The sequence below is a fragment of the Pseudomonas sp. TJI-51 genome (assembly GCF_000190455.2).
GTDB lineage: Bacteria > Pseudomonadota > Gammaproteobacteria > Pseudomonadales > Pseudomonadaceae > Aquipseudomonas > Aquipseudomonas juntendi.
In genome coordinates, this window is record NZ_AEWE02000001.1 from 1 (window position 1) to 51318 (window position 51318).

At 59.4% G+C, this 51318-nt stretch carries 61 protein-coding genes, 1 other RNA gene and 1 pseudogene; 44 read left to right on the forward strand and 19 right to left on the reverse strand.

Going from position 1 to position 51318, the window contains the following annotated elements; translation table 11 throughout:
- Both G1E_RS00005 and G1E_RS00010 read right to left on the reverse strand, forming a co-directional pair.
- Nucleotides 1-554, reverse strand: a 554-nt coding sequence (locus G1E_RS00005) for a DUF932 domain-containing protein (RefSeq protein ID WP_047149532.1), incomplete at its 3' end; no start/stop codon positions are given.
- Nucleotides 555-641: 87 nt separating this feature from the next.
- Nucleotides 642-971: a hypothetical protein gene (locus tag G1E_RS00010; RefSeq protein WP_014003962.1), complete on the reverse strand. Its 330-nt coding sequence runs from the start codon at nt 969-971 to the stop codon at nt 642-644.
- A gap of 177 nt (nt 972-1148) precedes the next feature.
- On the opposite strand from G1E_RS00010, the gene G1E_RS00015 reads away from it, so the two are divergent.
- On the forward strand, nt 1149-3458 hold the full coding sequence (locus G1E_RS00015) for an AAA family ATPase (protein WP_047149533.1): 2310 nt from the start codon (nt 1149-1151) through the stop codon (nt 3456-3458).
- A complete protein-coding gene (locus G1E_RS00020) occupies nt 3455-5401 on the forward strand; it encodes a UvrD-helicase domain-containing protein (RefSeq protein WP_009685258.1) in 1947 nt (648 codons plus the stop codon). Before G1E_RS00015 ends, G1E_RS00020 begins: the two co-directional genes overlap by 4 nt.
- Before the next feature lie 185 nt (nt 5402-5586).
- Here G1E_RS00020 and G1E_RS00025 read toward each other — a convergent pair whose 3' ends face one another.
- The 10 genes and pseudogenes from G1E_RS00025 to G1E_RS00070 form a co-directional block, all read right to left on the reverse strand.
- Nucleotides 5587-6843, reverse strand: coding sequence for an integrase domain-containing protein (locus tag G1E_RS00025; RefSeq protein WP_009685259.1), 1257 nt, complete (start codon nt 6841-6843; stop codon nt 5587-5589).
- A 263-nt stretch (nt 6844-7106) separates the two neighbouring features.
- The gene (locus G1E_RS00030) at nt 7107-7748 is read right to left on the reverse strand and encodes a hypothetical protein (RefSeq protein WP_009685260.1); all 642 of its coding nucleotides are present in this window, start codon (nt 7746-7748) and stop codon (nt 7107-7109) included.
- A complete protein-coding gene (locus G1E_RS00035; protein ID WP_009685261.1) occupies nt 7723-8916 on the reverse strand; it encodes an Arm DNA-binding domain-containing protein in 1194 nt (397 codons plus the stop codon). Before G1E_RS00035 ends, G1E_RS00030 begins: the two co-directional genes overlap by 26 nt.
- A gap of 159 nt (nt 8917-9075) precedes the next feature.
- Entirely contained in the window at nt 9076-9852 is a 777-nt protein-coding gene (locus tag G1E_RS00040) for a hypothetical protein (RefSeq protein WP_009685262.1), read from the reverse strand.
- Nucleotides 9849-9992 (reverse strand): hypothetical protein, encoded by a 144-nt coding sequence (locus G1E_RS28540; RefSeq protein WP_009685263.1) that lies wholly within the window; start codon nt 9990-9992, stop codon nt 9849-9851. The genes G1E_RS00040 and G1E_RS28540 overlap by 4 nt, the downstream gene beginning before the upstream one ends.
- Nucleotides 9989-10324, reverse strand: a complete 336-nt coding sequence (locus G1E_RS00045) for a hypothetical protein (RefSeq protein WP_009685264.1) — start codon at nt 10322-10324, stop codon at nt 9989-9991. The genes G1E_RS28540 and G1E_RS00045 overlap by 4 nt, the downstream gene beginning before the upstream one ends.
- 181 nt (nt 10325-10505) lie before the next feature.
- Nucleotides 10506-10685: pseudogene (gene csrA, locus G1E_RS29025) on the reverse strand (carbon storage regulator CsrA); the annotation flags it as partial.
- Between the two features lie 246 nt (nt 10686-10931).
- The gene (locus G1E_RS00060; RefSeq protein WP_009685266.1) at nt 10932-11369 is read right to left on the reverse strand and encodes a tellurite resistance TerB family protein; all 438 of its coding nucleotides are present in this window, start codon (nt 11367-11369) and stop codon (nt 10932-10934) included.
- A 100-nt stretch (nt 11370-11469) separates the two neighbouring features.
- Nucleotides 11470-11865 (reverse strand): LuxR C-terminal-related transcriptional regulator, encoded by a 396-nt coding sequence (locus tag G1E_RS00065; protein ID WP_033690898.1) that lies wholly within the window; start codon nt 11863-11865, stop codon nt 11470-11472.
- A 138-nt stretch (nt 11866-12003) separates the two neighbouring features.
- Nucleotides 12004-12732, reverse strand: coding sequence for a LexA family transcriptional regulator (locus G1E_RS00070; protein WP_009685268.1), 729 nt, complete (start codon nt 12730-12732; stop codon nt 12004-12006).
- Between the two features lie 106 nt (nt 12733-12838).
- On the opposite strand from G1E_RS00070, the gene G1E_RS27140 reads away from it, so the two are divergent.
- The 13 genes from G1E_RS27140 (at nt 12839) to G1E_RS00125 (ending at nt 21207) form a co-directional block, all read left to right on the forward strand.
- The gene (locus G1E_RS27140; protein WP_084728172.1) at nt 12839-13135 is read left to right on the forward strand and encodes a Cro/CI family transcriptional regulator; all 297 of its coding nucleotides are present in this window, start codon (nt 12839-12841) and stop codon (nt 13133-13135) included.
- Nucleotides 13077-13679 (forward strand): hypothetical protein, encoded by a 603-nt coding sequence (locus tag G1E_RS28170; RefSeq protein WP_157050325.1) that lies wholly within the window; start codon nt 13077-13079, stop codon nt 13677-13679. Before G1E_RS27140 ends, G1E_RS28170 begins: the two co-directional genes overlap by 59 nt.
- On the forward strand, nt 13673-13969 hold the full coding sequence (locus G1E_RS00075) for a hypothetical protein (protein ID WP_009685271.1): 297 nt from the start codon (nt 13673-13675) through the stop codon (nt 13967-13969). The genes G1E_RS28170 and G1E_RS00075 overlap by 7 nt, the downstream gene beginning before the upstream one ends.
- Nucleotides 13966-14715, forward strand: coding sequence for a hypothetical protein (locus G1E_RS28545; RefSeq protein WP_009685272.1), 750 nt, complete (start codon nt 13966-13968; stop codon nt 14713-14715). Before G1E_RS00075 ends, G1E_RS28545 begins: the two co-directional genes overlap by 4 nt.
- Nucleotides 14712-15236, forward strand: coding sequence for a hypothetical protein (locus tag G1E_RS28550; protein ID WP_009685273.1), 525 nt, complete (start codon nt 14712-14714; stop codon nt 15234-15236). The genes G1E_RS28545 and G1E_RS28550 overlap by 4 nt, the downstream gene beginning before the upstream one ends.
- Nucleotides 15237-15239: 3 nt before the next feature.
- Nucleotides 15240-15974, forward strand: coding sequence for a helix-turn-helix domain-containing protein (locus tag G1E_RS27020; RefSeq protein WP_009685274.1), 735 nt, complete (start codon nt 15240-15242; stop codon nt 15972-15974).
- Complete coding sequence (locus tag G1E_RS00095; protein ID WP_047149534.1) at nt 15955-16755, forward strand: ATP-binding protein; 801 nt, start codon at nt 15955-15957, stop codon at nt 16753-16755. The genes G1E_RS27020 and G1E_RS00095 overlap by 20 nt, the downstream gene beginning before the upstream one ends.
- On the forward strand, nt 16752-18134 hold the full coding sequence (locus tag G1E_RS00100; RefSeq protein ID WP_009685277.1) for a DnaB-like helicase C-terminal domain-containing protein: 1383 nt from the start codon (nt 16752-16754) through the stop codon (nt 18132-18134). Before G1E_RS00095 ends, G1E_RS00100 begins: the two co-directional genes overlap by 4 nt.
- Nucleotides 18131-18475, forward strand: coding sequence for a Lar family restriction alleviation protein (locus G1E_RS00105; protein ID WP_009685278.1), 345 nt, complete (start codon nt 18131-18133; stop codon nt 18473-18475). The genes G1E_RS00100 and G1E_RS00105 overlap by 4 nt, the downstream gene beginning before the upstream one ends.
- The gene (locus G1E_RS00110) at nt 18472-19806 is read left to right on the forward strand and encodes a site-specific integrase (RefSeq protein WP_009685279.1); all 1335 of its coding nucleotides are present in this window, start codon (nt 18472-18474) and stop codon (nt 19804-19806) included. The genes G1E_RS00105 and G1E_RS00110 overlap by 4 nt, the downstream gene beginning before the upstream one ends.
- On the forward strand, nt 19799-20086 hold the full coding sequence (locus G1E_RS00115) for a hypothetical protein (protein ID WP_009685280.1): 288 nt from the start codon (nt 19799-19801) through the stop codon (nt 20084-20086). Before G1E_RS00110 ends, G1E_RS00115 begins: the two co-directional genes overlap by 8 nt.
- On the forward strand, nt 20083-20472 hold the full coding sequence (locus tag G1E_RS00120; RefSeq protein WP_009685281.1) for an antiterminator Q family protein: 390 nt from the start codon (nt 20083-20085) through the stop codon (nt 20470-20472). Before G1E_RS00115 ends, G1E_RS00120 begins: the two co-directional genes overlap by 4 nt.
- Nucleotides 20473-20697: 225 nt before the next feature.
- Nucleotides 20698-21207: an acyloxyacyl hydrolase gene (locus G1E_RS00125; protein ID WP_009685282.1), complete on the forward strand. Its 510-nt coding sequence runs from the start codon at nt 20698-20700 to the stop codon at nt 21205-21207.
- Between the two features lie 316 nt (nt 21208-21523).
- Here the strand turns inward: G1E_RS00125 and G1E_RS00130 are convergent, their stop codons facing one another.
- Together G1E_RS00130 and G1E_RS29030 are read right to left on the reverse strand one after the other, a co-directional pair.
- Nucleotides 21524-21712: a hypothetical protein gene (locus tag G1E_RS00130; RefSeq protein WP_009685283.1), complete on the reverse strand. Its 189-nt coding sequence runs from the start codon at nt 21710-21712 to the stop codon at nt 21524-21526.
- Between the two features lie 416 nt (nt 21713-22128).
- Complete coding sequence (locus tag G1E_RS29030; protein WP_009685285.1) at nt 22129-22362, reverse strand: DUF6555 family protein; 234 nt, start codon at nt 22360-22362, stop codon at nt 22129-22131.
- 121 nt (nt 22363-22483) lie between these two features.
- Here G1E_RS29030 and G1E_RS00140 point away from each other — a divergent pair, with 121 nt between their 5' ends.
- Both G1E_RS00140 and G1E_RS00145 read left to right on the forward strand, forming a co-directional pair.
- Complete coding sequence (locus G1E_RS00140) at nt 22484-22855, forward strand: chemotaxis protein (RefSeq protein WP_009685286.1); 372 nt, start codon at nt 22484-22486, stop codon at nt 22853-22855.
- Complete coding sequence (locus tag G1E_RS00145) at nt 22855-23172, forward strand: hypothetical protein (RefSeq protein WP_009685287.1); 318 nt, start codon at nt 22855-22857, stop codon at nt 23170-23172. The genes G1E_RS00140 and G1E_RS00145 overlap by 1 nt, the downstream gene beginning before the upstream one ends.
- Nucleotides 23173-23237: 65 nt before the next feature.
- Here G1E_RS00145 and G1E_RS00150 read toward each other — a convergent pair whose 3' ends face one another.
- Nucleotides 23238-23468, reverse strand: a complete 231-nt coding sequence (locus G1E_RS00150) for a hypothetical protein (RefSeq protein WP_009685288.1) — start codon at nt 23466-23468, stop codon at nt 23238-23240.
- A gap of 102 nt (nt 23469-23570) precedes the next feature.
- Between G1E_RS00150 and G1E_RS27150 the strand changes: the two genes are divergently transcribed.
- From G1E_RS27150 to G1E_RS00275, 27 genes are all read left to right on the forward strand, one after another.
- Nucleotides 23571-23795: a hypothetical protein gene (locus G1E_RS27150; protein WP_009685289.1), complete on the forward strand. Its 225-nt coding sequence runs from the start codon at nt 23571-23573 to the stop codon at nt 23793-23795.
- Nucleotides 23796-23859: 64 nt separating this feature from the next.
- Entirely contained in the window at nt 23860-24048 is a 189-nt protein-coding gene (locus G1E_RS00155) for a hypothetical protein (protein ID WP_009685290.1), read from the forward strand.
- The gene (locus G1E_RS00160; RefSeq protein ID WP_009685291.1) at nt 24048-24386 is read left to right on the forward strand and encodes an HNH endonuclease; all 339 of its coding nucleotides are present in this window, start codon (nt 24048-24050) and stop codon (nt 24384-24386) included. The genes G1E_RS00155 and G1E_RS00160 overlap by 1 nt, the downstream gene beginning before the upstream one ends.
- A 148-nt stretch (nt 24387-24534) precedes the next feature.
- Nucleotides 24535-25008 (forward strand): terminase small subunit, encoded by a 474-nt coding sequence (locus G1E_RS00165; protein ID WP_009685292.1) that lies wholly within the window; start codon nt 24535-24537, stop codon nt 25006-25008.
- Nucleotides 25005-26702, forward strand: coding sequence for a terminase large subunit (locus tag G1E_RS00170; protein WP_009685293.1), 1698 nt, complete (start codon nt 25005-25007; stop codon nt 26700-26702). The genes G1E_RS00165 and G1E_RS00170 overlap by 4 nt, the downstream gene beginning before the upstream one ends.
- Complete coding sequence (locus G1E_RS00175) at nt 26702-28099, forward strand: phage portal protein (protein ID WP_009685294.1); 1398 nt, start codon at nt 26702-26704, stop codon at nt 28097-28099. Before G1E_RS00170 ends, G1E_RS00175 begins: the two co-directional genes overlap by 1 nt.
- Before the next feature lie 13 nt (nt 28100-28112).
- Entirely contained in the window at nt 28113-28988 is an 876-nt protein-coding gene (locus G1E_RS00180; protein ID WP_009685295.1) for a head maturation protease, ClpP-related, read from the forward strand.
- A 14-nt stretch (nt 28989-29002) separates the two neighbouring features.
- Nucleotides 29003-30217, forward strand: coding sequence for a phage major capsid protein (locus tag G1E_RS00185; protein ID WP_009685296.1), 1215 nt, complete (start codon nt 29003-29005; stop codon nt 30215-30217).
- Between the two features lie 43 nt (nt 30218-30260).
- Entirely contained in the window at nt 30261-30650 is a 390-nt protein-coding gene (locus tag G1E_RS28555) for a hypothetical protein (protein WP_009685297.1), read from the forward strand.
- A gap of 3 nt (nt 30651-30653) precedes the next feature.
- A complete protein-coding gene (locus G1E_RS00195; RefSeq protein WP_009685298.1) occupies nt 30654-31130 on the forward strand; it encodes a head-tail connector protein in 477 nt (158 codons plus the stop codon).
- Complete coding sequence (locus tag G1E_RS00200) at nt 31130-31471, forward strand: phage head closure protein (protein ID WP_009685299.1); 342 nt, start codon at nt 31130-31132, stop codon at nt 31469-31471. Before G1E_RS00195 ends, G1E_RS00200 begins: the two co-directional genes overlap by 1 nt.
- Complete coding sequence (locus G1E_RS00205; protein ID WP_009685300.1) at nt 31464-31949, forward strand: HK97-gp10 family putative phage morphogenesis protein; 486 nt, start codon at nt 31464-31466, stop codon at nt 31947-31949. The genes G1E_RS00200 and G1E_RS00205 overlap by 8 nt, the downstream gene beginning before the upstream one ends.
- Nucleotides 31946-32314: a DUF3168 domain-containing protein gene (locus G1E_RS00210; protein ID WP_009685301.1), complete on the forward strand. Its 369-nt coding sequence runs from the start codon at nt 31946-31948 to the stop codon at nt 32312-32314. The genes G1E_RS00205 and G1E_RS00210 overlap by 4 nt, the downstream gene beginning before the upstream one ends.
- Nucleotides 32315-32376: 62 nt before the next feature.
- Entirely contained in the window at nt 32377-32877 is a 501-nt protein-coding gene (locus G1E_RS00215) for a phage tail tube protein (protein WP_009685302.1), read from the forward strand.
- A complete protein-coding gene (locus G1E_RS00220) occupies nt 32874-33344 on the forward strand; it encodes a phage tail assembly chaperone family protein, TAC (RefSeq protein WP_009685303.1) in 471 nt (156 codons plus the stop codon). The genes G1E_RS00215 and G1E_RS00220 overlap by 4 nt, the downstream gene beginning before the upstream one ends.
- A gap of 284 nt (nt 33345-33628) precedes the next feature.
- Nucleotides 33629-33952 carry a superinfection immunity protein gene (locus G1E_RS00225; RefSeq protein WP_009685305.1) on the forward strand — a complete coding sequence of 108 codons (324 nt, stop codon included), beginning with the start codon at nt 33629-33631 and terminating at the stop codon, nt 33950-33952.
- Nucleotides 33953-33997: 45 nt separating this feature from the next.
- Nucleotides 33998-36661 (forward strand): phage tail tape measure C-terminal domain-containing protein, encoded by a 2664-nt coding sequence (locus G1E_RS00230; RefSeq protein WP_009685306.1) that lies wholly within the window; start codon nt 33998-34000, stop codon nt 36659-36661.
- Between the two features lie 9 nt (nt 36662-36670).
- On the forward strand, nt 36671-37255 hold the full coding sequence (locus tag G1E_RS00235; protein WP_009685307.1) for a hypothetical protein: 585 nt from the start codon (nt 36671-36673) through the stop codon (nt 37253-37255).
- Nucleotides 37255-37851 carry a hypothetical protein gene (locus G1E_RS28560; RefSeq protein WP_009685308.1) on the forward strand — a complete coding sequence of 199 codons (597 nt, stop codon included), beginning with the start codon at nt 37255-37257 and terminating at the stop codon, nt 37849-37851. Before G1E_RS00235 ends, G1E_RS28560 begins: the two co-directional genes overlap by 1 nt.
- Nucleotides 37852-37856: 5 nt before the next feature.
- On the forward strand, nt 37857-38255 hold the full coding sequence (locus G1E_RS00245; RefSeq protein ID WP_009685309.1) for a hypothetical protein: 399 nt from the start codon (nt 37857-37859) through the stop codon (nt 38253-38255).
- Between the two features lie 23 nt (nt 38256-38278).
- Nucleotides 38279-46939 carry a carbohydrate binding domain-containing protein gene (locus tag G1E_RS29035; protein ID WP_047149535.1) on the forward strand — a complete coding sequence of 2887 codons (8661 nt, stop codon included), beginning with the start codon at nt 38279-38281 and terminating at the stop codon, nt 46937-46939.
- Nucleotides 46936-47316 carry a hypothetical protein gene (locus G1E_RS00255; protein WP_009685312.1) on the forward strand — a complete coding sequence of 127 codons (381 nt, stop codon included), beginning with the start codon at nt 46936-46938 and terminating at the stop codon, nt 47314-47316. The genes G1E_RS29035 and G1E_RS00255 overlap by 4 nt, the downstream gene beginning before the upstream one ends.
- A complete protein-coding gene (locus G1E_RS28570; protein ID WP_009685313.1) occupies nt 47300-47470 on the forward strand; it encodes a hypothetical protein in 171 nt (56 codons plus the stop codon). Before G1E_RS00255 ends, G1E_RS28570 begins: the two co-directional genes overlap by 17 nt.
- Nucleotides 47471-47530: 60 nt before the next feature.
- Entirely contained in the window at nt 47531-47755 is a 225-nt protein-coding gene (locus G1E_RS00260) for a hypothetical protein (RefSeq protein ID WP_009685314.1), read from the forward strand.
- A gap of 63 nt (nt 47756-47818) precedes the next feature.
- A complete protein-coding gene (locus G1E_RS00265) occupies nt 47819-48265 on the forward strand; it encodes a hypothetical protein (protein ID WP_009685315.1) in 447 nt (148 codons plus the stop codon).
- Nucleotides 48262-48756, forward strand: coding sequence for a DUF2514 domain-containing protein (locus tag G1E_RS27155; RefSeq protein WP_084728174.1), 495 nt, complete (start codon nt 48262-48264; stop codon nt 48754-48756). Before G1E_RS00265 ends, G1E_RS27155 begins: the two co-directional genes overlap by 4 nt.
- A 13-nt stretch (nt 48757-48769) precedes the next feature.
- Nucleotides 48770-48994, forward strand: a complete 225-nt coding sequence (locus G1E_RS00275; RefSeq protein WP_009685317.1) for a hypothetical protein — start codon at nt 48770-48772, stop codon at nt 48992-48994.
- A gap of 142 nt (nt 48995-49136) precedes the next feature.
- Here the strand turns inward: G1E_RS00275 and G1E_RS00280 are convergent, their stop codons facing one another.
- From G1E_RS00280 to G1E_RS00290, 4 genes are all read right to left on the reverse strand, one after another.
- On the reverse strand, nt 49137-49610 hold the full coding sequence (locus G1E_RS00280; RefSeq protein ID WP_009685318.1) for a hypothetical protein: 474 nt from the start codon (nt 49608-49610) through the stop codon (nt 49137-49139).
- On the reverse strand, nt 49607-50092 hold the full coding sequence (locus G1E_RS00285) for an ImmA/IrrE family metallo-endopeptidase (protein WP_009685319.1): 486 nt from the start codon (nt 50090-50092) through the stop codon (nt 49607-49609). The genes G1E_RS00280 and G1E_RS00285 overlap by 4 nt, the downstream gene beginning before the upstream one ends.
- A gap of 290 nt (nt 50093-50382) precedes the next feature.
- Nucleotides 50383-50796: a transfer-messenger RNA gene (gene ssrA, locus G1E_RS27160) on the reverse strand.
- 99 nt (nt 50797-50895) lie between these two features.
- Complete coding sequence (locus tag G1E_RS00290) at nt 50896-51186, reverse strand: hypothetical protein (protein WP_009685320.1); 291 nt, start codon at nt 51184-51186, stop codon at nt 50896-50898.
- Between the last annotated feature and the right edge of the window lie 132 nt (nt 51187-51318).

Consider the following 51318-nt stretch of genomic DNA (forward strand, 5'->3'; position numbering starts at 1 on the left):
TTGTGCGGCACCTTGATCGCCCGACTGGTGCCGTCCAGGGCGATGGTCAGGGTGTTATTGCACACCACCCGTACGGTGGTCGGAGTGGCGGTGGTGGCCAGGGTGCCGTCGCAGGACGTCGCCAGCAGCAGATAACCATTCACCTGGTCGTTGCCCTTGAGCGCCGCGCCTTGCCCGGTACGCGCCAGCGCCCAGAACTTGCGACCGCCCTTGAGTACGCCAGCCGTTTCCAACTCGTAGCCGGAAACCTCGGTGAGGTCACGATAAAATTCGAGCACTTCCCGGGGCTGCACGGTGTGGTAACGCTGTGAGACCACCGACAGCGGCGCCTTGCTGTCGGAGCGGTAGAGCACCTTTTGCTCGGGGAAGGAGTGGATCGCGCCCAGGTGGCCGACGGCATTCGATTTGAAATGCACGGGGCTTTCGAGGATCTGCCAGTCCATGCCGGCTTCGCGTTGCCAGACTTCGATGGGTTGCTTTTGCGTGAGCTGATTGCCCAGGCCATGCCACGGGGTAGCGCCAGCGTAGGCCATGGTTTCGACGAGATGTGCCATGTGAGTGATTCCTTTAGGTGCAAATCGGTATAAAGCGCTGAGCGAGGCGCAGCACCGACTAGATGAATGGATGGGAACAGCGCTGGATCAGGTCGGCAGGTTGAAGCGATGACCGCAGAGCAGGCAAAGGTTGTGGGCCAGAACGTGGCGGTCGAGCGACTCGCCGAGTTGAGCGCCGAGCGCGCATCCACCGACGCCACCCGCCAGACCGCCGAGGATGGCGCCCGACACTGAGCCGAGTGTGATACCGACCGGCCCGGCGAGCGCGCCGATGGCTGCGCCGGCCTGCCCACCGGTCCAGGCTGCGCTGACGCCACGCGCAACACCGCCTACAGTGCCAATAGCTGCACCGACTTTCATGGCGTGATGGAAGGAAGCGATCTTGGGGGAGTTACAGCGAGGGCACTGCAATGACATGGTGAGAACCTCATTGGTAGGAATGTCGCTGCTGTTATGTAGGGCTGAGTTTTTTTCGAATCGAATGGCCGTTTTTCAGCAGCTTACTAAGGCGCAGTGAGCTACAGTCGGCCAAGAGTGGACGAACAGATATATTGTTCTGAATTGGTGTGCCCCCATGGATTGAGAGGAACCAAAATGCCAGAAGCGGTTGTCGCCACGCCGGTAGCTGGAAGCATCACCCTTCGACTCCTAGAGCTTTGTCAGTTCCGGCGGCTTGGCAAGGTCCAGCTAGATATCGATAAGAAAACTACTATTCTTGTCGGAGCCAACAATAGCGGCAAAACATCGGTTCTTGCAGCGCTACGCCACTTCCTTTCAGATGGCTCTCGCTTCGGCGCTTTCGATATCAGTCTGTCGCAGTGGCCGAAGTTGCGAGCGCTTGGTAAAGCTTGGGAATTGCTGAAGGAAAACCCGTCGACAGTGATTGGATCCGAAGAGCAATGGATCGAGCAGCTTGGAGTCATTCACTCGGCTATGCCGACGTTGGACCTATGGTTCGATGCGGAGGCTGGCATGTTCCACTATGTCGCCCCGTTTCTCTCAAAATTCAGCTGGAAAGGAGGGGCCGTTGGGGTACGGTTGCGTCTGGAGCCCGCTGCAAGCGTTGACGAGTTGAAGCAGCTGGCTTGGGCATACCACACCGCGCGACTGCCGGTGAAGGATATGGGGGCGGATTCGCTTGCCTGGCCCATTGACCTCCTCGACTTTTGGTTGCGCGAGCCACAAAGGTTGGGTCAAGTCCGAGCATACAAATTAGATGCAGACAAAAATCCACTGGACGGGCTCGAGACCTATGCCGCTCAGACTCTGCCGGCAGACGCCAGTCCAATTGAGCGCAAAAATCTACAGAAATTGATACATGTTGACTTCGTAGCAGCGCAGCGGGGTCTTGGAGGTGAGGAAGCTGATTCTCGATCTGCTTCTGGCCCCCATCGTGTCGGCATGTTCTCCAATCAACTTCTCAAGTTTGCTCGACAACACCTAAATATTGCTACAACAGGTCATGGGCATCGCGCAGACCTTATTAAGGCGGTCGCGGAGGCACAGCAGGAACTGGACAAGAAAATTCACGAGGCGATCGCTCCGTCGGTGGAAGAGGTCAGAGAACTCGGATACCCAGGGCTGCACGATCCCCAAGAAATTCGCTTCCGCACGCGCATACAGACAGCTGATTTGCTCGACCATGGTACTGCAGTCCAATACAGCATGCAGAAGGACTCACTAGAAGAGCTTCTTCCCGAGTACTCCATAGGCCTTGGATACCAAAATCTCCAATCGCTCAGCTATCAACTGGTTTCTTTCAAAGCGGCTCGACTCAAGCCTGAAAAAGGTGCCCCGGTACCCGTTCATCTAGTATTGGTTGAGGAGCCTGAGGCGCATCTTCATGTTCAAGTGCAGCGTATCTTCCCAGATAAGGCTCACAAGCTGATCAGCCCGAACGAAAAAGAAGCGTCAGGACTTAAAAGCCAGTTAATTATCAGTACTCACTCCAGCCATCTCGCGCACGCAGAGAGTTTTGATCGATTACGATACGTCCGTCGCATAGCAAAGAGCGCAGAAAATCCCATGCCGACCACTGAGGTGGTTAATCTTGGGAAAATTTTCGGTGATGACCAAAAGACCCGTCAATTCGCAGAGCGGTATTTCCGCGTTCAGCATACTGACCTTTTGTTTGCCAATGCTGCAATCTTCGTTGAAGGCGTTGCTGAGCGCATGCTGGTCCCGCTTTTCATCGAACGAGATTTTGAAGTTCTCAACAGCCGCTATCTGTCGTTCCTAGACATCGGCGGTAGTCACGCTCATCGGCTTAAGCCTCTCGTGGAAAAGCTTCGCATTCCCACGGTCATCATCACCGACGTCGACCCCGTTGAGGAGAAAGCTGGGAAGCCGACGAAGGATGGTGAGCCGACCACCACTCTAGTTGCAGTGGCTAATACTGGCCAAGCCGGGCTGCAATGCGGGAACCCGACGCTGCGCGGTTGGCATCCGAAACTGCAGCAGCTCGAAGATTTCAAAAACCCAGTAGAGGTACAACTTGTTTGGAGCGAAGTCTCTGAATGTTTAGTGCGCTTCGCCTGGCAACTGCCCGTGGCTGAAGCGGGCGACCATTGGCCTAGCACCTTTGAAGACTCACTTATTCTCAAGAACATTCCTTGGTTCAAAGGTCTTATGGATGAGAAGGTCGACGGCTATGGCAACAAAATTAAGCCGCCCAAAGGCGCACTCGGCTCCGTAGCTCGACGCGTTGCCGACCATGAAAATATTTCGGATTTGGTCGCATCTCTACACAAACTCATGCACGGCTCATTCAATAAAGGAGACTTCGCTGCAAGCATCTTTGAGATGATTGCGGCGGCCGAACCAATTGCTTGCCCTAAGTACATTGCGGATGCCTTAGAATGGCTTCAAAAACAATTGGATCCCAACCCGGAGTTGGTGCCATGACTGCGGTTCCGACCCTTGGCAACGATCGCGATGCCGGCGTAGTTGATGAAATCTGTGGCTACCTTACGGAAGAACCGCCGCGCAGCTATTTCCTTTTTGCGGGTGCCGGTTCCGGTAAAACTCGTACTCTGGTTGAAGTTCTTCGGCGACTTACCGGCGTCATCGAACACGATAAAGGCAATAAGTTAGCACGGCGTCTGCGAATGTACGGGCGCTCGATTAGGGTGGTGACATATACCAAGAATGCCGTCTCGGTCATCAACGGACGCCTCGGCGACAACGACTTAGTCTGCGTATCGACGATCCACTCATTTTGTTGGGAGCTCATCAGCGGCTTCAACGATGATATTCGAGAAGCACTTGTTGCCGTTAAAGAAGCTCAACTTGCGAAAGAAACTGCCGAGGCGCAAGCCAAGCCGAGAGGCATTACGCCAGCTAAACAGCGAGATCTTGACGAAATCAAGGATGATATCGAGGCCTTTAGAGCGACCGAAGTGTTCATCTACCATCCTGATCGCAACACGTACGGCCCCGGCGCACTTGCGCACAACTATGTCCTCGACGCGACAGCGTGGCTGCTCCGAAATAAACTTACGCTCCAAACCATTCTCAAGGACCGCCACCCCATAATTCTTATTGATGAGTCGCAGGACACAATGAAAGGCATGCTGGACGCTTTGATGGGGCTTGCAGAGCAGGAAGGGAGCGACTTGACTCTTGGGCTGCTCGGTGATCACCGGCAACGCATTTATGCGCACGGGCACGCCGATCTTTCAAGTCTTGTCCCGCAAAACTGGGCAACGCCAGAGCTGCAGATGAACCATCGCAGCCAGCGCCGAATCGTCACTCTCATTAACAGAGTTTGGGAAGCTGAGCTTGATGGCCGGACGCAGCCTATAAACGGTGTGGAGCAGCATCCTAGAACTGAAAAGGCCGGAGGAGTGGTTCGGATCTTCGTGGGGGATACTTCGCGTTCTCCGGAGAACAAAGTGATCGGTGAACGTTGGTGCTCAGATCGGATGCACGGAGCCACTGGGGACGCCGCGTGGTATCAAGGCCAGTATCAGTTGCTCGCGCTGGAGCACAAGCTCGTCGCCACTCGTGGCTCATTTCTCGATGTGTATGAGGCTATGGTCCTGCTAGATCCTGACGCCGCAGCGCCTTCTGGCAGTGGTGATAACAAGGGGCCTTCTGCAGTGCAGGTTCTCCTAAACGAGCTTGCTCAGCTTGAAGCATGCGTAGATATTGACGGTGCCGTAAACGAGTTAAAGGTCACAGAGGTATTTCGTCGGTATGGACGCCTCGACAACCTACCGGAGGAATGTGTCTCACGAGCGAGTCGCGTGGAGGAGATGCTGAATGCCATCACTGCATTTGCCACCGCCTGCGGCAATTCAAACTCAACTATTGCAGAAGTGCTCGCACCAGTCTTGAGCGCACACTTATTTGAAGTCGATCATCGCCTCTCGGAAGCATATGCGGACAAGTCGCCACCTCTTCCGGCACCGGGCCGGGGGGAAGAGGAATCCAAACAGGCCAGGATGCGGCGTGGGTGGTGTGCGCTGTTCGCCGCACCTTGGAGTCAACTCAGACTTTACCGAACTTACCTCGCCGGGAATTCAGTTCTTGCAACGCATCAGGTGGTGAAAGGTTCTGAGTTTATGCACGTCATGGTTGTTATGGATGATGCTCTTGCTGGTGGTTTCCTTATTTCCTACGACAAGATTTTTGGTGGTGTGGAGCTTAGCAAGCGGGACAAAGAGAACGCAGAGCAGGGCAAAGAAACGACTATCGACCGCACCTTGCGGTTGTTTTACGTAACCTGCAGCCGCGCTCAGGAGTCGCTTGCCCTGGTGCTCTGGTCGTCCGACCCAGCAGCGGCACTTGATAGAATCAAGGAAAGCAACTGGTTTACCATAGACGAGGTAGAGACAATACCTTAGCTAATCCGATAGGTAACAAAGGTGCGCCGGTCAACCCTGATGTAGAGGGTCCTTAAAGAAATGACGGGTCTCCAATAGCGGCGTGCTATCGGGCTAAATCCGGCACATCCGTATTCCGTGCAAATGTTTGCGAATAGTAGTTATTTGTCTATTGCAAACGACTACTTTTGGGCAGTGTTTGTTGGTCAACGTATCGAAACGACTTTTTTGTCCCTATTCTCCTGGATAGCTGATACCGACAGATTGCCCGTTGCTGCTCCCTGGATGTGCTCACTCCACCAGGTCATCATCGGGCGTCTCCGCTCGATGTAGTCCGCACGGTTGTAGGCACTGCGAACCTCGTCTTTATCGACGTGGGCCAGTGCTACCTCGATCAACTCGGGATCCCAGCCATGCTCGTTGAGGATGGTGCTACCCATCGAGCGCATGCCGTGGCTGACCAGGCGTCCCTCGAAGCCCATTCGTTTCAGCGCCATGTTGGCGGTCTGGCTGTTGCAGTGGGTGCGGGGGTTTCGGTCTGCGGGGAACACATACTCCCGATGTCCACTGTAAGGTTTGATAGCTTCCAGGAGCGCGAGAGCCTGCTCCGTGAGCGGGACAATGTGCGTGCGGCGCTTCTTCATACGCTCCGCAGGGATCGTCCAGATCTTCTTCTCGATGTCGATATCTGCCCAGCGGGTGGTTGCTGCCTCGATTGGTCGAGTCATGGTGTGGAGCTGCCATTCGATCAGGCAGCGGGTTGTTCTTTTTATGCTGGCATTGGCTATTGCCACCATGAGCTCTTTCAGCTCATCGGGGGGTAGTGCCGGCATGTTTTTCTTTTTCGGTTTCTTGAAGACGGAGCGGATGCCGCTAAGGGGGTTCGCGTGAATCAGTCCCGAGTTGACCCCGTAGGTCATGATCTCGTTGAGTCGCTGCGTCAGCCGCTTCACAGTCTCAAGGCTGCCCTTGGTTTCGAGTGGTCGGAGCAAGTTGATAACCTGAGGGGCGTTGATGGCTGAGATCGGAGTGGTGCCCAAATCAGGGAAGATGTGTAGCGTGAGGGAGCGCCAGATGTCCTCAGCGTAGGCCTGTGTCACCGAGTCCTTTTTCAGCTCATACCAAGCCGTCGCGATGTTCTGAAAGGTATGTTCGGTCGCGGCTTTTTTCGCCTGACGGTTAGCGTTGCGCTGTTCCTTCGGATCGACTCCTTGGGCAACAAGCTCCCTAGCCTCGACGGTTCGCTTGCGCGCCTGAGCCAGGCTCACTTCAGGGAAAGTTCCTAGACCCATGTTTATCCGTTTCTTCGTTACGGGATGGATATAGTTAAAATTCCACAGCTTAGAGCCATTGCTTCTCACTCGCATCTGGAGGCCGTTGCCATCAGTTAGTGTGTAGTCCTTTTCACTAGGCTTGGCGGTTTTGACTTTGAGGTCAGAGAGGCGAGTAGCTTGGGCACCCATGATGTATTCCAAAGCTGGTTGTGTATTCCAAAAAATACCAGCTGAGTGCTTGGAATACCACGTGGAATACACGAAAACATAGATGCTGCTGGACGCTATTGGATCGCCATGGCGCTGAAAGCCCCGTATTTGCTGAGTTTCAGGCACAAAAAAAGACGTCCGTGGACGTCTTTGATTGATCATTTGGTGGAGCCGGGGGGATTTGAACCCCCGTCTATCCTAGTATTTACGCATGCCTCAGCGTTAAGGCTGCCATAAAGCTGTCATTTGATGGGCGGTATCACGCTCATGGACGCCCAGGCTCGCAACTGAGCCTCGGGAAAGCTCTTGGTGATTCCTTTGAAAATCTGCTTATAGATTCCAGTGCCTTCTCGCCCCACGATCCCTGCTGCATATAGGTTTCTGTAGGTGTCTCCGCCGGATTTCTTATGCTTTTCAAAAAATCGCAAAGTCGCCACATCTGCGTAGATTTCAGCTTTAACTAAGTTTACGCTCATATCTGAGCTGTCAAAGTTTTTTTGTAAATACAGGTCTTTGGCATGCATCAGCTCGTGATGAAGCAGAATAGTTTGCAAAGCCCAGTAAATATTAGGAGCTTCAGCTTCTGTAACACCAGCTGGTTCTTGGCCGAGAAAGACGGCGGTTCCTACTGTGCCGTTCCTCACATAGTTGGTGGCAAACCCTCCGGCATTGACCATTGTATATCCGTTGCCCTCCAGGGACTGGATAGATTGGTCTTTGAAGCGCAGTATCGAATCAAATTCGATTCCAGCTTCTAGCAAGTTTTCTTCTGGTGTCTTACTGAATGATTGTTTACTAATAAACCTAATGGATACGTTTAGTTCCGGATAAAAATTGGAGATGGCATAGAAAATATCCTTAGTCTCCAGGCTTTGCTCCAACATGCTTAATCCCTTCGTTCGCTTTAACTGATGACCAAAATTTCTCGGCTTTGAAACCTGCATCCACATCTGCCGATGGCATCCATCGACCATAGACGCGGGCAATCATGGTCCAATCAGTATGCCCCATTTGCTTCGCCACCCACATCGGGTGTTCTCCTGCCGAAAGCATCATCGAAGCGTAGGTGTGCCGAGTCTGGTAGGGGCGCCGGTACCGAACGCCGGCCTTCTTCATTGCTGGGTGCCACATCGTCTTGCGGATCGGTTGATCTCCTGCCCAGCGCTCAAGCGTCCGCGGGTTTTGGAAGACCTCTGCATCAGCCAGGAACGTGTGTGCCTTCTGCGCCGTCAGCGCTTCCAGAGCGGGGCCCAGCAGCTTTACCGACCGCCGGCCCGCAGCAGTCTTCGTCACCTCAGCCACCCCACCAGCAGCCTGGGTCATTGCCCGGCTGATCATCACTTCCCCCCGCACCCAGTCCACATCACCCCAATCCAGCGCCACCAGTTCGCTGGTGCGCAGGCCGGTCCACAGTGCGAACTGCATCATGTTTCGCGCCTGACCGGTCAAGGCCGCCAGAATTGCCTGCTGCTCTTCGGGCGAGAACGGGTCCACATCATCATCCCGGGGCGGCGCCTCTTTACGAGTGTAAGTCCAGCCTGCCAGCGGGTTCACGTCTAGCAGCTCTTCATCTACGGCGTCATTCAAGGCCGACCTGAGACAACTCTGGATATTGCTCAGTGTCTTGTTGCCTACCTGCAGGCCATCCAGCCAGTCGCGTACCAGCTTCCGTTTGAAGTCCAGCACCAGATGATGACCGAGCGCGGGCACCAGTCGAAGCTCGACGATCTTCCTGTAGCCCTCGAACGTACTACTCGATATGTGCTTCTGCTTGGCGGCCAGCCATCTGGTAAGAAACCCACCCACGGTTTCCTGGCTGGTTTCCGGTGCAAACTTGGCGCCCCGGGGAGATCCAGGGAACGTGACGGCATAGTCGAACGTCCCTTGGGCGATCGCGTGCTCGATCGCCGCCTTGTGTTGCTGCGCCTTCTTCAGATTAGTGGCGGTGGGCTTGAGCGCGACGCGCTCGCGGCACCTAACACCCCGGAACATGAACGTGATCTCGATGCTCGAGTCTGAGACTGCCCTGACCCCGCTCCCGCCTCTACCCATGATTCATACCCTTCCATGTCAATAAGCGTCCGGCCATCCGGCGCCTTTAGCCAAATTTCACCAAGCCGCCAGATCCCGTCGCGGATCTTTGAGCGGATCGCGTCCTCGGTGTAGCCAGACTCGCTGGCAAACTTTCTGACGGTCATGTAGCGCATTGATCTACTCCACCTGACGCGCCAGGTTCTGGTTGTCACGCCGATCTGTCACGACAGCCGTTGCCAGTGCCGCCAGCTCAGCCACCAATGCGTCCGTGCGTCCGTAGAATTTGCCGGTGTCCTCGTTCACGAACCGCTCGAGCACGGTGGCTACTGCCTGCTGGTTGGCCAGGCCGCGCAGATCAGCCTCGGTGAGTGGCGTGTCTGTCGACGGCGCGTGCACAAAAGCATCCTGGCTGATCAGCAGTGTGCGCACCGGGCGAATGCCCTTGCACTTGGTTGCCCAGTTGGTAGCCGGCACGCACCAAGGGAGCATGTGCAGGCACCAGGAGCTGCCGGAGGCGTTCTGCGTGCTGGACCAGTATTCCGCCTTAGTAAAGGCCTGCGTTGGCCCGCCTTCACGTTGCATGGTCCAGTACCGGCCCCAGTCTTCCAGTTGCAGCAGGTTGGCCCGCATGACCTGCAGTTGCTCGATGCTCGGCAGGTGCCAGCCCCGCTGGCCACGGATGGTCATGCCCAGGACCTTGCGGGCGATTGCGCTGCCGGATTCGGCCATGGCCAGGGTGTTGGCGTAACCGTCGTGGCGGCACTGGGCGCCCTTAACGGTGATTCTTGGGCCTGACTGGTCCTGCCACTGTGCCTGGCTCTCGAACCCGCGCCCGGAGTCGATGACCGCGTGCTCGGCTCCGGCGAAGAACAGGCGCCCGGCGTAGAAGCCACCGCCCAGAGGCTGGCCGATGGCGGGGAGGGCAGCCGGGTTGATTGCTCGGTGCTTGATCATGGCAGCCTCCGAAAATGGTCGGCCAGCACCCGGCGACCGTCCAGGCCACAAGCGGTGGACAGGTCGAGCACTTGGCCAAAGGTGGTTTGACGGTGCTGCAGGGCATCCCACAGCAGCAGGAGCAGGCCGGCCTGGCTCATGGATCCTGCTCCCGTGGCTTTTCCGTATGCTGCGCCTGGTCACGATCAAGGAGCTTGTCGATCCGGGCGAGAAGCATGTCGCGATACTCGACGTTGACTAGGTCGTCGTTGATGTAGGCGATTGCTTCCCGCAGCAGTGTGTCGGCTTCCTGCAGCTGGGTATCACGCTCTTCCAGCTTGGCCTGCAGGTCCCCCTCGCTTGCGCCGGCGATTACCGCCAGCCCTCGGCCAGCTGAGACCAGATCACCCAGCTTGGTGAACGGCAGGATGCTCGTGAGTGGCGCCGCTTCGCTGGCGCGCAGCACCAGGGTGATACGCTCAGGCGCCGACATGCTCACCTCCGGTGGCGGCCCGGAAGCCGGCCAAGAAAATCAAATAGTCACCGTGGGTGCGGTCGTCGACGAAGCCGCTCACCGGACCTTTTTCCAGTTCGGTCTCGCTGGCGCCGATCGGATTTGCGGCAATGAACAGGTCGCGAGGATCGACCGGCGCAGCCTCTGAGCTTTGAGAGGTGGAGGGGAGATGATCGCCCTGGGCGAGAATGCGCTCGAAGATTTCCTGTCGATGCACGGATACACCGGCCGGGGCTCCGACCCCGACGCGGGTTTGCATACCTTTTACGCCGAGAATGGTGACAGCGATATCGTTGTTGATGCGGATGGTTTCGCCTACGCGGCGGGTGAGGATCAACATAATCAGAACTCCTTGTGGGGGAGGGCGACGATTGCCGCCCCTCCATTCATTGCGTTGTGCGCAGCTCGTTGCGTGGTACCCAGCCGCCGGTGGTTTTCACCATGCAGCCGACGTAGGGCGCGAACTTGGTGTGCCGTTCGGTCTGGTAGCCGTACCATTGGCACGACCCCTAGTTCACAACAGCGGCGATTGCGAGCGCGCACAGGGCAAGTCCTACAACCGCGCCCAGACCTATATGCTTGCGCTTCAAGCCTCGATACCGAAGTCTTTGGGGCGCAAGCCCAGCTGCACACCAACTTCGGCCAGGACCTTGAGTTCTTCGGGGCTGATGTTTCCGTCGCCCTCGGCAACGGTGATCATGTTCACGAACACCTCCTCCGCATCGAGAGGGTTGTTCTTGATGTCCGCGATCTCGCGCATGATGTTCATGCGCCCCAGGCGGAACCCGGCCTGCAGTTGTTCGGTGAAGAGGTTCACGGTGGTGGTGATCTCTTGGCCGAAGTGCTCCAGGTTCTTGTTTGCCCGGATCTGAATGTCGATCTGAGCCGCCTCGTTCTTGCTGATCTCGCCGTCAGCCGCCGCGACCAGTAGGCAGCCGCCGACGATGGCTTGCATCAAGTCACGGCTTTCCAGTTTCTTGACTGCGCGCTTGGCGCCGAACAGTTTCTTTCCAATACCGAACATGGGTCTTTCCTCTTGGGTTGTGGAGCTTTCTTCAGGCAAGCCGGTGGCCTGCCGCGTTTGTTGGCTTTCGCAAAATCGGGGTTGGGTCAGGCGGGTAGCGTCACGCCACCGCCAAGGCGCACTCAGCGCGCCGGGTTGCTATACGGGTTTCTATCTTCCGTTCGCCGCTGTTGCCGCCACGACGAACACGCATTGCCTGGTCGTCTCCGATCATGCCGTGGATGGCCATGATCAGCACCAGTGCGGTTACGGCCGGACTGATGACGCCACGCTTGAATGCCTCAGCCACCAGCGCGGCGCGACGGGTGACACCCCATTTCGTGCCGAGGGCGATCAGGCGCTTCTTGACGCCATCCTCGCTGATGCCCAATGCCCGAGCAGCTTCTTTGCCCGAAGCGCCGCCAGCGATGGCTAACAGGCACTCCAGCTCACGCGGAGCTGCTCCGCAGCCTAGTAATCCTGTAAATCCAGACAAGGTGATGGTGTTCGTAGTCATGTCGGCTGCTCCATGCGTGGTGGCAATGAGCAGAAGATACTAGCGGTTATATTTGTTGGTCAATACCAATGGTTATAATTTTTTCTGAGGCCAATAAAAAGCCCGCTTTTGCGGGCCATTTACTTATGGGAAATGCTGTCAGAGCCTCAGCATGGCTCGAACCACGACGCCAATGATCTTGCAATTTCCATTCACCTGGAGCATCGGGTAATCGGGGTTGAGAGGCTTCAGGAATCTGCGGCCGGCGTCTTCGATCAGCTTCTTGAAAGTCGCTTCATTGCTGTCGGTTAGCTTTGCAACTACGAGCTTCCCCGAGCTGGCGTCAGCATCAGTGTCCACCAGAATCATCATACCCTCTGGAATGCTGACACCGCTCGGCGCAGTCATTGAGTCACCTTTGACCTCGAGCCAGAACGCAGCGCCTTTGGCTTCGTAATCCGAAACCTCATACCTGTCTGCGAAGCCGGGCGGGAAAGGTTCAACGGCCTCGGCCCAGTCGCCAGCTGCTACCCAGCTGATTACTGGGTAACGATAAGACATGGATGGCTGAGCAGTGAGTTTGATATTGCTGTCTTCCGCAGATGCGACTTCACCGATACGAGCTGCCTCGGTGGTGTACGCAATTTCCTTCGCTAGGCGAGGGCTGAAATGGGATACCGGCACCTCAAGCATCTTTGCAAAGACTGCGGCCGTGCGAGCGTTAAGAGGATTGTATCCGTTCAGGTAATGGCTAACCGCTGCTTGGCTGATCTCAAGCTCGGTCGCTATTGCTCCCTGGGTGACCTTTCGGTTTCTCCGAGAGAGAAACGTCTCTTTGAGCTTGGCGCACTCTTCGGCTTGTTCTGGGGTAAGGGCTCGTTTTTTCATGCGTTCATCCTAGAACCGATGGTTATGCAGGTCAAAAACTACAAGTGTGGACATTTCTACTACCGGCGGTTATCTTTTGTGCAGTAAGCCGTTCTCAGGTGAGTCCATGACACCAGTTCAGTTGGCGGATTTCGTTGGTCAGCATGGCCAGGAAGAAGCCGCAAAGAAACTTGGCACTAGCCAAGCTGCTATCAGCAAAGCCATCAGGAGTGGCCGACAAATTCTAGTTCGTTCGCGAGCTGGCGGACGCCTTGAGGCGTTCGAGCTCAAGTCGTTCCCTTGCAGCGGCGCCGTAGACAGACCGCGTGCCGACCTTGAGCTAATTATGTCCTCGATCTTCGGTCTTGCAGAGTCAACTGAAGTGGCTGTTCAACCATCCAGTATCCGGGCGGTCCAGCGATGAGGGTCTGCCCATCCCTGTTTTTGCTGTCTGGCTGACTTTTTACCAGGCAACAAAAAGCCCGCTTCGCAGGCGGGCCTTTAACCAGTCCCTTGCAGGGGACCTTCTTGAATCTTCGTCACTTGGAGACGATTTCATGCACCCAAAAAATACCACCGACGAAACTCCAAATCAACATCCGCCAGCTTTAACTGGTGTTTGCCAGCTTGACGGCGGTCTTGCCGCGATCTTCACCCAAGACCAGCGCGCAGTCGTCGTCGGATTGCTGATTGCCGAGCGAAACCATGCCAGTCGTTGGTGGACCTACCTTTCAGAGATGCGCCTCCACGGCCAGTTGCCGGGCTGGGTGGCGGATCAGGAGGTCGGACGCCATGTGGATTACGACCGTTGGGTCGGTGATTGCCAGGCTACCAATCACAAATTGCTCGGCTTTGAAGGTCACCTCAACAACTACGGTGGTACCGGGTTGTCGATTATCGACCTCGAAGGGCGCGCGCCCCAGAAATCTACCTCTCCAGTCCGTGGAGCGGGAGGTGATGCATGCTAACCGTGCGCACCCAACTGATGCCGATCTCAGTTGCCGGCGAGATCGTCCAGGACGTAACCCTCACCGCCGCCGAAATCGCACGCTTCAACGAAGCCCGCGAGTCATTCAAGTTGATCAAAGCTCTGTACTGGGCGCATGTCGTGCCTTCACTCGGGGGCTTCGATAATCCTGTAACTGGCGAGCTTGAGCGTCTGTTTGAGCGTGTCGTCTTCGACACTCGAAATTTCCTGTACCCGCACCGCAACGCAGCCGCCTTCCATGACGCAAAGCATGTGGGAGGTGCTGAATGAATCTGTCCATCTCAACTGACAGCACCATGCCCAGCACGCAGCTGCGCGATCTGATCAACGATGCTCGTGAGCAGGCTGGCGAGCCGAAGATCCGCAACGATCAGCTAATAGCCAAGATCGAGGACGAGCTTGAAGGTGAACTGGGGGTATGCAGAAAAATTGCACACCCCCAAAGCGGGGCGCTGATGGACTGTTACGACCTGACTCGCGACCAATGCCTTCTGGTTGGAATGCGCGAGTCAAAATCTGTCCGGCGTCGCGTCACTGAAAAACTCAAAGAGATGGAAGGGTCTGCGCCCCGGCCCATGACCCAGGCCGAGCTGATCGCTGCCAGTGCAAACCACCTGGTGGCGATTGAGCGGAAGCAGGCGGAGCAGCAGCAGGCTCTGGCTCAGGTGGAGGACCGCACCAGCCGGCTGGAGCAGGTCCGTTATCTCGACTCCGTGCCCAGCGGCTTCGAGACCATCACCACGATTCGCGAACGCATCAACAATCGCCATGGCCTTCCAGCCTGGGTGGTCAACGCGGTGATGCGTGAGGTGTCAGGGGCCCCGCTGCCGTTTGCCATGGTGCGCAGTCGTCATTCCGAAGAAGGGGGCCAGCCGTTCGCGATCTGGCCCAAGCCGGCGATCACGCGCCGATTTGACCAGTTCGTAGAGCAATGCGCGTACGTCACTTCCGAGCGTGCAACCCACCCGGAGATCCCGCAGGGGCGATTCAAGATCAACCCGAGGTTGCCGCAATGACCGACAACGTGATCCAGATGTTTGGGCGGAAGCCAACTGATCCGGTGGTGATCAATGAGGCGTACTTCGAACCATTGACCAACGATCAGCTCGCGTACCGGGCCTGGACCCACTGCGACTTGGCTGAGGAAATCTTCTTCTCGGATGAGGCAGAGGAAGACTCCCTACGCGAAGCCAAGTTTGAAGTGCTCATGGCTCAGTGGGCTTTGCGGGTTCTGGTTCGGCGACTAACCGGATTCCCGGCCCTTGAGCTCCGGGAACAGGTGAATCAGGCGTTCCTTGAACGGCTCGCAATCGATCAGGACGGGCTGGCCTCAGCGACTGAGCCAGACCCTGCCAAGTCTGTGGTGATGTGTCCATGGCCCAGCTACGCCGGGGCTCGACATTTGACTGAACGCGAACGGTGGGTGGTTTACAGCACAGCCAAAGCACATCGAGCCGCTTTGGAAGAGCAGGGAATCGCCATAGCTGAACCCTACGACCAGTTTGTCCAGCGGATTACCGCTGAGTTGGAGATTTGACCCATGAGCATGGAATTGATGGTCAAGGCCATGAAGACCAAGGTCGGCAACCCGCTGCGCAAGCTGGTACTGATCAAACTGGCGGACAACGCCAGCGATCAAGGCGAGTGCTGGCCGTCGTATCAGCACATCGCCGATCAATGCGAGATCGCGCGCTCGACCGTGAAAACACACATCCGCGAGCTGGAGAAAGCTGGCCTGGTGCGCCGGGAGTTCCGACGCAACGGTGAGTTGAACCAGTCCAACGTCTTCCACTTGAACCTTTGGGGTGGGGCGGCAGATGCCCTATGGGGTAGGGCGGCAGAAAACCCACCTGGGGCGGCAGAAAACCCAGGGGGTGGGGCGGCAGCTGCCCCCAGAACCAGTCACCTTTCTGAACCAGTCAAGGAACCTAAACCTATGTGCACTTCGGTGGCAGACGGGTTCGAGCAGTTCTGGAAGTTGTACCCGAAAAAGAAGAGCCGCAAAGACGCACTGAAGGCATGGAACAAGCTCAGCCCGGAAGCTGAGCTTCAGGCCGTGATGATCACAGCTCTAGCCCAGCACTGCGTGTCGCGTGATTGGACCAAGGACAACGGCCAGTACATCCCAATGGCCTCGACCTGGCTCAACGGCGAGCGCTGGCACGACGTTCTGCAGCCCGCCGGCGCGACTGCTCAAGGTGGTGCCTTCAACAACCTCCCGCATCACACCGATGACATGTACCAGGAGAGCCACGATGGCCGCCCAAATTTCTGATCTGTTCCACCGCGCCCCGGCCAAACGCATCATCTCCGGCGAGTGCCCGGTGCATGGCCGCGTCGATATGAGCGAAGTCGAGCAGCTGGACGGCTCGATGCTGGCGCGTGGCTGCAAGCGCTGCGCTTGGGAGGCCTTGCATACCAGCCCCCGCGACTCGGCAGAACGCGCCCTGGCCACTGCCCAGCACAAGGTCGAGAAAGCCAGCGAAGCGCTGATCGCTGCCGGGATCACCCCGCGCTTTGCTGGCGCCACCTTCGACAGCTACCGCGCCGAGACGGAGCCGCAGCACAGGGCTCTGGCCAAGTGCCAGGCTTATGCCGAGCAGTTCCCGGCCAACTTCCGGGCGGGCCGGTCCCTGCTGCTGACCGGCAACGTCGGTTGCGGTAAGACTCACCTGGCCAGCGCTATCGTCCGCACGGTGGCGGCCGATCAATGCCGTGCGCTGATCATCCCGGCCGGGGACATCGTGAGTATCGCCCGCGCCTCGATGGTGCCCGGCTCGGGCTACACCGACCGCGATGTAGCGGTCCACCTTGGCAGCCTGGATCTACTGGTGATCGACGAGGTCGGCGCCCAGAAGGGCAGCGAGTACGAGCTGGGCTTGCTGCACAGCATCATCGACCGCCGTTACCAGGCGGTACTGCCGACCGTGGTGATCAGCAACCTGAATGCCGAGGGCCTCAAGTCCTACATTGGTGATCGTGCCCTCGACCGCTTGCGGCAGAACGGTGGTCAGCAGGTTGGTTTCACTTGGTCGTCGATGAGGGCGGCGGCATGAGGGCACTCTACAGCGACGAGGCCGAGCACGGTGTGCTTGGCGCGGTCATTCATGCTTCGCTGCAGCAGGACGCAGGCCTGGTCGAGGACATGCTTGGCCAGATGACCTCGGCCGACTTCTACCACGCCGACAATGCGGCCTTGTTCGAGGCCATGCTGGAGTGCCGCGATCAAGCTATGCCCATCGACCCGGTGACCTTGGGTGCGGTTCAGCGCCTGCTCCCGGGTGGCGACAACGTAATGGCCTATGCCGCTGAACTGGCCAGCAAGGTTCCTTCACTGGCCAACTGGAAGGCCTACGCCAAGCACGTCAAGGAGTGGGGCGTGATCCGCCGCATTCTGGACGTGGCTGGCGGGGCACAAGAGATGGTGCAGGCTGGCGTCCCCACGGGCGAGGTCATCGCTGCAGCCCAGCAGGCTATGGCTGACCTTCGAGATCTCGACGGCGAAACCAAGGGCTACAAGCGCCTGGACGCTTGGATGGGTGACGCGGCCCAGATGGTGGATGACAAGCTGAACGGCAATGCCCCGGCTTGGCCGGCCACTGGCCTGGGAGATCTGGATGAGCTGGTCCAGGGCATCCGCCCGAAGAAAGTAACCGTGATCGCTGGGCTGCCGGGTAGCGGCAAAACCACCCTGGCCCTGCAGATCGCCCAGCACAACGCCGTCAAGGTGCGGAAGCCGTGGTTGGTGTTCTCCATCGAAATGCCGGGTGAAGAACTGGGGCTTCGCGCCATCGCTTCGCTGGGTGGGGTTGCGCTGCATAAGCTGGATAACCCCGCCAAGATGGGCGATGACGATTGGGCGCGCATGGGCGGAGCGGTGGCCCAGGCGCTGGATGCCCCTCTCTTTGTCTGCGACGACCCAGTGCAGACCCCGGCCACCATTCGCGCCACAGCACGGCAGTGCCAGCGCGAGCATGGCCTGGCCGGGATCGTTGTCGATTACCTGACTCTGGTTCGCCTTGAGCGCGGCGGCCGTTCTCGCACTGAGGAGGTGGGCAAGATCAGCAAGGCCCTGCTCCAGCTGGCCAAGGAAATGGGTATCCCGGTTATTGAGCTGGCCCAGCTGAACCGCGACTCGACCAAGCGCCCCGGCAAGAAGCCCCAGTCCAGCGACTTGCGTGACTCCGGCGAGATCGAGGCTGACGCCAGCTGCATCCTGATGGTGCACCGTGACATGGACACGGAAGAGGGCCAGAACGGCCTCACCGAAATCCTGATGACCAAGTGCCGTCACGCGCGTGTGGGCAGCTGCATCGTGCAGCAGGAAGGCCAGTATGGGCGATTTGCCAACTTCTCCGGCTCGCTGCCCAGCGACGACGAGGTTGAGGCCGGTCGCGGCAGCTATGCCCAGCGCTACAAGGGGGGAGGCCAATGATCGAGCCAATCAAGATGGTGCCCTGTCCGTTCTGCGAAGGCCCGCCGTGCATCACTGCCCGCGACGAGGCCGGTACCGAGATTGCCCAGGATAACCGCTTCGACCCGGCCGACGAGTTCCCGATCATCTCGGCGCACGTCTGGTGCCATGACTGCGGCGCCCAAGGACCGAACATCGACACTCTGACCCTGGGCAACTTCGAGCATCTGTATGACCTGCAGGTGGTGGATGTGATGCGGATTGCCGTGGAGAGCTGGAATAACCGCCACGCCAAGGCCCGTGCCTGCTACGACGCCGGCGATCAGAAAGGGCTGAACCTGTGGCCGAGGAGGGAGGCATGAGTGACACCAAGACCCTCACCGTGACCCTCAGTGACGCGGAGATCCGCCGGCACGCCGCCGGCGAAGTCTTCCAGCTGCGCGATACCCGTCACCGGGAACTGCGCTTTCGGTTCTCGACCGTGGACCGCTCCCGTGGTGCTTGGCACGTCGTGGTGCGCGGGCGCTGGGGCAAGGCTGGCGATTACCCGGGGATCAACACCAAGACCATGCTGGCCACGCTGCCGGCCATCCTGGCGCGCCGGGCTGCCGATGCCGACGCCAAGTCGACGACCACCAACTGGGCTACGGTGGGCGATGTGCTGGCCTGGTACCGCGACCGGATGAACCGTGACCGGGGCCTGTCGGCCAAGCGCAAGGCCAGCGCCAAGTCGGCGCTTGATCGCCACCTGGTGCCGCGACTGGGTGACCTGCCGCTGGCCGAGACCAACAAGCAGGCGATCGACCAGCGCCTGATGTGGCCGATGCAGGAGCGCTATGCACTGTCCTTCGTGCGTTCGGTGTATGGGGTGCTGTCGGTGGCGTTCCGCCAAGCCCTGCGCCTGGACATGCTGCCAGCCAACCCCATGGCCTCGCTGAAGTTCACCGACTTCGTGCGGACGCGGATCAGGCCACGGCCAGCGCGCCTGCGTGGCGATGACGTGCCAGGCCTGCTGGTTGTGGTGGCCGAGCGCTTCGACGTGGAGCCGGCGGGCTGCATGCTGGCCCTGATGATGCTGTGCCACGGCTCCCGTCTGGGTGAGACCCGGCTGGCGCGCTGGCGCAACGTCAACCTCGAGGCGGGGCGCTGGTTCATCCCGGCTGTGGACACCAAGACCAAGGCCGAGCACACGCTGCCGCTGACCACCCAGGCCTGCGCACTGCTGCGCCGGTACCAGCGCTTGCAGGCTGCCCAGGGTTACACCGGCCTGCTGCTGTTCCCGGGCAGCCACGGGGCACCGCTGAGTCCGAGCAAGGCCAACACCTTGTTCACTGATCTGGCCAAGGGCGAGTGGTCGAGCCACGACCTGCGCAAGGTGGCCCGCACGGCATGGACCGACCTCGGGGTGGACTACATGGTGGGCGAGCTGCTGCTGAACCACGCCATGAAAGACCTCGACGCCACCTACATCCATACCACGGCCGAAGGGCTGAAACGCCAAGCGCTGGAGGCCTGGCACAAGCACCTCGACGGGCAGGGATTCGCCACCATTCACACCGAGACATTGCCGGGACAGAAAACCGGGCCTGTAGCCGTTGGCGCCACTACCGGCGCGGGTTGCAGCACCTCACAGCATCCATCCCAAGGGAGGATGCACGATCAAGAATTCAACCCAGGAGTTGGCCATGAGTGACGCTATCGCGGTCATGCCGCGCAAGAATCTGACCCCCGTAGAGCGAGAGTTCCTGAAGAAGGGCAACCGCATGATGCTGGACAAGCCCAATGGACGCATGGGGTCGGCCGCCCTGATGGACATCGTGGCTGACTGGCACGGATCGAGAGCCGTGCAGGGCTTTGAGCAATATGCCAAGGCTTGGATCATCCAGGGCGGCGCGAAGAGCAAAGCGGCCCACCAGCTCCTGTGCGAGCTGTTCGGCCTGGATACCGACCCAACGCCCCGGAGGGCTGCATGAAGAAACGAACCTACGTGGACAAGGCGCTGGGCGATACCGAGTACTTGCTCGAGCAGTGGGGGTTCTGGCGTATGTGTGAGATGGGAGTGCCGCGCTATGTGTCGCCGCTCTACGCGCTCATGCGGGACAACGTCCCATCTGTGGGCGGCGCACGACAGCATGTGATAACGGACGATCTGGCCCTGGTGGTGGACGGCGCCGTGGCCAGGTTGGTGAAGCGTAACCAGCAAATGGGTGACTTCGTGTGGGCCTACTACGGTTACAAGCATCCGGCAATGAGGGTCGGCCGGGAGGCGGGCATGTCTGAGCGCAAGGCCCGGGAGATCATCAAGGCTGGCGTTGCATGGATCGACTGCGCCCTTGAAGAATTTCGAGAGGCTGCATAAAAAGTTCTATGCGGGCGGATAAACACGTGTTTTCATAGCAGCGTGTCCAGCTTGCAACGTTACGCGACACAGACAAACCCCGGCCATCGTGTCGGGGTTTTGTGTTTTTGAGGGGCTTCGATTCAGGTAGCCCTCCAGAAAAAGCATTTTTCTTGTATGAGGGAACGATTTGATAGCGCTATGATTCTGATAGGTTGCTACTCAATAATATGGAAGACCGTGAGTATGAAAAACGTTCTCGCCGTTGTGGCGCTTTCCCTTTTCGCTGCGTCCGCCGGGGCGGCTGAGTTATCCGGAGCGCTTGGCGCGACAGGCCAAGGTGGTCTTACAGCGCGCGTCGGCATTGGCTTTAACTGGGACAAAAGCTGGTTTGAATCCAGTACTGGCCGTCTCACCGGTTATTGGGATGCTGGCTACACCTACTGGGAAGCAGGCGATGCTTCAGGTGGGGCTCACTCGCTGTCCTTTGCGCCAGTTTTCGTTTACGAGTTCGGCAACGGTAACGTGAAGCCATTCGTTGAGGCTGGCATCGGCCTGGCGGTCTTCTCTGGTACCTCCGCAGGTGACCAGGACTTTGGTTCGGCCTTCAACTTCGAAGACCGCATCGGTGCGGGCTTGAAGATCGGCGAGACGCAGAAGGTTGGCATCCGAGCGATTCACTACTCCAACGCTGGCATTAAGCAGCCCAACGACGGTATCGAGTCGTACTCGCTGTTCTACAGCCACCAGATTTAAAAAAGCACGATCCCTCTTTGCCCGCCCTGTGCGGGCTTTTTTATGCGGATGACACGCTCAGGCAGCTGGGCTAAGTCGGTAGTGGCCTCGATCAAAGCCGTGCGCTCCCTGATCGGCTACGCGATGAGAGTCTGGGGTATGTGACCCAGCGATCCAGGCCACCAAGCCGGGTAAGCACCGGCCCTCCGCACCCATTCCAAGCCTCGGTATCTGCCGGGGCTTTTTCGTATCTGGAGGCTGTATGGAAAAGCTACAGCTCGACGTTGAGGTTGAGGGCGCCGCTGACTTCCTGCGCCCTCTGGGCGAAACGCTCAAGTCACTTGAACAGTTTCCCGAGCTGCCGCTCCAGGTCTTTCGTGACCTTGTCACCCACAGCCTTCATGAGCTTTCCGTAAGTCTCGACAGCGCCGCACTTGCCGCAGGTGACCTTCGAGTTGTTGTTCGGCCTAGCCGGAACCTCGAACTTGTCACTGCCGCACTTGGCGCACTTGAGGGTTACCTTCATCGTTTTTCGCTCCGTGAAACGTCTTGTGTGGAAACTCGACGATAGCACGGGGCCATCTTTTCACGTATCCAAGGGCTCGCCAGTTCGACGGGTCATTTTGTTTCTGGAGCACCACCTATGGCCGAGCCAAGTACCGGCGCCCTCGCAGTGACCGGCGTACTTGCCAGCGTCGGCCTGGGTGCCCCGGCATAGCTAATCATCCCCCTCAATGCGTACATCCGAGATACCCAAATCTGCGACCGCAATGCGGAGATCATCATGTGATAAGCGGCACGGCGCGCGCGCCTCAGACAAGGGGTCAGCGGGGGCATGCAGACGGAGGAGAGCGGTCAGCACATTGTCTTCGTTCGGCGTGCTAGACCAATCGCATATCCAGAATCTGGTATGGCCTTTGAGGTTGTAGTCGATGCGGTATTTCATAGGTTGCCGGACCTCCGCCATTGGACGTCAGTTATGCCGAAGCGCTCAGCAGCAGGCCGAGAGACTTTTCTGATATCCGAAGCAGTGAACTTAGGGATGACTCCAACGCCGGCTTCGCAGGCAGCCCAGTGCCAGGCCTCAGCGTTATCCATCCTCTCGGCGCGGACGATGAATTCGCGAGCTTCTCCATGGAGGTGATAAGCGACCACATAGATGTTACTGACGGGCATTTACTAGTTCCTTCTAGCGAAGCCAGATCGGCCAACATTCCTTTTAACCCCTAGGGATTCCGGGGGCAAGCATCCGGCCGGTTTAACGCCGGAGCACAATTCTCACGTACGGAGCAAGCAAATGGACCCGACCGACCTGGGCCCAGGCACAGCCACCTGGCTGGGCGGTAGTGGCATCGTTGTCACGGGCGCATTGCTATGGGTGCGCCGCTTCCTGTCCAAGGACGCTGCTGATCGCGCTATGGACAATGCCGATATCGGCACTGTCCGCCGGCTTAATGAACTGCTCGATTCCGAGCGAGAGGCCCGAAAGCTGGCCGAGGCCCGCGCCGATCAGTTCGCCAAGGAGCGCAACGAGTTGGCAGCAGCAGTTGGACGGATGGAAGGAAAGATTGAAGCGCTCACGTGTCAGGTGGGCCAGCTCACTGAGAAGGTGACCACGCAGAGCGCAGAGATCTCCAGGCTGCGTGCACAGCTTGGAGGTACAGCCTGATGGACAAATGCGCTTTGGAATTCATCGCTCGACGCTGGTGGCGACGGGCAGAGGTGTGGGTCATCGCTGTGGTGCTCATTGCAGGCGGTGCAGTTCTGGGTTGGCAGTCTGCTTATTGGTCGATGGCCAGCACTCAGTCGCACCAGGTCGACGAGATCCGGAAGGCCTACGACGCCGCAATGGCTGAATGTGACAAGCGTCTGGACGAGCTGACCAGAAAGGCCGAGAGCGCCGCGACCAAGGCGTCGAAGGCAGCCACTACTGCGACCCAGGCAGCCGACAAGGCTGATGAGGCGCTGAACCGGGTATCGCAGTAGCCGCGCCACAAATCAGACATGCGCCGTTTCGTGGCGCGAGCACGCTGATCATGCGTTCCGCCAGATTAGTGAAGCACTCGACCGAAGACCGGTTGAAGCTGATCCCTTTCGTGGATGACTCCGCGCGCTGCCTTGGTAATTACATCTTGCTGAAGCTGATTAACCTGCATGGTGAGGACACGAACGGCAGTTTGATAAACAACTGATCCGGACGCCACGGGATGCTCCTCCAGTAGGCCTTCAAGCTTCTCGGTTAACAAAACGCACCTGTCTATAAGCTCTTCGATTTCTTTCATCACGGTTTCTCCAGATCTTTCCGCTACGACCATCCGGGCGGAAGGTCGTTCCGACGTCCCCGCGGATGCGCCGATTTCATTGCGCGAGAGAGCTTATCGAACATGGCCAAGCAACCCTATACACCATGCAGGCTGTATGTCGACGGTGCCGACGGCATTGCAGTCAGTGATTTCATAACCACTGCTGCCGGATCTGCCTATTTGGTGCAGACGCTGCGTGTGAGCCGCACCCGGCCAGAGCGAAAGTACATGGGCTGCTTGCGCTGGCCCATCGCCGAGATACCCGCCGATGCGCGGTGCTACCAGCTGACCTGGTACAGGAGGTGAGCAATGGCCTGTAGTGGATGCGCCGCCCGGCGCGAATGGATCAACAAGTGGATGAAGGTGGCCCGTGAACGAGCAAGCAATCTCTTTACTCCAGCAGATCCTGGACCAGCAGCAGAAGCAGACAAGCCTGCTCGAACAGATCGCGACCCAGAACCTGGCGCTGATCGAAGCGCTGGCTGACGGTGACGATGTAGATCCTGACGCCGTGCCATTGGCCTACCTGGATGGCACGCCCGTTCACGGTGGCCGCTGATGGCCAGGCTCACGTCCCTCAAGCCACCGATGCAGGCGCAGCCATCAAGGCTGGCGACGGTCAACCCGGAGTCATGGCGAACGGCGAAGGGTACAGCTGCACAGCGTGGCTATGGGTACAAGTGGCAAGTGGCGCGGGCCGAATGGCTCCAGGCCAACCCGCTGTGCGTGTACTGCCAGCGTGAGGGGCGGGTGACCGCAGGTACTGTCGTCGACCACATCGTCCCGCACAGGGGCGACATGAAGCTGTTCTGGAGCCGAAGCAACTGGCAGACCCTGTGCCGGCATTGTCACGATGTGGTGAAGGCAGCCGAGGAGGCCGCCGGCCAGATCGGTTGATGCACGTCAATGGCGTGCTTCATCTGGTTGTAGCACGTCACTTCCCCGATTCTAGGGGAGGGGTGGGTGGAGAGTTCATGGCTTTTCGCTTCCAGACCACCTGCCCCCGCACGCGTGAAATTTTTTCCTGTTTCAGAGGTTTTTGTTAATGGCGTTAACATCGAAAAAGCGCCGTTTTGTCGAGTCTAAGGCTGCTGGTGCCTCGAATCGCGAAGCGGCGGAAGCCGCAGGTTACGCGGCGGGCAGCGCTTCGGCGGCAGGTTCTCGGCTCGCCAAAGACCCTGACGTTGTTGCCGCTCTGGAAAAGTTAAAGGCGCCCCGAAATGTTAAGCCGGCGCCAGAGCGCGAGGCCGCCGAGTACGGCCCGCCGGGTGACGAGTCGGGCGACCTGGTCGACCTGCCCAACACCGACGATCCGCTCGTTTGGTTACTGGCGCTGATGAACGATCCCCAGGCCAAGATCTTTGATCGGCGCAACGCCGCCCAGTCGGCGCTCCCGTACTTTCACGGCAAGAAGTCCGGCATGGGCAAAAAGGAACAGAAGCTCGAAGAAGCGGCGAAGGTGGGGGCCAGCGGCAACCGCTTCGGGCTGCGCGAACGCCACTTGAAGGCCGTCAAATGAAGAAATGGACTACCGCGTGCCCCGACTGGGAGAGCAGGATCGTTCGTGGCCAGGCACTCGTGCCGGTGGAGCCCATCTTCCCCGAGCAGGCAGAAGATGCTCTCGACGTGTTTTGCAACCTTCGAATGGTTGATGCCGACGGTAGCCCCCTGATGGGGGATACCTGTCGCAGCTGGGTGCTTGATGTTGTGGCCGCGCTCTTCGGCGCTTATGACGCCGACGCCGGCCGCAGGCTGATCACCAACTACTTCCTGATGGTGAGCAAGAAGAACGGCAAGTCGACGATCGCCGCGGGCATCATGCTCACGGCCCTGATCTTGAACACCCGGCCCTCTGGCGAGTTCCTGATCCTGGCGCCGACGAAGGAAGCGGCTGACAACGCGTTCAAGCCGATCCGGGACATGATCGATGCGGACGAGGACCTGCAGGCCAGGTTCCACGTGCAGGAATACAACCGGATCGTCACCGACAACCTGAACAAGGCAAACCTGAAGGTGGTGGCGGCCGACTCGGCCACTGTCACTGGCAAGAAAGCGACTGGTGTGTTCATTGACGAACTCTGGGAGTTCGGCAAGCAGGCCAAGTCGGCGAAGATGTTGGTCGAGGCCACCGGCGGCCTGGCGTCACGCCCAGAGGGGTTTGTTTTCTACTGCACCACTCAGTCCGACGAGCCGCCGGCCGGCGCCTTCAAGGCCAAGCTGGACTATGCGCGCAAAGTGCGTGACGGGGAGATCGAGGACCGGCGCTTCCTGCCCGTGATCTACGAGTTCCCGAAAGAGATGATTGAGCGGAACGAGCACCGCGACCTGGCAAACGCCCATGTGACCAATCCCAACTGGGGTCTTTCTGTCGATCAGGAAGTGATCGAGCAGAAGTATCAGGAGGCGCAGGCAGAGGGCGAGGGGGCCATACGCGGCTTCTTAGCGAAGCACCTCAACGTCGAGATCGGCCTGGACCTGCGGTCAGACCGTTGGGCAGGCGCTGACCACTGGGAATCGGCTGCTGAGGCTGTCATGACCCTGGAGAGCCTGCTGCAGCGCTCCGAAGTGGTTACGGTTGGTATCGACGGTGGTGGTCTTGACGACTTGCTCGGCCTGACAGTGCTGGGCCGCGAGCCCTTGACTCGCCGATGGCTCCATTGGGCTCACGCCTGGGCGCACAACATTGTGTTCGAGCGGCGTATGGATATCGCCAGTGTGCTGAGGGATTTCGAGAAGGCGGGCGATCTGACCGTCGTTGATCGACCAGGTGATGATGTCCAGCAGGTAGCCGACATCATCTGTGATATCAGGGATCGCGGCCTGCTGCCGGAGAAGCTGGCAATCGGTGTGGACTCGGCCGGTATCGGCGACATCGTCGACGAGCTCACCACCCGAGAGCGCGGGATCACCATGGAACAGATCGTGGCCATCTCGCAGGGCTGGAAGCTCAACGGCGCGATCAAGACGACCGAGCGCAAAGTGGCTGGGGGCGAACTGGTCCACTGCGGCAGCGCGCTGATGAACTGGTGTGTCGGTAATGCCCGTGTCGTTCCGCAAGGCAATGCCATCACGATTACCAAGCAGGCCAGCGGCTCGGCAAAGATCGATCCGCTGATGTCGACATTCGATGCTGTTTCGCTGATGGCGCTGAACCCGGAAGGCTCTGGTGATCTCCAGGGCTTCTTTGACAACCCGATCATGGTAGGAATCTGATGGCCGACAAGAAACCGGGCCGGGTGAAGGCTGCGCTGCAAAACTGGCTCGGGGTGCCGATAGGCCTGAAGGACGGCGCATTTTGGCAAGAATGGTTCGGCAGCTCTGCATCTGGAAAGCACGTATCGGTAGACAAGGCCATGCAGTTGTCCACGGTATGGGCATGCGTAAGGCTGCTGTCCGAGTCCGTCTCTACGCTGCCGCTCAAGCTTTTTCGGCGCCTTCCCGACGGATCACGCGAGGTCGCCAAAGACCATCCGCTGTTCCGCGTGCTTTGCCGCATCCCGAACGCCGAGATGACCCCGCAGCGCTTCATGCTGCTGGTGGTGGCGAGCATCTGCCTTCGAGGCAATGCGTTCGTCGAGAAGAAGATGATCGGCAGCCGGATCATCGCCCTGGTGCCGCTTCTGCCCCAGTCCATGAGGGTGAAGCGGCAGGACAACGGGCGCCTAAAGTACACCTACAACGAGAATGGCGTGGATCGCGACATTCCCGAGAAGAACCTGATGCACATCCGCGGCTTTGGCCTGGACGGGGTGTGCGGGATGCTTCCGGTAACCACCGGGCGCGAGATCTTCGGCTCGGCGATGGCGATCGAGGAGGCCGCGGCGAAGGTGTTCGCACAGGGCATGCAGGCGTCCGGCATCCTGAGCAGCGACGCCAAGATCACACCGCAGCAGCGCGAGCAGCTTCGGGCCAGCATGCAGGCGTTCATGGGGTCGAAGAACGCCGGCAAGATCATGGTGGCGGAGGCAGGCTTCAAGTACCAGGGCATCACGATGAACCCTGAGGCCGCCCAGATGCTGGAGTCCAGGTCTTTCGGGATCGAGGAAATGTGCCGTTGGTTCCGTGTGCCGCCCTTCATGGTCGGTCACATGGACAAGCAGTCCAGCTGGGCTGCTTCGGTTGAGGCGCAAAACCTTCACTTCCTCACCAACAGCCTGCGGCCGCTACTGGTCAACATCGAGCAGGAAATCACTCGTTGCCTGATCGGCGACGCCGATGCCGACGACTACTTCGCCGAGTTCGCGGTGGAAGGTCTGCTGCGCGCGGACAGCGCCGGCCGCGGGGCCTGGTACAACACGGCTCTGCAAAATGGCTGGATGTCTCGCAACGAGGTGCGGCGGCTTGAGAACCTGCCGCCAATCCCGGGCGGTGACACCTACACGGTCCAGTCTGCGTTGGTGCCTCTGGATCAACTCGGGAAGCCCAGCGCAGGCGTATCGCCGGCGGCCTCGGCATTCATGCTTCGACTGGTCTCGGCGCGCAACAACGATGACCGGGATGCCATCAACAAGGCGGTAGAGCTGGCGACCCAGGCTCTGGAAGCCGGAAACCCGGACGGCCCAATGATGGCCCACGCGCTGATATCGATGCCGCTGCTCAAAGCGGCCTGACCTGGAGTAACCCATGACTCTCAAGACACTACCGGCAGCGCCGGCGGTGCGGCCGCACGCGCGCGTCGAATCCGATCTACTGCCAAAGGCCATGGAGCGCTGGAATCCAGCGATCAAGGCGGCAGCTGGTGACGACTCCACCACCATCACCATGTACGACCCGATCGGCATGGACTGGTGGACGGGTGAGGGCGTTACCGCCAAGCGCGTCAGTGCCGCACTTCGCAGCATCGGCGACAAAGACATCACCGTGAAGATCAACAGCCCAGGCGGCGATGTTTTCGAAGGCTTGGCGATCTACAACCTGCTGCGCGAGCACAAGGGCAAGGTAACCGTCCAGGTGCTTGGCCTGGCTGCATCGGCTGCATCGTTCATCGCCATGGCAGGCGATGAGATCCAGATCGCCCGCGCCGGCTTCATGATGATCCACAACGCCTGGACCATCGCCGCCGGCGATCGAAACGACTTCACCGAGGTCGCCGACTTCCTCGACCAGATCGACGCGACCCTAGCCGACATTTACTCGGTCAGAACCGGCGATGAGGTCTCCGCGATGCGCGCCCTCATGGATGTCGAGACGTGGATGGGCGGGAGCGGGGCCGTAGAAGCGGGCTTCGCTGACGGCCTTCTCCCATCGGACGCCGCGCAGGAAGACCCACAGGCCAAGGCGCCGCACCAGGTCGCAGCTCGCCGATTGGACGCGATCCTGGCCAAGCAGGGGATGCCCCGCTCCGAGCGGCGGTCCCTCATTCAAGAACTCAAGGGTGGTACGCCAGGCGCTGCCCCCTCCGGTACGCGCAGCGCTGCCGAACCCCCGGCCGATCTGGCCACCCACTTTGCCGAACTACAGACCGCCATGTCGCGGTTCTCGGCAGCAGCCCTCAAATAACCGGAGACAATCCCATGGCAGACAATACCGCTGACCTGCTCAAGCAGGTTTCCGCCGAGCTCAAACAGGCGACCAGCGATTTCAGTAAACAGGCCGAAAACGCCCTGGCCGAGGCCAAGAAGGCCGGCAGCCTGTCCGAAGAAACCAAAGCCGCCGTCGATGAGATGGCCACCAAGTTCAACAGCCTGACCGAGGCCGAGAAGCAGCTGAAAGCCCAGCTGGGCGAGCTCGAACAGGAGTTCGCACGCCTGCCTTCGCCAGGCACCCCGCAAGCCCAAGACAGCCTTGGCGGCGTGGTGATCAAAAGCGAAGCGCTGAAGCAGTTCGCGGCCAGCATCGAGGGTGGCAAGCGCGTCAACATTCCAGTCAGTGCAGCCCTGCTGTCCAGTGATGTTCCGGCCGGCATCGTCGAGCCTCAGCGCCTGCCCGGTATCGACACCGCGCCGAAGCAGCGGCTGTTCATCCGTGACCTGATCGCCCCGGGCCGAACCACTGCCCCGGCGATCTTCTGGGTACAGCAGACCGGCTTCACCAACGCCGCCAAAGTCGTGGCCGAGGGCACCGCCAAGCCCTACTCCAACATCGAATTCGCGTCGAAACTCACTGCAGTTTCGACCATCGCCCACATGTTCAAGGCCTCCAAACAGATCTTGGACGATTTCGCCCAGTTGGGTTCGACCATCGATGTCGAAATGCGATACGGCCTCAAGTACGTCGAGGAGCAGGAGATCCTGTTTGGTGACGGCACTGGCGTTCACCTGCACGGCATCGTCCCTCAGGCCTCGAAATACGTCCCGGCATTCGAAGTGGAGAAACGGTCGGGCATCGATGATCTCCGCCTGGCGATGTTGCAGGCCCAGCTGGCGCGCTTGCCGGCTTCCGGTCATGTCCTGCACTTCATGGACTGGGCCAAGATCGAGCTGACCAAGGACACGCTGGGTCGCTACATCCTCGCCAACCCGCTGGGCCTGGCTGGTCCTGTGCTGTGGGGGCTGCCGGTGGTGGCCACCGAGGTCGCTGCTTTCCTGGGCAAGTTCCTGACCGGTGCATTCCAAACTGGCGCTCAGCTGTTCGATCGTGAAGACGCCAACGTGGTGATCTCGACCGAAAACGCCGACGACTTCGAGAAGAACCTGATCTCGATCCGCTGTGAAGAGCGCGCTGCGCTGGCGGTCAAGCGTCCGGAAGCGTTCATCTTCGGTGAATTCGCCGCCCCGGTCACTCCGTAACCCAATGTGAGGGCCGCACAAGATGCGGCCCCTGGAGGCATTCATGAAGCTCAAAACCCTGAAACCTCTGTACCTGGGTGGCCAAACACTGGTGGAGGGCACGGCCTTCGAAACCATCGAGCAGCACGGACGCCAGTTGATCCAGAAGGGCTATGCAGAGCTGGACGACTCGGAAAGCGAGGTGGTGGTGACCATTTCGCAGGAAGATGCAGCTGGCGCGGGCGTGCTGACCACCAGCAGCCTGGGGGCGGTAGCCTTGCCGATTTCTCCGCCAGTCGCCGCCTTCAAGGCTAAGCACAAGGGCGCTGGCAAGTACATCGTGGTGGACGCTGAAGGCAACCAGGTTGGCGAGTTCTCCGGTAACCAGGAAGAAGCCAATGCGGAAGCTGAGCGACTGATCGCCGGTGGTGAGCCGGCGCAGGCCGAGGAGTAACCCATGCCCGTGATCGCCATCGATCTGGCCATGCATCACCTGCTGGCCGAGCCGGAAGATCAGGTGCTGGTCGAGGCGCAGCTTGGTGCAGCGGAAGATGCGGCGATGGGGTTCCTCAACCGCCGCTTCTACCTAGACCAGGTGGCGCTCGATGAAGCTCGCGCCGGCGTTCAGGCGGCCATGCGGCAAGCCAAGGAGGCGAATGCTGAGGCGGTCGCCGCCGCCGAGGCCGAGCAGGATCACACCCTGCGCTGTCGCCTGCTCGAACACGCCCGCCAGGCGCTGGCCGACGCATACGACCAGGCAGACGCCATCGCCTACGGCATGGTGCTCAACCCGGCGATTCAAGCAGCCTGCCTGCTCAAGCTGGGCCACCTGTTCGCCAACCGCGAGGAGGTGGTCACAGGGACCACCGCCACAGAACTGCCACTCGCGTCCCAGCACCTGCTGATGCCGTACCGCATCCGGATGGGTGTGTGATGCAGGCCGGCAAGCTCCGGCACCGCATCGACATTCAGGAGCTGAAAGCGGTGCGTGACCCAGTGACCCTGGAGTTTGGGGAGCCAGAATGGGTCGCTCGCTGGGAGAAGTGCCCAGCCAGAGTCGAAGACCTGTCGGCCAGGGACTTCGTTGCCGCCCAGGCCGGCCAGGCACAGGCCACGAGTCGGATGGTTATCCGATACCGGCCTGGCGTCCTACCCACCATGCGCATCCTTTACCGGGGTGAGGTGTATAGCATCGTTGGCCCGCCACTAGCCGACGCTAAGTCTGGTCTCGACTACCTGACGATCTTGGTCGATAAGGGGGTGAAGGATGGCTGATGGTGTCGAGTTCAGCATCACCGGCTTGGATACCCTGCTGGGGAAGCTGGAGTCGGTCAGCTACGACGTTCGGCGCAAGGGTGGCCGGGCTGCGCTACGCAAGGCGGCCCAGGTGGTGGTGCAAAAGGCCAAGGAGGGAGCCGAGCGGATTGACGACAAGGCGACCGGCCGGTCGATATCGGACAACATCGCGTTGCGCTGGAATGGCCGCCTCTTTAAGCAGACCGGTGACCTCGGCTTCCGGATAGGTGTGCTACACGGCGCCGTGCTCAAGGATGGCGGTGATCTCAGCCAGAACGCCCCGACGCCGCACTGGCGCCTGTTCGAGTTCGGTACCGAGAAGATGGCCGCTGCCCCGTTCATGCGTCCGGCTCTGGCCAACAGCATCAGCGAGGTGACCAACACCTTCGTAACCGAGTACGAAAAATCCATTGACCGCGCTATCAAGCGCGCAGCGAAGAAGGCAGCTTCCCGATGACACCACCGATTGCGCAGGCCTGCTTGCAGAGCTCTGCCGTCACGGCACTGCTCGGCACCGGCACTGATATGCGGCTCTATTCGTTTGGTGAGGCGCCACAGGGTGTGACGAAGCCCTATGCCGTCTGGCAGATCGTCAGCGGCAACCCTGAGAACTACCTGGCGGGCCGCCCGGATGCCGACAGCGTCACGCTGCAGGTCGACGTGTACGCGACCACCGGTGACATCGCGCGAAAGGTCCGTGACTCGATCCGTGACGCCATTGAGCTGGAGGCCTACATCACCCGCTGGGGCGCCGAGGGGCGCGATACCGAGACGACCAGTTACCGCGCCAGTTTCGACGTTGACTGGTGGGTTTCCCGTTGAAATTTAGATAGACCCGATGCCCGCCCAGTGCGGGCTTTTTCATTCCTGACTGGAGAAAAACCATGTCGATGAACGCTCAGGGCGCCCAGCTCTACGCGCTGCTGCCGCCTGCCAATGGCGGATCTGGCCCCAAGACCGTGATGGAAGTGGAGTGCCTCACAGCCTTCAACCCCGGCGGCGCCCCTGCCGACCAGATCGATGACACCTGCCTGTCCGACACCGATCGCAAGTACAAAAAGGGCCTGCGTACGCCTGGCCAGGCCACTGCCACCATCCTGGCTGACCCGCGCAATGCCAGCCATGTGCGCATGTTCCAGCTGTCCCAGGACGATAGCGACGAGGATATCCTGTGGGCTCTCGGTTGGTCTGACGGCAAGGGAATTGCGCCCACCGCCGATGCTGACGGGGATGACTTCGTACTGCCGAAAACTCGCACTTGGTGCTTGTTCGCCGGCTACGTCGCGGACTTCCCGTTCGACTTCGCCAGCAACGCCTCGGTGAGCACCGCTGCCACCATTCAGCGTTCGGGCAAACTCAACTGGGTAGTCAAGGAGAATCCATGAAACTGACACTTGAAGCGCTCAAGGGCGCCGGTTCGTTCACTGGGCGCCCAGTTGAAAAGGAGATCAAGTGGCGTCAGAACGATACTGACCTCACCGCTACAGTGTTCGTGCGCCCGCTGGGTTACCAGACTGCGGTCAGTGATGTACTCGCGTTCGGCGGCAAGACGGACAGCATTGCCGGAAAGATCGCCGCATCGATCTGCGATGAACATGGGAACCCCGTGTTCAGCAGCCCGATGGACATCACTCATGGCCCACTTGATCCGGTCGAGCTGGAAGCGGACCCGGAAAGCACCAAGCGCCTCGGCTCTCTCGACGGCGCCTTAACGGTCGCACTGCTTTGCGCGATCCATGAGGTGAACGATCTGGGAAAGACGCCGAACTCGACGAGCTTGATGAAATCTGGCACGAACTCGTCCTCTGCGGCATCGGCGGCTGCACCATCGCGCAGGCGCAAGAAAACCTGAGCCTCCGCGAATTCAGGTCTTGGGTGAAGTTCAGGCAACGCCGCGGCTCTCTGCATCTTGGTATGCGGGTTGAGCGCTCGGTAGCCATGGTGGCCACGATGTTGGCCAACCGGACGCGAGATCCGAAAACGCGGCCAGAGCCCTACACAATCCAGGACTTCACGCCGCATGACCAGGATGACAGGTCGATTTCTCTGCAGGAAGCGATAGCTTCCTGGACGTAGCTTTTTTCGTTATTCGGCGGCAGGGTGGTAGATTGGCAGCTTTCTCCCAAGGGACTGGCCATGGAATTTATTACCGGCACTTACATCTTGATTCTGGCTGTATCGTTTGTTTTGTACTTTATCCCCATGATGATTGCCTTTCATCGGCATCATGAGAATTACACTGCGATTTTCATGTTGAATCTACTCTTGGGATGGACTGGAGTTGTATGGGTTATCTGTCTGGTATGGGCATTCATAAGCAAGCCACTCCCGCTTGCCCAGAGTGATGCGCCGGGCAAAGTTTCCAGGTACGAAGAGCTAGAAAGAATCTCAGCGCTGCGAAGCAGTGGGGCTTTAACCTCAGAAGAGTTTGATAGAGAGAAGTCTCGAATACTAAAGTGAAGCAAAACCCGCCTGATGGCGGGTTTTTAATTTCTGGAGAATATAATGGCGTCAAGATCTCTCGGTACTTTGACTCTTGATGTTATTGCCCGTGTAGGCGGATTCATCGCAGGCATGGATAAAGCCGAACGCAGCTCGGAGAAGTGGAGAAAGCAGGTAGAGAAAAGTGCCAAGGCCGTAGGTACAGCCATTGGTGCCGGACTGGCGACCGGAATCACTGCAATCACCGCAATGACGGTGTCAGCTATAAATTCAGCCACAGAGGTAGCCAAGCTAGCCTCGGTAGCAAACGTGAGCACTGCCGACTTTCAAAAGTTAGCGACTGGAGCAAAGACCGTTGGTGTAGAGCAAGATAAACTCGCGGACATCCTGAAAGATGTGAATGACAAGGTCGGTGATTTTCTGAACACCGGCGGCGGCGCGATGAAGGACTTCTTCGATCAGATAGCCCCCAAAGTGGGCGTCACTGCCGATCAGTTCCGTAACCTCAGCGGAAGCCAAGCTCTAGGGCTTTACGTGTCCAGCCTGGAGAAGGCGAAGGTCAGTCAGTCAGATATGACGTTCTACATGGAGGCTATCGCCAACGATGCTACTGTGCTCTTGCCTCTCTTGCGGAATAACGCAGAAGGATTCAAGCGCTTTGGTGATGCCGCTGAGGCGGCTGGCGCGATCATGGATGATAAGACGATCCGCGCAGCTCAGGAGTTAAAATCCGCCAACTGGTTGGTTGAGCAATCTATTAGCGGGCTTGGAAATCAGATAACAAGCGCGATGCTACCGACGCTTGCTAATTTTGCTACCAGGCTTAGTGATACGACCATAAATGGAGTTTTAGCCAAGCAGGTATCTGACGATTTGGCAGCGAGCCTTCGCGCATTAGGTAAGTTTGCCGTGGGAACTGTGGCGGGAATCCATCTATTGAGTATTGGGCTGAAGACCCTTTCCGATCTTGATAACGCCATGGTCGGCGGAGAGGACGCCAAGTGGTACGAGCGATTCTTGCCGCCGGTCAGGATCTATAACGCCTTCAAGAACGTTGATGCCATGGGTAAGACGCTCAGTGGCGCAACGGCTAAGATGGACGGGCTTGCCATTGGCTATGGCAACCTCATGGACTCGTTTAATGAGAAGCCCACTGGGGCTACCAACCAAATTAAAGAACTAGCTGATCTGTGGGAGAAGATGCAAAAGGGTCAGGACGGCACGTTCACTGCCCTCACTCCCGCGCAACAGCAAGCCGCCAAAGCAGCTGAAACCGCCGCCAAGAAACTCCAAAGCCAGTTCGACACGGCCGAGGAAGGCTACAAGCGCCAGATTGCCCTGATCAACACCTCGACCGACAAGCGCAAGAATGCCACTGAGGTCGACAAGCTCGCCTTTGAGCTTGAGCAAGGAAAGCTCAAGGGGCTTTCGGAGGCGCAAGGTAATAGGCTTGAGGGGCTGGCGACTGAGTTGGACGCCAAGAAAGCGCTACTCAAGGCCGACCAGGATGCCAAGAAGCTCGCTGCCTTGCAGGTCAACCTCGATGAGGACAACCGAACTGCCAAGGAAGGTCTGGACATGGAGCTTGCTGGTGCTGGCCAGGGCGACAAGTCGCGGGAGCGGTTCCGGGCGTTGCTCGCCATCGAGCAGGACTACAACAAGCAGCGCCGAGAAATGTACAAGGAGTACAAAGAGGCGCTTCTTGCAGAAGACCCTGATGCGGAAGTGAACTACCAGAAAGAGACCGGCGCACTCGATAAGGCCCTGAAGCTTCGGCTTGAGCATCAGCGCAACTTCTACGAGCAACAGGACGAGATGCAGGGCGACTGGCTCGCAGGTGTTTCGGATGCATGGCAGAACTACGTTGATATCGCCGCCGACTTCAGCGAGCAGGCCGGGGCAGCCACTGAGTCGATACTAGGTGATGCCACGTCGTCGATATCGGACAGTCTTCAAGGAATCATCAAGGGCACGGAGAGCGTCGGGGATGCCTTTGGCAACCTGGCGGCAACCATGGCCAATTCTGTTCTTGGCGCGCTGACCGACATTGCTGCGAAGTGGATTGTAGTGCAGGCGTTGAAAATGGCAGGTATTACAGCCGAAACCACAGCTACCGTGGCCGGCGAGGCCACTAAAACCACTGCAAAGCTGGCCACTGACGCGGCGTCTACAGCTTCTTCGCTCACTGCAACCGCTACTGTCGCATCGGCCCAGGTAGCGGCGGCAGGCACCACCATGGCGGCTTGGCTTCCTGCGGCATTGGTTGCTTCTGTCGGTTCGTTCGGTGCGGCCGCGATTGTCGGCGGTACTGCGTTGCTGGCGGCCTTTGCACTGATTAAAGGTTTTTCGGGGGGAGGGTACACCGGTGCAGGAGGAGTCAATGAGCCGGCCGGTGTCGTTCACAAGGGTGAGGTTGTTTGGAGCCAAGCCGACATCAAGCGATTTGTTGGGGTGTCTGCAGTGGAGGCCCTACGTAAAGGTAAGGCCACGCCGATGGGTGATCTGCGCTCTGCTGGTGATAGCTGGGACTTACCGCCACAAGTTGCCTCCAGCTCGGCGGATGGCGGTGGCAGCGCCAACATTCAGCAGGTCTTCAACATTGGTAGCGATGTGAGCGCCCAGACGGTAGCCATGGTTCAGCAAGGTATGCGACAGACCATGACCGCGATCCTCCAGGACGTTAATCGGAATGGCCAGATCATGCAGACCATTCGCAAGAAAATTTAAGGTGTGAATATGGCGATCGAATGGCCCGCCGAGGTGTGCCCGGCGCAGATGAGCTGGGGCATGGTCTACAACAACCGCGATTTTACCTCCTCACTGAACAACAGCCAGCAAATCGTGGGATATCCCGGGTCTTACTGGAAGTGCTCATTGTCGCTACCCCAGTTGACACGAGATCGTGAGCGGGTAGTGACCGCGTTCTTGGGGCGCCTGCAGGGGCGCTTCGGCACGTTCAAATTGCCCGCGTTTACACGCCGGCGTACCGATAACGTCGGGGCACCGGTCGTACAGACTGGGGCTGCTATGGCGTCCACTATCACGCTGACCGGCTTGGAGGGTGGTCGACGGGTATTTAGCCAGGGGGATTTCATTACCGTCGCCGGGGTGATGCATGAGGTGGTCGAGGATGTGGTTGCCACCGCTGGCGGCACGGCCGTGTTGCCACTCAATCGGCGACTGCGCTCGGCTGTGCCTGCTGGCGCTGCTGTTGAGTATCAAAATCCGTACTCGATCATGCGACTCACCGAGGACAGCTACACGTTGTCGGTCCGGCCGGTGGTGTCCGAACTTTCCATCGAATGTCGGGAGGCCTTCTAATGGCTGCCGTTTTCCCATTTTCCCCGTCAGTGCTGAGCATCATTGCTGCCGGCAACTTCACGCCGGTGTTCGCTTGCGAGCTGGATTTCGCGGACGGCATGGTCAGGGCGCACACAGGTACCGGCCAACTGATCATCAACGGCTACGCCTATGACGGCGTGGGCACTTTTGGAGAGGTGGGCGCAGCCAGTGAAAGCGCTGAATCAGGCTCCTCCCTCTCGATCGATCTGAGGCTGAATGGCCTGGACAGCTACATCCTTTCCCAGACATCGGTTGCCGGGTGTCGAGGCCGGTCCGCCCGCTTGATGTTCGTTGTGTACGACGAAGCCGGGAACTACGCCGCCGACATTCTCTTCAGTGGCCGAATGGACGCCGCCAAGCTTTCCTACGGCGGCTCGACGGGCGACAGCTCGATCACGGTCACCATCATTGATCGGATGGCCGAGTGGAACCGGATTGGCACAGAGCGCTGGACCGATGAGAACCACCGTGCACGCCATGATGGTGACCGCTTTTTCTACGCCGTCGCGCAGATGGCCGAATGGCCGATTTTCTGGGGTGCCAAGAAAGATGCACCGTCCTTCACCTACGAGTAACTGTCATGCGCTATCGAGACTGGCCCACGAGGCTACACGACACCATCCAGGCCGCCATCGAGCGGCCTTTTTTGTGGGGCGAATTTGACTGCTGCCTGTTTGTCGCGGACTGCGCGGCCGCGATTTGCGGTGTCGATCCGGCTCAGGAATACCGGGGGCGGTACACCACCGAGATTGGCGCCAAGCGCGTGATTGCTTCGACGCATGGCTCAGTCGAGGCAGTGCTCGACACTTACTTCGAAAGGGTCGATGTGCGATTCGCCCAGCGCGGCGACATCGTCAGTTTCGAGAACGAGTCGGGGAAGTGCGTGGCGGTTCTGTGGAGTGGTCGCTATTGGGCGGCCACTGAAGCCGGTGCTGCTGCCGTGGACTGTGAGCCGTTGTTGGCCTGGAGAGTTGAATAGTGGGAAGCTCAATCAAATCAGTCGTGAAGCTGGTCACTGCGCCCATCAAGGCGCTCTACGACCCAGTGGGCGCGTTCAAGGATGTGTTCGGTGGTGTACAGGGCATCTTTGCAGGCCTAACCGGCGCTGCTAAGACTTCAGGTGCCAGCAGCTCTGAGCCCAGCTCCCAGACCGTACGCTCGTCCAAGGCACCGGTGCGCTTCATTCTCGGCCGGGCCAGCACGGGCGGTGTGCTTGCTTGGGTTCAGGAAGAACCAGGTGACCAGACCGGTGGGGAGTGGCTGCATATCGTCTACGTCCTCTCCGAAGGCGCCATCGCAGGCGTCGACGAAATCTACGTGGACGAGCGGCCGCTGTCCGATCTGGGCGAGAATGCCACCTCCGAAGTCATCATCAATCCGGCCCAGGTAAATGCTTTCCTGCTGAGCAAATGCCCAGACTGGCGCCAGGAGCAGATCGGCCGCGGGCTTTCGTTTGTGCGTCTGTCGTTCAAATATGACGCAGAGAAGTTCCCGTCCGGTATTCCTGATGTGCGCTTCGTGGTGAGCGGGCGCAGCGACGTGTATGACCCACACAACGGGGCAGTGGGCTATTCGGCCAACACCGCGCTGCTGATCCTATGGTATCTGCGCAACCGTTGTGCGATTCCTGACGACGAAATCATATTCGATTCTTTCGCCAGCTCTGCCAACGTCTGTGATGAGCCCGTGTTTGGCCCGGATGGTAAAATTTCGCCTCGCTACTTCGCTGGCGCGGTCATTGGCGCCGATGAGAAGCGAAACACCGTCCTGGACAACCTGCTGTCGGCATGTGCCGGGACGCTGATCAGGGTAGGTGGCCGGTGGTCACTCCAAGTTGGCGCCTACTACGGGCCGGCCGACTTCACCGTGAACGAAGACATGGTGATCGGTACCGTCGAGGGTACGACCGAGGTCAGCAACAGCGATGCCATTAACACCATGCGCGGGACTTTTGTTGACCCGGCCCAAGCCTGGGCAGAGACCGACTACCCGGAGGTCGCGATACAGGACTGGATCACCAAAGACGGTGGTGAGCTCGCTGAGTCGCAGTCGTTTGCCTATGTGACAGATGCTTACCTGGCGCAGCGGCTTGCAAACATCAGCCTTCGCCGCCGTCGCTCGGGTGGCTCCCTCTCCGTGCCGCTGAACTTCAATGGTTACAACTGCCGTCCGGGGCGCGCAGTCAAAGTCGATCTGCCATCGCTGAACATTCTTGGCGAGTTCATGGTCACCGAATGGACCATGGGGGCGGCTGATGCATGCAAGGTGACCCTCAAGCCGTATGAGCAAGCCATCTTTGATGATGCTGTGGGCCAGCCCTACGACCCGCTGGGGTTTATCAACCTGCCGGTCGGCGGCCTGGCCGCTGTCACCGGTTTGGCCTGGGCGCCGAGCGGCGTGGCCGAGGTCATTCAGGGCGTACTCAGCTGGACGCCACCGCTGCAGACGGTGCTGAGCTACACCGTGACGATCCGCAAGGGCACTGAGGTCGTGCAGTCCCTTAAGGTCGGCGGTGAAGCCGCCAGCTGCAACATCAATGGCCTGACGTCGGGTGTCTACACCATGAGCGTCATTGCCTTTGGCCCTGGCACACGTTCGGGCGAGGCGACCATCAATGTCAACGTGGGTGGTCCGCCGGTGCCCGAGAGCTGCGCCTTCTACGCGTCGGTGGACACCATCACGCTGGTGCCAGCCAACCGGCAGAGCAGCCTTAATGGCGGTACCTATGAATACTTCTATACCACCAACCCTTTGGCACCGATCGCGGACGCCGTGTACTTGGGGCAAGGGTTGACCTTCACCCACACTGGACTGGCATTCGCCAAGGAGTACTTCTACTACGTGCGGTCGGCGAATGCGTACGGGAAGAGTGATTTCCTATTTGTGCCCGCTGCAACATCCAGTGATCCAACCCAGATGCTGGAAGTCATTGCGGGCAGGATCACCGAGAGCGAGTTGGGCAAGGAGCTGACCGAACGCATCGACCTGGTCGACATGAATGGACCCGGCTCGGTTAATGAACGCGTTGGTGAGGTGCGCAACGAGCTCAACGAGCAGATTGCCGAGGTCAATTCATCAATCCAGTCGGTCAACGAGTCGGTGACGGTGGCGCGGGATGAGTTGCAGCAGCAGATCAATGCGGTAGACCAGGATGTCGAAGCCGCCAAAATCGCGCTCCAGCAACAGATTGCCGCGGTTGATCAGGAGGTTGATGCCGCCAAGGCAGACCTGCAGCAACAGATCAACAGCGTGTCTGTTCTGGCCGGCTCGCTGCCGTACAACAAGGACAAGGCCTACAGCATTAACCAGGGCACACTGGGCGCCGACGGCAAGCTGTATCAGGCGTTGAAGGCGGTACCGAAGAACAACCCGCCGCCGAACGCTACCTACTGGACGGATGTTGGCCAGGCTATCGTCACGGCGGCCGGTACCGCTGCGCGTGTGTCCAAGGTCGAAACCGACGTGACCACGCTGGACGGCAAGACGACCGCGCAGGCCACACAGCTCAACGGCCTGCAGGCCAGCCTGACCTCCACCAACCAGAACGTGACCACCGCGCAGCAGGCAGCTGAAGCGGCAAACACGCTGGCAGGTGGCAAGGGCAAGGTGATCATCCAGGCGGCGGCCCCGGCCGCTGCCGATCGGCTGGCCCAGAATCTCTGGATCGATACCACGGGCAACGCCAACACGCCGAAACGCTGGAGTGGCAGCGCCTGGGTGGCGGTCACGGACAAGGCTGCTACGGATGCGGCGGCGGCGGCCGCGAGCGCTTTGGCGCTGGCCCAGACCAAGGCTGACGCCACGGTGGTGAACAACCTGACCCTGCGCGTCTCGGATGCCGAGGGCAAGCTGGTGGCCGAAGGTCAGCGGCTGGATGGCATGCAGACCAGCCTGGACGGCAAGGCGACCTCGGCCGCCCTGCAGCAGGTCACCAGCCGGGTCACCGCGACCGAAGGTAAGAACGCCGCACAAGACCAGCAGATCAGCTCTCAGAGTTCTGCCATCGTCTCGCTCACCGACAGCGTGGCCAAGAAGGCCGAAGTCTCGACCGTGCAGGCCCTGAGTAACCTGGTCAACCAGCAGGGGCAAGACCTCACCGCGCAGGGCCAGGCACTGGTCAGCATCAATGCTGCGCTGCCGACGCTGGGCGGGGAAAATCTGGTCTACAACCCATCGTTCGAGCGCCAAACCGATAACAACGGGATGGCCCAGTACTGGTGGTACGACAGCTCAAGCAACGTCGGCAGCCGAACCCCGAGTTTGGTTCCCTCGACGCTTGCGGCAGGGGTCGCGCAACGCCTTGATGTCACCGACATTCCCACCAACGGTTGGGCCCGGGTTTACCTGCGCGCATCGCTCAAAGCGATCAAAGTGCGGCCGGGCGCCGTTTACACCGCTTCTGTGTACATGCGGGGCACTGCAGGGCTGCGGATTTTGGCGCAGGTGTACAGCCGAGATGCGGCCGGGGCCAACAGCGTTTCATGGCCAGGCAACCGAGTCGACGCGGCCGAGACATGGCAGCGGGTATCGGTAACCTTCACCGCCACCGATAAGACCGTCGACGTATGGCCAGCGGCGATTGTCTATGGCGGGGCCGGCGTCACGGCCGGGTTTATCGAAGTGGACCAGTACCAGCTGGAGGAGGGTTCGCAAGCAAGTGGTTGGCGCGACAATGGACAGGTCGAGGCCGGTAACCAAGCGGCCACAGCGGCCGCTGTCGATGTGATGTCCGCCAAGGTGATCCAACAGGGCGCCGACCTGGCCAGCGTGTCGAGCAAGACCACCTCACTGGAAAACAGCCTGACCACTACCAACGGCAACGTCGCTACGGCGCAGCAGGCGGCACAAGCGGCGTCCGACGCGGCCGGTGCCAAGGGCAAGGTGCTGTATCAGTCGACCGCCCCGGCCGTGGCTGACCGTTTGCCCCAAAACCTGTGGATCGACACCACTGGCAACGCCAACACCCCCAAACGCTGGAACGGCAGCACCTGGGTGGCGGTCAGCGACAAGGTGGCCACCGATGCCGCGGCTGCCGCTCAGTCGGCGCTCAATCAGGTTGCGCAGAAGGCCGATGCGAGTGTTGTGAGCGGCCTGACTACCCGCGTCAGCGATGCAGAAGGCAAGCTGTCTTCCCATGCGACCCGCCTCGACGGGATGCAGACCAGCATCGACGGCAAGGCCAGCTCTCAATCCTTGGAGCAGGTGACCAACCGCGTCACAGCGACCGAGCAGAAGGACGCCGCGCAGGATCAGCAGCTGTCGTCGCAGAGCCAGGCGCTGGTGTCGCTCACGGACACCGTAAGCAAGAAGGCCGAAGCTGCTGCGGTGCAGGCCTTGAGCAATGATGTGAAGCAGCAGGGGCAGACCCAATCGGCCCAGGGCAAGTCGCTGACCGACCTCAATGCCAAGCTGCTGGCCAGCCAGGACAATTCGCCGACCAAGGTCTATCAGAGCGTGTTCTCGGACATGGCGGTGGACCAGTGGGCGAACCTGTTCGGCGGCCCTACGGCCAGCACCGTATTCTCCAATGAGGAAGGCAACACCAGCGGGGCAACCATCAAGGTCAGCGGTGGCGCTGGCAATTCCACCTGGTGGGGCGCTTCGACCCGCAAAATCAGGTTTGACCCGACGCGGCTGTACAAGCTGTCCATTCGGTTCAAGCAGTTAACCGCCGGCAAGGGCAATCCAATCACCTATGCCGGGGTGGACGGATTTGCCGAAGACGGCGTAACCCGGATCAACTCCAGTGGTGCCAACACCAAGGACTCTTCGCACTATGTGATCACTGCTGGCAGATCGCACCCGATTGGTGAATGGATGGAGTTCACCACCCATGTCAAAGGCTACACCGTTGGCAGTGAAGGGGGTGGGGCAGGTGCCGGTACCGTTGCCGATCCCAAGCGGTTGAAGACTGGGATTGCCTGGATTTCACCGATGCTGGTTGCCGGTTACAACAACATCGGCGGTGAGTTGGCGGTTGACTACTTCTTGATTGAAGACGTCACCGAGCAGGCTCAGATCGATGCCGGCGCCACGGCGACCAACGCGCTGGCCGTTCGAGTCGAGAAGAACGAGCAAGGGCTAACCTCGGTCAGCAATCAAGCTGTACAGCTGGAAAACAGCCTGACCACCACCAATCAGAACGTGACGAATGCGCAGAATGCGGCGCAGGCCGCGTCCAACCTGGCCGGCAGCAAGGGTAAGGTCATCGTCCAAAGGGAGACGCCAGCGGCCGCTGACCAGCTTGCGCAGAACCTTTGGATTGACATAACAAACGGAGCCAACACCCCGAAACGCTGGACTACGTCGGGTTGGCTGCCGGTGACCGATAAAGTCGCCGTCGACGCCGCAGCCGCAGCGGCGAATGCCCTGTCCGAGGTGGCCAAGAAGGCCGACGCCAGTGCGCTGCAGTCGCTGAACAGCAAGGTGGATCAGCAAGGACGAGACCTGACTGCCACCAGCAGCAACGTGGTGTCGCTGGGCAGCACCATCGGCCGCGCTCTGGACAACTCGCCCACCAAGGTCTATCAAAGCGTGTTCTCGGACATGTCCATGGACCAGTGGGTGTCGACCAACAGCGGCGCCGGTGCCACTGCCTCGTACGGCGCACCTGCCGGCATCAGTCGGGGCGCTGCCTTGATCCTGAATGGCGGAGCCTCCAACAGAGCTTGGTGGGGCGCGTCCACGCGCAAGATCAGGTTTGACCCTTCGCGGCTCTACAAGCTGACCGTTCGCGTGCAGCAAGTCCTGATGGGCGCCGGGTCGCCAGGTACGTATGCCGGCGTTGACTGCTTTGCCGAGGACGGCGTTACCCGGATCGCAACAAGTGGCGTGAACAGCGTGGGCTCCTCGCACTATGTGGTGCTGTCGAACCGGAAGATTCCTCAAGGCGAGTGGCTGATCGCCGAGGTGTATGTCAAAGGCCATACCACCGGCAGCGAAGGTGGCGGAGCCGGCGCGGGTACGCTGGCCGACCCGAAGCGATTGAAGGAGGGCACGGCCTGGTTCTCGCCAATGCTCATCGCGGGTTACGACAACATGGGCGGGCAGGCCATCTTTGATTTCTTCGACATTGAAGATGTGACCGAGCAGGCCCAGCTGGATGCCGGCGCCGCTGCGACGTCGGCGTTAGGGACGCGGATCACCCAGACCGAGCAGGGACTGACCAGTGCTTCCAATCAGCTCACTGAGCTGAATAACAACATAGGCGATGTCGGCGGGGAGAATCTGGTTTTCAACCCGTCCTTTGAGCGAGCGGACCCCGGCACCCCAGGGATGGCCGACGGGTGGTGGCACGACGGGACAGGGAGCGGTATTCGCACGCCTACGTTGGTGCAATCTACCTTGGCTTCTGGTGTGGCCCAGCGCCTGGATGTGTCAGGCCTGTCCCCAGCAACCTGGGCTCGGGCCTATGTGAAGTCGGCCGGACGGTTCAAGCCGGTCCCCGGAAAGACCTACACAGCATCCGTGTACCTTCGGGGCACCCCTGGCTTGCGGGTTCTTCCCGGGGTGTACGGGACCAATGAGGCAGGAGCAGGGACCGAGAGCTGGGGGGCGGCAAGGACTGATGCAAGTGAGTCCTGGGTGCGTCTGTCGGTGACCTTCACCCCTGGCCCCACCACCACCAAGCTGTTCGCGGCATTTGTGGTGTATGGCGGCGCATCAGTCAGCGGTGGCTACATTGAGGCGGATCGCTACCAGATCGAAGAGGGCACCCGCGTCACGGGCTGGAGGGATAACGGTCAGGTCGCCAGCGCCCAGCAAGCGGCGACCTCCGCTGCTGTTGAGTCGCTCAGTTCGGCGGTCTCGCAGCAGGCTGGCACGCTGTCGAGTGTGGGGAGCCGGACCACCAGTTTGGAAAACAATCTCACCACGACCAATGGCAACGTGACCACAGCGCAGCAGGCAGCTGATGCGGCGAACACGCTGGCAGGTGGCAAAGGGAAGGTGATCATCCAGGCGGCCGCCCCGGCCGTGGCTGACCGTTTGCCCCAAAACCTGTGGATCGACACCACCGGCAACGCCAACACCCCCAAACGCTGGAGCGGCAGCGCCTGGGTGGCGGTGACCGACAAAGCGGCTACCGATGCGGCGGCGGCGGCACAGTCGGCGCTTACTCAGGTTGCGACCAAGGCCTCCGCCTCGTCGGTCGATGCGCTGACGCAGCGGGTCACTAGCAATGAAGGCGGCCTGGCTTCTCAGTCGAGCAGCATCCTTGATTTGCGAAACTCGGTTGCTGCTGTACAGAAAGCGGCCGATGCCTCGGTTGGCCTGGACCCTGCGCCTGGGTGCACCTGGCAGTTCGATAATGGTGCTGAGGGATGGTATGGCGCGAACGCTACTGCAGTAGCTGGAACCGGGTTCTTGAAGGTCACAGCCACTGCAAGCAACCCTCAACTGCAGAGCGCTGCGGCTGCTATTGGCCTTACTGGCGCGCTGTTCACCAGGGTCAGGGCGCGCATCACCCGAAGGGGCGGTAGCGGCTGGCGTGGAACGCTTTATTACGCCACCCCAGGTCACGGGTTTTCCTCCACCATCTATTCCACCTTGCCTAACCCAGGCTTGGCGATCGGTGATTCGGCGATCGTGGAATGGGACATGGAAAACCTGAACAGTGGTGGCACGGACTGGGTAGATAGCACCATCAGTCGCTTGCGTCTGGATCTTGGGGCGGTGAGCGGGGATGTGTTTGACGTTGACTGGATTGTCGTGGGCCGTGTGGCCCCGGCCGCATCGAGCCGTGCACTGTCGTCAGTTGAAAGCACTGTCACACAGCAGGGCAGCAAGCTGACGGCAGAGACATTGCGTATCGACGGGTTGTACACCGCCGTAGGCGATGCCAACGCGGCGATTCAGAACGAAGCCAAAGCCCGGGTTGATGGGGATGGGGCGCTGAGCAAGCAAATCCAGACCACCCAGGCGTCGCTGGGCACGACCAATGCGGCTGTGCAGCAGGTTGCGACGGCTCAGGCGAACATGAAGGGAATGCTTAACGCCCAGTACACCCTGCGGGTGCAGGTTAATAACCAGTACGGTGTTCATCATTTCGCAGGATTTGGCATCGGAATCAACGAACAAAACGGCGTTGTTCAGTCCGCTTTTGCTGTCTATTCCGACCAGTTCATTTTGCTGAATGCGAATGGCGGTGGGCTCTCGTCACCGTTCTCTGTCGTGGGTGGTCAGACATTTATTGCTGACGCGTACATTCGGAGCGCCAGTATTGGCAACGCGAAGATCGCAGACGGTGCCATCACGGCCGCCAAGATCGGGGTGGCCGAAATTGACACGCTGCGCATCCGTGGCAACGCCGTCACGGTGCCGGTATCGGCTAATAGCCCCGGGAATGTGCTCGGCGTCGGTGTAGGTCAGTGGCAAAACCTGATCGCCGTCGGCGTGCAAATGGATGAAGCAGGGTTCATCACTGCGCAATACAGCGGCTACCAAGGATTTGGCAGCGGTATTCGCAAGTACATGTTCCAAATGGATATCAACGGCCTGGTGATCGCTCAAGGTGGCGGCGACTGGGCGGATGGTTTTCCTAACCTGATGGGATCGATCGGCGTGGGCCCGGGTTACTTCGTCATCACTGTGAAGTGGTGGGGAGAGAACTCGGGGGTAGGCGTTCAGAACCACACCCTGTATGCAATGGGAACCAAGCGATGAGCAGCATTGAACACTATGCAGCCTATGAGACTGATGGCCGGATCGTGTTTGCCGTCAGCTGTCCGCCCGAACACGGGAAGAAAATCATCAGGCTCAACACCGACCGGCCCTTTATCCAAGTGCCCACCCCGGCACGGATTGCTGACCACTTTGTAATGGGGCAAATGCTCAAGGAGCGCCCCCGGATGGGGGCGGCACTCCAAGGGCACTGGTTGAAGGGGGTCCACGAAGGTGCCGCCGTCAACATCGAGAACGAAACCTACATCGCTGACGGCAGTGACATCGAGCTGGAGTTCTCGGCGCCGGGCACCTACCACGTCACGGTCATCCTTTGGCCCTACCGCGATCAGGAGTTCACCTTTGAAAATTCAGCATAAGTGCGACCACGCCAAGCGCCGTGCGGCCGAGTATCCGCCGGTGGAGGAACAACTGGACATGCTGTGGCATGCCATGAATCAAGGGCATATGCCCAAAGCAGAACCGTTTTTCTCGACCCTGCAGCAGATCAAGCAGCAATACCCCAAGGCTTGAACCCAAGCCAACTAACCAATGCCCGCCATCGAGCGGGCTTCTTTTTGTCTGGAGAAAACCATGCCCTATATCGCCATCAACCTCAGCAACGCCTACGACGCCGAGAACAACACACGCTACGCCACCCAAGCCGAGGCGGACACCCGCGCCCGCGCGATCCTGAACCTTTTTCCGACTGCACAGGTATTCACTGCCCAGGTGCTCAAGGACTACAGCGCCAAGGTAACTGTCACCGCGAAGGATCCGGCAGAGCCAGCACCGGAGCCTGAGGCGCCTACCGCCTGACGATCATCCATTTTTTCAACCAAGCCCGCCCAGCGCGGGCTTCTTTTTGTCTGGAGAAAACCCATGAGTACACCCCGCGGCGTCCGCAACCGGAACCCCGGCAACATCGATTACAACCCGCGCAACGCATGGCAGGGCCAGCTAGGGCTGGAGGAGGGAGTAGCCAAGCCGCGATTCGCGCGATTCGACCATCCAGAAAATGGCATCCGCGCCCTGGGCAAGCTGCTGATTAACTACCGCGGTAAAGACGGCATGCCTGGTGTGGGCGGGAAGGGCATCGATACGGTGCTCGAAACCATTAATCGCTGGGCGCCCAGCAACGAGAACGACACCCAGGCCTACGCCTCGGCCGTGGCCAGGCGCCTGGGTGTGAAGCCGACCGACCCGATCAGCATCAAGGACCCGGTCACGCTGCGCGGGATGGTGCTCAGCATCATCATCCATGAGAACGGCGGCAACCCGTATCCCCAAGCGATCATTGACGAGGGCGTGCGAAGGGCGCTGGTATGACCTGGCCTGGGCGGCTGGGCCTATTGGCCCTGGTGCTGGCTTCATACTGGGGCATATACCAGCATGGCCGGTCGGTGGAGCGCAGTCAGGCGCTTGCCACATCGGCGCAGCGTGATAGCAGCGATCGGCTGGCCGAGGCGTTGGGACAGCGCGATGCCCGCGCGGAAGAACAACGACGCGCCCAGGCGCAGGAGGAGGCGAGAGCCCATGCACACGAACAACACCAGGTGGCTGACGCTGGGGCTGCTGGCGCCGATGTTGCTGGCCAGCGGCTGCAGCACGACGCCGCCCAGCTCGCAGCCTCCGTCAGTTGCCCCGGCCCGGATACCGGTGCTATCGCCCGAGGCAAGGCAGCCACCCGCGCCGCCATGGTGCTCTCCGACCTGCTCACACGGGCTGATGCTCGAGCGGGAGAATTGGCGAAAGCTTATGACCAAGCCCGAATAGCGGGGCTCGCATGCGAAGCATCCTATAATGTGCTGATCAAGTGATCGGAGCAGGACAGTGGACAAGCGCACCTTCATAGGGATGGTCGAGGCCGGCGAGCCGCTGATTCAGCAGGCCATTGACGCCATGCGCGAGTATCACTTGGCCCAGGACCGGGGCGCGCCGGCGGAAGAGGTCGAGCGGTTGCGCTTATTGGCGGAGTCGCTCTTTCAGGTGGTTTCCGACTACCAATTGCGGTCGATTTCCAAGCTTCGTGGCAAGGCCTTGCCGCCGCTTCACTAAGACGCTGCCAGCCTGCGCAAGACCGACAGCCTGGAGGTGATGGTGAGAACCAGCGCAGAGTGACCAGCCAGGCTTGTTCAAGACCTCAGATAGAATTGAATTACGCATTGCTCTATCTGAGGTAAACCATTGGGAGATAATGCTATTTTTTGAACCAGCTTTTCAAAGACTCTAGGAACTCACCTACAGGCAGATCCGAAAGTTTTAGCCCATCCGGTGTTTGCTTTCCGCCGCCAAATACACTTTTCAGCAAGATAATGGAAATAGCGGAAACCCCGATGATCAGTGATACCCCGAGCCCCAAAACATGCCAATCCATTGTCTTGACTACCGTAACGGGAGCTGAATGCAGCCGAACAGCCTCTTGGAACAAGGATATTATGGAGTTCATGAGGCTCGTAAGGACTATCAGCAGCCAGACCAAAACACCGGCAGCGGATAGGATCACCACCGCTTCCTTCAGGTGTTGGATCGAAGACGCCATAGCAAGCCAATTCTTATCGTCTGGCCGGTCATCTTTGCCACCACCTTGGCCGTTTATTTGTTGAGGTTGGCCCGCCTTAGCGTACTCATCAACATCCTTTTCTGCTGCGTTTTCACCAGATCCATTGGTCACCAGATAGATACTCCTAGGTTTTGTGTTCTATAGCCGATCGCATCCATCGATACGTTGAATTCATACGCCAGTTCGCGAAGGTTAGGGTTTTGTTTCGCGGCCATCCGTACGACCGTTTCAGGCATCAATAGCTGTGCAGCAAAATCGTTCGCTTGCCGCTCCATGGGACGCTCGTAAAAAGAGTCATAGCTCCTCTTCGGGTCTCGGTGAGCCCGCTCGCCGGGCCTGATGTGCCCCAAGAGGATATGACCCAATTCATGGGCAATCGTGAATCGCTGCCTGGTTTGCGCCTCATAGGGGTTGTACCGGATGACAGGTCGGCCTTTGGAGTCGTAGTAGCAATCACCACTGGCACCTACGTCATCCAGTTCCTTTTCTGCAAAAACGGCTATCCCGTACTGATTTGCAATGTAGACGGGATCAACTGGCAAATAGCCGTTCCAGTGCTCGTTGAGAGCTTTGCTAGCGGTGTAGGTAGACATCGCGCCCTCCCTTAGCTGTGGATAACCGGTGGACGAATTGTGGATGAACCACGAAAAGGGCGCCAATTATGATTGTCAATCTATTCGATTTCAATGCATCAAGGCCTTCGAGTGCGCGCTCAAGCCCCTGGAGGTCTCGACACCAGTCATGCCCATCATCACACAAAAAATGACTCTACGAGCAGTTGTGGGGCTGTCATAAAGCTGGCATTCCCCAGCCAAAACGGCCCATCTAGACACAAAAAAGGCACTTGCGCGATTCGCCAAGTGCCTGATTTGTAAGGATTATTTGGTGGAGCCGGGGGGATTTGAACCCCCGTCTATCCTAGTATTNNCCGCCAGTACTCCGCTGTCGGTACTACATGCTTAGCCGTGTCTACTGATTTAATCCGCAGCCGCCCGACGGGCAGGGTGCTTTGGATGAGTTGTGTAAGTTTTAGTCGCTTCGCCCACAACGTGCTACGCGACGATCCTGTTCTGTATGACAATCAGTTCGGGTTTACAGGCATCCCCTAGTGATTGCTGGAGCCGAAGCTACCAGAAGCAACGGGTCAAGAGGACTGCTTACGCAGCCAGCTTGTACTCCGCGCCGAAGGTTTCGTCATTGGCAACTATAAAAGTTGCAACAGTGGATTTACGAGTTCTGTTACCAACTCGGCATGCACCTAGAGTTTCGCTACCGGCGTCGAATCCTAATCGGCCCCTACACTAGCTCTTGGCTAACGCACCTTACGGCACGTGAGCCGGAGTATACGCCATTGTGCGGGCGACGTCGACAGCTGGTCCTGTCGCCCGCCCAGGGCTTAGGCGCCGCCGCTGCCCGAACCGCTGCCTTTCTCGGTTTTTTCCAGGCGCTCCAGCACTTTGCTGGTGATGGCGATGCATTCCTTTGTGTCACCCGAGGCCTGGGCAGCCTTGGCTTTGTCGACGTGCTCAGTCACGGCTTTGTCCAGGCCCTCGGAGGTGGCGCCGGCGGTGGCCATGCTGTCGTCGATTTTTTGCAGGTTGATGGCGCACAGGTCGTCAGCAGCGAACACCGGCGAAGCCAGCAGGGTAGCGGCCGCGAACAGGGCCGAAAGCGCGGTACCTTTCATGGGAGTCTCCTCTGGGGCCTCGGGAAGGTGGGCCTAAAGGATGGACCTTGGCAGTTTTGCAAGGGTTCAATCTTGTTCGTGCCGCGGGGGCGGGGTTGTTTGCGAGAGGGGTGGGCTTGCCCGCGAACACCG

Excerpts from the sequence above, each read along its gene's own strand:
- G1E_RS00210 (WP_009685301.1), top strand. The coding sequence starts at position 31,946 with ATGACACCACCGATTGCGCAGGCCTGCTTGCAGAGCTCTGCCGTCACG.
- G1E_RS27155 (WP_084728174.1), top strand. The coding sequence starts at position 48,262 with ATGACCTGGCCTGGGCGGCTGGGCCTATTGGCCCTGGTGCTGGCTTCA.
- G1E_RS00140 (WP_009685286.1), top strand. The coding sequence starts at position 22,484 with ATGGACCCGACCGACCTGGGCCCAGGCACAGCCACCTGGCTGGGCGGT.
- G1E_RS00265 (WP_009685315.1), top strand. The coding sequence starts at position 47,819 with ATGAGTACACCCCGCGGCGTCCGCAACCGGAACCCCGGCAACATCGAT.
- G1E_RS00290 (WP_009685320.1), bottom strand. The coding sequence starts at position 51,186 with ATGAAAGGTACCGCGCTTTCGGCCCTGTTCGCGGCCGCTACCCTGCTG.
- G1E_RS00060 (WP_009685266.1), bottom strand. The coding sequence starts at position 11,369 with ATGTTCGGTATTGGAAAGAAACTGTTCGGCGCCAAGCGCGCAGTCAAG.
- G1E_RS00260 (WP_009685314.1), top strand. The coding sequence starts at position 47,531 with ATGCCCTATATCGCCATCAACCTCAGCAACGCCTACGACGCCGAGAAC.
- G1E_RS00245 (WP_009685309.1), top strand. The coding sequence starts at position 37,857 with ATGCGCTATCGAGACTGGCCCACGAGGCTACACGACACCATCCAGGCC.
- G1E_RS00145 (WP_009685287.1), top strand. The coding sequence starts at position 22,855 with ATGGACAAATGCGCTTTGGAATTCATCGCTCGACGCTGGTGGCGACGG.
- G1E_RS29030 (WP_009685285.1), bottom strand. The coding sequence starts at position 22,362 with ATGCCCGTCAGTAACATCTATGTGGTCGCTTATCACCTCCATGGAGAA.
- G1E_RS00165 (WP_009685292.1), top strand. The coding sequence starts at position 24,535 with ATGGCGTTAACATCGAAAAAGCGCCGTTTTGTCGAGTCTAAGGCTGCT.
- G1E_RS00205 (WP_009685300.1), top strand. The coding sequence starts at position 31,464 with ATGGCTGATGGTGTCGAGTTCAGCATCACCGGCTTGGATACCCTGCTG.
- G1E_RS28550 (WP_009685273.1), top strand. The coding sequence starts at position 14,712 with ATGACCGACAACGTGATCCAGATGTTTGGGCGGAAGCCAACTGATCCG.
- G1E_RS00175 (WP_009685294.1), top strand. The coding sequence starts at position 26,702 with ATGGCCGACAAGAAACCGGGCCGGGTGAAGGCTGCGCTGCAAAACTGG.
- G1E_RS28545 (WP_009685272.1), top strand. The coding sequence starts at position 13,966 with ATGAATCTGTCCATCTCAACTGACAGCACCATGCCCAGCACGCAGCTG.
- G1E_RS00195 (WP_009685298.1), top strand. The coding sequence starts at position 30,654 with ATGCCCGTGATCGCCATCGATCTGGCCATGCATCACCTGCTGGCCGAG.
- G1E_RS00230 (WP_009685306.1), top strand. The coding sequence starts at position 33,998 with ATGGCGTCAAGATCTCTCGGTACTTTGACTCTTGATGTTATTGCCCGT.
- G1E_RS00255 (WP_009685312.1), top strand. The coding sequence starts at position 46,936 with ATGAGCAGCATTGAACACTATGCAGCCTATGAGACTGATGGCCGGATC.
- G1E_RS00130 (WP_009685283.1), bottom strand. The coding sequence starts at position 21,712 with ATGAAGGTAACCCTCAAGTGCGCCAAGTGCGGCAGTGACAAGTTCGAG.
- G1E_RS00040 (WP_009685262.1), bottom strand. The coding sequence starts at position 9,852 with ATGATCAAGCACCGAGCAATCAACCCGGCTGCCCTCCCCGCCATCGGC.
- G1E_RS28560 (WP_009685308.1), top strand. The coding sequence starts at position 37,255 with ATGGCTGCCGTTTTCCCATTTTCCCCGTCAGTGCTGAGCATCATTGCT.
- G1E_RS00010 (WP_014003962.1), bottom strand. The coding sequence starts at position 971 with ATGTCATTGCAGTGCCCTCGCTGTAACTCCCCCAAGATCGCTTCCTTC.
- G1E_RS28555 (WP_009685297.1), top strand. The coding sequence starts at position 30,261 with ATGAAGCTCAAAACCCTGAAACCTCTGTACCTGGGTGGCCAAACACTG.
- G1E_RS27020 (WP_009685274.1), top strand. The coding sequence starts at position 15,240 with ATGAGCATGGAATTGATGGTCAAGGCCATGAAGACCAAGGTCGGCAAC.
- G1E_RS00105 (WP_009685278.1), top strand. The coding sequence starts at position 18,131 with ATGATCGAGCCAATCAAGATGGTGCCCTGTCCGTTCTGCGAAGGCCCG.
- G1E_RS00200 (WP_009685299.1), top strand. The coding sequence starts at position 31,130 with ATGCAGGCCGGCAAGCTCCGGCACCGCATCGACATTCAGGAGCTGAAA.
- G1E_RS00235 (WP_009685307.1), top strand. The coding sequence starts at position 36,671 with ATGGCGATCGAATGGCCCGCCGAGGTGTGCCCGGCGCAGATGAGCTGG.
- G1E_RS00215 (WP_009685302.1), top strand. The coding sequence starts at position 32,377 with ATGTCGATGAACGCTCAGGGCGCCCAGCTCTACGCGCTGCTGCCGCCT.
- G1E_RS00150 (WP_009685288.1), bottom strand. The coding sequence starts at position 23,468 with ATGAAAGAAATCGAAGAGCTTATAGACAGGTGCGTTTTGTTAACCGAG.
- G1E_RS00095 (WP_047149534.1), top strand. The coding sequence starts at position 15,955 with ATGGCCGCCCAAATTTCTGATCTGTTCCACCGCGCCCCGGCCAAACGC.
- G1E_RS00285 (WP_009685319.1), bottom strand. The coding sequence starts at position 50,092 with ATGTCTACCTACACCGCTAGCAAAGCTCTCAACGAGCACTGGAACGGC.
- G1E_RS27150 (WP_009685289.1), top strand. The coding sequence starts at position 23,571 with ATGGCCAAGCAACCCTATACACCATGCAGGCTGTATGTCGACGGTGCC.
- G1E_RS00030 (WP_009685260.1), bottom strand. The coding sequence starts at position 7,748 with ATGTTGGAGCAAAGCCTGGAGACTAAGGATATTTTCTATGCCATCTCC.
- G1E_RS28540 (WP_009685263.1), bottom strand. The coding sequence starts at position 9,992 with ATGAGCCAGGCCGGCCTGCTCCTGCTGCTGTGGGATGCCCTGCAGCAC.
- G1E_RS00065 (WP_033690898.1), bottom strand. The coding sequence starts at position 11,865 with ATGACTACGAACACCATCACCTTGTCTGGATTTACAGGATTACTAGGC.
- G1E_RS00160 (WP_009685291.1), top strand. The coding sequence starts at position 24,048 with ATGGCCAGGCTCACGTCCCTCAAGCCACCGATGCAGGCGCAGCCATCA.
- G1E_RS00070 (WP_009685268.1), bottom strand. The coding sequence starts at position 12,732 with ATGAAAAAACGAGCCCTTACCCCAGAACAAGCCGAAGAGTGCGCCAAG.
- G1E_RS00125 (WP_009685282.1), top strand. The coding sequence starts at position 20,698 with ATGAAAAACGTTCTCGCCGTTGTGGCGCTTTCCCTTTTCGCTGCGTCC.
- G1E_RS00180 (WP_009685295.1), top strand. The coding sequence starts at position 28,113 with ATGACTCTCAAGACACTACCGGCAGCGCCGGCGGTGCGGCCGCACGCG.
- G1E_RS00020 (WP_009685258.1), top strand. The coding sequence starts at position 3,455 with ATGACTGCGGTTCCGACCCTTGGCAACGATCGCGATGCCGGCGTAGTT.
- G1E_RS00170 (WP_009685293.1), top strand. The coding sequence starts at position 25,005 with ATGAAGAAATGGACTACCGCGTGCCCCGACTGGGAGAGCAGGATCGTT.
- G1E_RS00120 (WP_009685281.1), top strand. The coding sequence starts at position 20,083 with ATGAAGAAACGAACCTACGTGGACAAGGCGCTGGGCGATACCGAGTAC.
- G1E_RS00100 (WP_009685277.1), top strand. The coding sequence starts at position 16,752 with ATGAGGGCACTCTACAGCGACGAGGCCGAGCACGGTGTGCTTGGCGCG.
- G1E_RS00110 (WP_009685279.1), top strand. The coding sequence starts at position 18,472 with ATGAGTGACACCAAGACCCTCACCGTGACCCTCAGTGACGCGGAGATC.
- G1E_RS00220 (WP_009685303.1), top strand. The coding sequence starts at position 32,874 with ATGAAACTGACACTTGAAGCGCTCAAGGGCGCCGGTTCGTTCACTGGG.
- G1E_RS27140 (WP_084728172.1), top strand. The coding sequence starts at position 12,839 with ATGACACCAGTTCAGTTGGCGGATTTCGTTGGTCAGCATGGCCAGGAA.
- G1E_RS00115 (WP_009685280.1), top strand. The coding sequence starts at position 19,799 with ATGAGTGACGCTATCGCGGTCATGCCGCGCAAGAATCTGACCCCCGTA.
- G1E_RS00225 (WP_009685305.1), top strand. The coding sequence starts at position 33,629 with ATGGAATTTATTACCGGCACTTACATCTTGATTCTGGCTGTATCGTTT.
- G1E_RS00075 (WP_009685271.1), top strand. The coding sequence starts at position 13,673 with ATGCTAACCGTGCGCACCCAACTGATGCCGATCTCAGTTGCCGGCGAG.
- G1E_RS00035 (WP_009685261.1), bottom strand. The coding sequence starts at position 8,916 with ATGGGTAGAGGCGGGAGCGGGGTCAGGGCAGTCTCAGACTCGAGCATC.
- G1E_RS00015 (WP_047149533.1), top strand. The coding sequence starts at position 1,149 with ATGCCAGAAGCGGTTGTCGCCACGCCGGTAGCTGGAAGCATCACCCTT.
- G1E_RS00045 (WP_009685264.1), bottom strand. The coding sequence starts at position 10,324 with ATGTCGGCGCCTGAGCGTATCACCCTGGTGCTGCGCGCCAGCGAAGCG.
- G1E_RS00185 (WP_009685296.1), top strand. The coding sequence starts at position 29,003 with ATGGCAGACAATACCGCTGACCTGCTCAAGCAGGTTTCCGCCGAGCTC.
- G1E_RS00025 (WP_009685259.1), bottom strand. The coding sequence starts at position 6,843 with ATGGGTGCCCAAGCTACTCGCCTCTCTGACCTCAAAGTCAAAACCGCC.